This is a genomic window from Nocardia sp. NPDC059177 (assembly GCF_042755165.1).
In the GTDB taxonomy this organism is placed as follows: Bacteria; Actinomycetota; Actinomycetes; order Mycobacteriales; family Mycobacteriaceae; genus Nocardia.
Genome location: NZ_JBHZBX010000001.1, coordinates 355,990 through 412,578 on the forward strand (window position 1 = coordinate 355,990; position 56,589 = coordinate 412,578).

At 69.2% G+C, this 56,589-nt stretch carries 55 protein-coding genes, 1 tRNA gene and 1 other RNA gene (2 of these 57 cut by a window edge); 35 read left to right on the top strand and 22 right to left on the bottom strand.

Annotated features, from left to right (window positions below):
- The 4 genes in view from ACFXK0_RS01630 to ACFXK0_RS01645 are tightly spaced (at most 32 nt apart) and all read right to left on the bottom strand, a layout consistent with a single transcriptional unit that may run on beyond the window.
- On the bottom strand, positions 1-338 hold the 5' portion of the coding sequence (locus ACFXK0_RS01630; protein WP_379407702.1) for a hypothetical protein. 109 nt of this gene lie to the left of the window's left edge; 338 of the gene's 447 nt are visible here — the first part of the coding sequence; its start codon is at positions 336-338; the stop codon falls past the left edge of the window.
- Between the two features lie 32 nt (positions 339-370).
- Positions 371-1,060 (bottom strand): NAD(P)-dependent oxidoreductase, encoded by a 690-nt coding sequence (locus tag ACFXK0_RS01635; protein WP_379407703.1) that lies wholly within the window; start codon positions 1,058-1,060, stop codon positions 371-373.
- An 18-nt stretch (positions 1,061-1,078) separates the two neighbouring features.
- Positions 1,079-1,417 carry an antibiotic biosynthesis monooxygenase family protein gene (locus tag ACFXK0_RS01640; RefSeq protein WP_379407704.1) on the bottom strand — a complete coding sequence of 113 codons (339 nt, stop codon included), beginning with the start codon at positions 1,415-1,417 and terminating at the stop codon, positions 1,079-1,081.
- Positions 1,414-2,079: a TetR-like C-terminal domain-containing protein gene (locus ACFXK0_RS01645; RefSeq protein ID WP_379407705.1), complete on the bottom strand. Its 666-nt coding sequence runs from the start codon at positions 2,077-2,079 to the stop codon at positions 1,414-1,416. Before ACFXK0_RS01645 ends, ACFXK0_RS01640 begins: the two co-directional genes overlap by 4 nt.
- Positions 2,080-2,218: 139 nt before the next feature.
- Between ACFXK0_RS01645 and ACFXK0_RS01650 the strand changes: the two genes are divergently transcribed.
- The 4 genes from ACFXK0_RS01650 (at position 2,219) to ACFXK0_RS01665 (ending at position 6,013) form a co-directional block, all read left to right on the top strand.
- Positions 2,219-3,634: an FAD-binding oxidoreductase gene (locus ACFXK0_RS01650; RefSeq protein ID WP_379407707.1), complete on the top strand. Its 1,416-nt coding sequence runs from the start codon at positions 2,219-2,221 to the stop codon at positions 3,632-3,634.
- A gap of 74 nt (positions 3,635-3,708) precedes the next feature.
- Positions 3,709-5,010 carry a D-arabinono-1,4-lactone oxidase gene (locus ACFXK0_RS01655; protein ID WP_379407708.1) on the top strand — a complete coding sequence of 434 codons (1,302 nt, stop codon included), beginning with the start codon at positions 3,709-3,711 and terminating at the stop codon, positions 5,008-5,010.
- A 140-nt stretch (positions 5,011-5,150) separates the two neighbouring features.
- Entirely contained in the window at positions 5,151-5,564 is a 414-nt protein-coding gene (locus ACFXK0_RS01660) for an arsenate reductase ArsC (protein ID WP_379407709.1), read from the top strand.
- Between the two features lie 50 nt (positions 5,565-5,614).
- Positions 5,615-6,013, top strand: coding sequence for a VOC family protein (locus ACFXK0_RS01665; protein ID WP_379407710.1), 399 nt, complete (start codon positions 5,615-5,617; stop codon positions 6,011-6,013).
- Here the strand turns inward: ACFXK0_RS01665 and ACFXK0_RS01670 are convergent.
- A complete protein-coding gene (locus ACFXK0_RS01670) occupies positions 5,989-6,477 on the bottom strand; it encodes an NUDIX domain-containing protein (RefSeq protein ID WP_379407712.1) in 489 nt (162 codons plus the stop codon). The genes ACFXK0_RS01665 and ACFXK0_RS01670 overlap by 25 nt on opposite strands.
- A gap of 123 nt (positions 6,478-6,600) precedes the next feature.
- Positions 6,601-7,296: a helix-turn-helix domain-containing protein gene (locus tag ACFXK0_RS01675; RefSeq protein ID WP_379407713.1), complete on the bottom strand. Its 696-nt coding sequence runs from the start codon at positions 7,294-7,296 to the stop codon at positions 6,601-6,603.
- Between the two features lie 45 nt (positions 7,297-7,341).
- On the opposite strand from ACFXK0_RS01675, the gene ACFXK0_RS01680 reads away from it, so the two are divergent.
- Together ACFXK0_RS01680 and ACFXK0_RS01685 are read left to right on the top strand one after the other, a co-directional pair.
- Positions 7,342-7,680 carry a YnfA family protein gene (locus ACFXK0_RS01680; protein WP_379407714.1) on the top strand — a complete coding sequence of 113 codons (339 nt, stop codon included), beginning with the start codon at positions 7,342-7,344 and terminating at the stop codon, positions 7,678-7,680.
- A 58-nt stretch (positions 7,681-7,738) separates the two neighbouring features.
- Positions 7,739-8,602, top strand: a complete 864-nt coding sequence (locus tag ACFXK0_RS01685; protein ID WP_379407715.1) for a DUF1266 domain-containing protein — start codon at positions 7,739-7,741, stop codon at positions 8,600-8,602.
- On the opposite strand, the gene ACFXK0_RS01690 is transcribed toward ACFXK0_RS01685, so the two are convergent.
- Entirely contained in the window at positions 8,580-9,407 is an 828-nt protein-coding gene (locus ACFXK0_RS01690) for a hypothetical protein (protein WP_379407716.1), read from the bottom strand. The two genes, ACFXK0_RS01685 and ACFXK0_RS01690, sit on opposite strands and share 23 nt — an antisense overlap.
- Before the next feature lie 303 nt (positions 9,408-9,710).
- Between ACFXK0_RS01690 and ACFXK0_RS01695 the strand changes: the two genes are divergently transcribed.
- Entirely contained in the window at positions 9,711-9,914 is a 204-nt protein-coding gene (locus ACFXK0_RS01695; protein ID WP_379407717.1) for a DUF5302 domain-containing protein, read from the top strand.
- A 96-nt stretch (positions 9,915-10,010) separates the two neighbouring features.
- Here the strand turns inward: ACFXK0_RS01695 and ssrA are convergent.
- Positions 10,011-10,382: a transfer-messenger RNA gene (ssrA, locus tag ACFXK0_RS01700) on the bottom strand.
- A 222-nt stretch (positions 10,383-10,604) separates the two neighbouring features.
- Here ssrA and ACFXK0_RS01705 point away from each other — a divergent pair.
- Positions 10,605-11,903 carry an ABC transporter substrate-binding protein gene (locus ACFXK0_RS01705; RefSeq protein ID WP_379407718.1) on the top strand — a complete coding sequence of 433 codons (1,299 nt, stop codon included), beginning with the start codon at positions 10,605-10,607 and terminating at the stop codon, positions 11,901-11,903.
- A gap of 4 nt (positions 11,904-11,907) precedes the next feature.
- Here the strand turns inward: ACFXK0_RS01705 and ACFXK0_RS01710 are convergent, their stop codons facing one another.
- From ACFXK0_RS01710 to hisN, 5 genes are all read right to left on the bottom strand, one after another.
- On the bottom strand, positions 11,908-12,771 hold the full coding sequence (locus tag ACFXK0_RS01710; protein ID WP_379407719.1) for an EamA family transporter: 864 nt from the start codon (positions 12,769-12,771) through the stop codon (positions 11,908-11,910).
- Entirely contained in the window at positions 12,771-13,244 is a 474-nt protein-coding gene (smpB, locus tag ACFXK0_RS01715; RefSeq protein WP_110036321.1) for an SsrA-binding protein SmpB, read from the bottom strand. The genes ACFXK0_RS01710 and smpB overlap by 1 nt, the downstream gene beginning before the upstream one ends.
- Before the next feature lie 48 nt (positions 13,245-13,292).
- A complete protein-coding gene (locus tag ACFXK0_RS01720) occupies positions 13,293-13,526 on the bottom strand; it encodes a hypothetical protein (protein ID WP_379407721.1) in 234 nt (77 codons plus the stop codon).
- A 61-nt stretch (positions 13,527-13,587) separates the two neighbouring features.
- Positions 13,588-15,579 (bottom strand): DNA helicase RecQ, encoded by a 1,992-nt coding sequence (gene recQ, locus ACFXK0_RS01725; protein ID WP_379407722.1) that lies wholly within the window; start codon positions 15,577-15,579, stop codon positions 13,588-13,590.
- A gap of 96 nt (positions 15,580-15,675) precedes the next feature.
- A complete protein-coding gene (hisN, locus tag ACFXK0_RS01730) occupies positions 15,676-16,461 on the bottom strand; it encodes a histidinol-phosphatase (protein ID WP_379407723.1) in 786 nt (261 codons plus the stop codon).
- Between the two features lie 201 nt (positions 16,462-16,662).
- On the opposite strand from hisN, the gene prfB reads away from it, so the two are divergent.
- From prfB to ftsX, 5 genes are all read left to right on the top strand, one after another.
- Positions 16,663-17,781 (top strand): peptide chain release factor 2, encoded by a 1,119-nt coding sequence (gene prfB / locus ACFXK0_RS01735; protein ID WP_379407725.1) that lies wholly within the window; start codon positions 16,663-16,665, stop codon positions 17,779-17,781.
- A 75-nt stretch (positions 17,782-17,856) separates the two neighbouring features.
- Positions 17,857-18,714 (top strand): mechanosensitive ion channel family protein, encoded by an 858-nt coding sequence (locus ACFXK0_RS01740; RefSeq protein WP_379407726.1) that lies wholly within the window; start codon positions 17,857-17,859, stop codon positions 18,712-18,714.
- The gene (locus ACFXK0_RS01745) at positions 18,701-18,850 is read left to right on the top strand and encodes a hypothetical protein (protein WP_379407727.1); all 150 of its coding nucleotides are present in this window, start codon (positions 18,701-18,703) and stop codon (positions 18,848-18,850) included. Before ACFXK0_RS01740 ends, ACFXK0_RS01745 begins: the two co-directional genes overlap by 14 nt.
- 49 nt (positions 18,851-18,899) lie before the next feature.
- Entirely contained in the window at positions 18,900-19,589 is a 690-nt protein-coding gene (gene ftsE, locus ACFXK0_RS01750; protein WP_379407728.1) for a cell division ATP-binding protein FtsE, read from the top strand.
- On the top strand, positions 19,589-20,491 hold the full coding sequence (gene ftsX / locus ACFXK0_RS01755) for a permease-like cell division protein FtsX (RefSeq protein ID WP_379407729.1): 903 nt from the start codon (positions 19,589-19,591) through the stop codon (positions 20,489-20,491). The genes ftsE and ftsX overlap by 1 nt, the downstream gene beginning before the upstream one ends.
- A gap of 126 nt (positions 20,492-20,617) precedes the next feature.
- Here the strand turns inward: ftsX and ACFXK0_RS01760 are convergent, their stop codons facing one another.
- A complete protein-coding gene (locus ACFXK0_RS01760; RefSeq protein WP_379407730.1) occupies positions 20,618-22,036 on the bottom strand; it encodes a glycosyltransferase family 39 protein in 1,419 nt (472 codons plus the stop codon).
- A 131-nt stretch (positions 22,037-22,167) separates the two neighbouring features.
- Between ACFXK0_RS01760 and ACFXK0_RS01765 the strand changes: the two genes are divergently transcribed.
- The 3 genes from ACFXK0_RS01765 (at position 22,168) to ACFXK0_RS01775 (ending at position 25,199) form a co-directional block, all read left to right on the top strand.
- Positions 22,168-23,562, top strand: a complete 1,395-nt coding sequence (locus ACFXK0_RS01765; protein ID WP_379407731.1) for an acyl-CoA dehydrogenase family protein — start codon at positions 22,168-22,170, stop codon at positions 23,560-23,562.
- A 33-nt stretch (positions 23,563-23,595) separates the two neighbouring features.
- The gene (locus ACFXK0_RS01770) at positions 23,596-24,810 is read left to right on the top strand and encodes an acyl-CoA dehydrogenase family protein (protein ID WP_379407733.1); all 1,215 of its coding nucleotides are present in this window, start codon (positions 23,596-23,598) and stop codon (positions 24,808-24,810) included.
- Positions 24,811-25,007: 197 nt separating this feature from the next.
- The gene (locus ACFXK0_RS01775) at positions 25,008-25,199 is read left to right on the top strand and encodes a hypothetical protein (RefSeq protein ID WP_379407734.1); all 192 of its coding nucleotides are present in this window, start codon (positions 25,008-25,010) and stop codon (positions 25,197-25,199) included.
- 1 nt (position 25,200) lies between these two features.
- On the opposite strand, the gene ACFXK0_RS01780 is transcribed toward ACFXK0_RS01775, so the two are convergent.
- Complete coding sequence (locus tag ACFXK0_RS01780; protein WP_379407735.1) at positions 25,201-26,163, bottom strand: DUF5996 family protein; 963 nt, start codon at positions 26,161-26,163, stop codon at positions 25,201-25,203.
- 122 nt (positions 26,164-26,285) lie between these two features.
- Here ACFXK0_RS01780 and ACFXK0_RS01785 point away from each other — a divergent pair, with 122 nt between their 5' ends.
- The 10 genes from ACFXK0_RS01785 to ACFXK0_RS01830 all read left to right on the top strand — a co-directional run bounded on the left by ACFXK0_RS01785 (position 26,286) and on the right by ACFXK0_RS01830 (position 37,303).
- Positions 26,286-27,272: a diiron oxygenase gene (locus tag ACFXK0_RS01785; RefSeq protein ID WP_379407736.1), complete on the top strand. Its 987-nt coding sequence runs from the start codon at positions 26,286-26,288 to the stop codon at positions 27,270-27,272.
- 44 nt (positions 27,273-27,316) lie between these two features.
- Positions 27,317-27,631, top strand: a complete 315-nt coding sequence (locus ACFXK0_RS01790) for a type II toxin-antitoxin system Phd/YefM family antitoxin (protein ID WP_379407737.1) — start codon at positions 27,317-27,319, stop codon at positions 27,629-27,631.
- Positions 27,628-28,005, top strand: coding sequence for a hypothetical protein (locus tag ACFXK0_RS01795; RefSeq protein ID WP_379407738.1), 378 nt, complete (start codon positions 27,628-27,630; stop codon positions 28,003-28,005). Before ACFXK0_RS01790 ends, ACFXK0_RS01795 begins: the two co-directional genes overlap by 4 nt.
- Positions 28,006-28,091: 86 nt before the next feature.
- Positions 28,092-28,724 (top strand): hypothetical protein, encoded by a 633-nt coding sequence (locus ACFXK0_RS01800; RefSeq protein ID WP_379407739.1) that lies wholly within the window; start codon positions 28,092-28,094, stop codon positions 28,722-28,724.
- Between the two features lie 110 nt (positions 28,725-28,834).
- Entirely contained in the window at positions 28,835-29,332 is a 498-nt protein-coding gene (locus ACFXK0_RS01805; RefSeq protein WP_379407740.1) for an ArsR/SmtB family transcription factor, read from the top strand.
- Positions 29,333-29,430: 98 nt separating this feature from the next.
- Positions 29,431-31,056 (top strand): acyl-CoA synthetase, encoded by a 1,626-nt coding sequence (locus ACFXK0_RS01810; RefSeq protein WP_379407741.1) that lies wholly within the window; start codon positions 29,431-29,433, stop codon positions 31,054-31,056.
- Positions 31,057-31,182: 126 nt separating this feature from the next.
- Entirely contained in the window at positions 31,183-32,841 is a 1,659-nt protein-coding gene (locus ACFXK0_RS01815; protein WP_379407742.1) for an acyl-CoA synthetase, read from the top strand.
- 40 nt (positions 32,842-32,881) lie between these two features.
- Positions 32,882-33,442, top strand: coding sequence for a hypothetical protein (locus ACFXK0_RS01820; protein ID WP_379407743.1), 561 nt, complete (start codon positions 32,882-32,884; stop codon positions 33,440-33,442).
- A gap of 707 nt (positions 33,443-34,149) precedes the next feature.
- Positions 34,150-35,607, top strand: a complete 1,458-nt coding sequence (locus ACFXK0_RS01825; RefSeq protein ID WP_379407744.1) for a PepSY-associated TM helix domain-containing protein — start codon at positions 34,150-34,152, stop codon at positions 35,605-35,607.
- Between the two features lie 112 nt (positions 35,608-35,719).
- Entirely contained in the window at positions 35,720-37,303 is a 1,584-nt protein-coding gene (locus ACFXK0_RS01830) for an alkaline phosphatase D family protein (RefSeq protein WP_379407745.1), read from the top strand.
- Between the two features lie 3 nt (positions 37,304-37,306).
- On the opposite strand, the gene ACFXK0_RS01835 is transcribed toward ACFXK0_RS01830, so the two are convergent.
- Positions 37,307-38,617, bottom strand: coding sequence for a family 1 glycosylhydrolase (locus tag ACFXK0_RS01835; RefSeq protein WP_379407746.1), 1,311 nt, complete (start codon positions 38,615-38,617; stop codon positions 37,307-37,309).
- A gap of 139 nt (positions 38,618-38,756) precedes the next feature.
- Complete coding sequence (galK, locus tag ACFXK0_RS01840) at positions 38,757-39,878, bottom strand: galactokinase (RefSeq protein WP_379407747.1); 1,122 nt, start codon at positions 39,876-39,878, stop codon at positions 38,757-38,759.
- 216 nt (positions 39,879-40,094) lie between these two features.
- On the opposite strand from galK, the gene ACFXK0_RS01845 reads away from it, so the two are divergent.
- Positions 40,095-41,585, top strand: coding sequence for a diguanylate cyclase (locus tag ACFXK0_RS01845; protein ID WP_379407748.1), 1,491 nt, complete (start codon positions 40,095-40,097; stop codon positions 41,583-41,585).
- 61 nt (positions 41,586-41,646) lie between these two features.
- Here the strand turns inward: ACFXK0_RS01845 and ACFXK0_RS01850 are convergent, their stop codons facing one another.
- Together ACFXK0_RS01850 and ACFXK0_RS01855 are read right to left on the bottom strand one after the other, a co-directional pair.
- The gene (locus ACFXK0_RS01850; protein ID WP_379407750.1) at positions 41,647-42,402 is read right to left on the bottom strand and encodes a DUF6319 family protein; all 756 of its coding nucleotides are present in this window, start codon (positions 42,400-42,402) and stop codon (positions 41,647-41,649) included.
- A gap of 135 nt (positions 42,403-42,537) precedes the next feature.
- Complete coding sequence (locus ACFXK0_RS01855; protein ID WP_379407751.1) at positions 42,538-43,713, bottom strand: alpha-hydroxy-acid oxidizing protein; 1,176 nt, start codon at positions 43,711-43,713, stop codon at positions 42,538-42,540.
- Between the two features lie 122 nt (positions 43,714-43,835).
- Here ACFXK0_RS01855 and ACFXK0_RS01860 point away from each other — a divergent pair, with 122 nt between their 5' ends.
- From ACFXK0_RS01860 to ACFXK0_RS01880, 5 genes are all read left to right on the top strand, one after another.
- Complete coding sequence (locus tag ACFXK0_RS01860) at positions 43,836-44,045, top strand: hypothetical protein (protein ID WP_379407752.1); 210 nt, start codon at positions 43,836-43,838, stop codon at positions 44,043-44,045.
- A gap of 748 nt (positions 44,046-44,793) precedes the next feature.
- Positions 44,794-45,561: a DeoR/GlpR family DNA-binding transcription regulator gene (locus tag ACFXK0_RS01865; protein WP_379407753.1), complete on the top strand. Its 768-nt coding sequence runs from the start codon at positions 44,794-44,796 to the stop codon at positions 45,559-45,561.
- The gene (locus ACFXK0_RS01870) at positions 45,558-46,532 is read left to right on the top strand and encodes a 1-phosphofructokinase family hexose kinase (RefSeq protein ID WP_379407754.1); all 975 of its coding nucleotides are present in this window, start codon (positions 45,558-45,560) and stop codon (positions 46,530-46,532) included. The genes ACFXK0_RS01865 and ACFXK0_RS01870 overlap by 4 nt, the downstream gene beginning before the upstream one ends.
- Before the next feature lie 114 nt (positions 46,533-46,646).
- The gene (locus ACFXK0_RS01875; protein WP_379407755.1) at positions 46,647-48,995 is read left to right on the top strand and encodes a fructose-specific PTS transporter subunit EIIC; all 2,349 of its coding nucleotides are present in this window, start codon (positions 46,647-46,649) and stop codon (positions 48,993-48,995) included.
- A gap of 26 nt (positions 48,996-49,021) precedes the next feature.
- The gene (locus ACFXK0_RS01880; RefSeq protein ID WP_379407756.1) at positions 49,022-49,279 is read left to right on the top strand and encodes an HPr family phosphocarrier protein; all 258 of its coding nucleotides are present in this window, start codon (positions 49,022-49,024) and stop codon (positions 49,277-49,279) included.
- A 78-nt stretch (positions 49,280-49,357) separates the two neighbouring features.
- Here ACFXK0_RS01880 and ACFXK0_RS01885 read toward each other — a convergent pair.
- Positions 49,358-49,431, bottom strand: a tRNA-Met gene (locus ACFXK0_RS01885).
- Between the two features lie 351 nt (positions 49,432-49,782).
- Between ACFXK0_RS01885 and ACFXK0_RS01890 the strand changes: the two genes are divergently transcribed.
- Positions 49,783-50,325: a transglycosylase family protein gene (locus ACFXK0_RS01890; RefSeq protein WP_379407758.1), complete on the top strand. Its 543-nt coding sequence runs from the start codon at positions 49,783-49,785 to the stop codon at positions 50,323-50,325.
- 73 nt (positions 50,326-50,398) lie between these two features.
- Here ACFXK0_RS01890 and ACFXK0_RS01895 read toward each other — a convergent pair whose 3' ends face one another.
- Positions 50,399-53,386: a UPF0182 family protein gene (locus tag ACFXK0_RS01895; RefSeq protein WP_379407759.1), complete on the bottom strand. Its 2,988-nt coding sequence runs from the start codon at positions 53,384-53,386 to the stop codon at positions 50,399-50,401.
- A 157-nt stretch (positions 53,387-53,543) separates the two neighbouring features.
- Between ACFXK0_RS01895 and ACFXK0_RS01900 the strand changes: the two genes are divergently transcribed.
- Positions 53,544-54,122, top strand: a complete 579-nt coding sequence (locus ACFXK0_RS01900) for a PPA1309 family protein (protein ID WP_379407760.1) — start codon at positions 53,544-53,546, stop codon at positions 54,120-54,122.
- On the opposite strand, the gene ACFXK0_RS01905 is transcribed toward ACFXK0_RS01900, so the two are convergent.
- A complete protein-coding gene (locus ACFXK0_RS01905; protein WP_379407762.1) occupies positions 54,123-55,148 on the bottom strand; it encodes a PDZ domain-containing protein in 1,026 nt (341 codons plus the stop codon).
- Positions 55,149-55,277: 129 nt separating this feature from the next.
- On the opposite strand from ACFXK0_RS01905, the gene ACFXK0_RS01910 reads away from it, so the two are divergent.
- Positions 55,278-56,589 carry the 5' portion of a zinc-dependent metalloprotease gene (locus tag ACFXK0_RS01910; RefSeq protein WP_379407763.1) on the top strand. Its footprint extends 98 nt past the window's final position, so the window shows 1,312 of its 1,410 coding nt (coding positions 1-1,312); it begins with the start codon at positions 55,278-55,280; its stop codon lies off the right edge, out of view.

The window sequence follows — 56,589 nt, forward strand, 5'->3', positions numbered from 1 at the left end:
GTGCCCTGCTGAGAACCTGTTACCGACCCGTCCGGTGGCAGATTGTGGTTCAGGTCGAAGGCGATGGTCTTGCCCTGCTGTGTCCAGGTGAGGGTTCCGGTGAGGCCACCACCCGTGACCAGGGTCCCGCCGCCACCTTCATCGAAGGTGAACACGCCGGTACGGGTGACCGGCCCGGTCGACAGATGCTCGACCACACTCACCGACCACGAGCCGGCCAGCGAACACGCCTGCTGCTCTGCGACGGCGGTGCCCGGGACGAACATCGCCGCGACGACACCGAATGCCACCATCAGCGCGCCCAGGACAGAACGGCGCGATCGTACGATTCTTGTCATTGTTCTTTCCTCCGGTGTGACCAGAATGCCGCCTATCGGCTGCGGCTGACCTCTTTGATGAGCAGGCTGCTGAATTTCGGGGTCCCGGCCGCGGTGATCACATCGACCACGGCACGGGGGTGGATGTTGCGGACCGCGGCGGCGAGCAGAGCGTGCGCCAGGTCGACCCGCGAGGTGAACAGGCCGGGAATTCGGGTGGGGGCGATGGTGTAGTCGGTGACATCCACCCCGTCGAAGAGACCGGAGGCCCGGATGATCGTCCAGTCCAGATCGCTGGCCTGCAGAAACGCCTCCATCCGGACCATGTCGGCGTAGGCGGTGCGGCCGATCGTGCGCAGGATCGGGCGCACCGCCGCGCGGAAGAACATCCGTTCCCCTGGCGCCGCCGACGGCGGAACGCAGACGGAACTGACACAGACCAGCCGCCGCACCCCATCGCGCCCCATCGCTCGCGCGATATTGGCGATTCCGGAGGAATACATCGTGACCGGCTTGCGGGTATAGGCGGCGCCGACCGCGGAGACGACCGCGTCCTGACCCGACACCGCCCGGTCGACCGCGCCCGGGTCGAGGATGTCGGCCCGCACGACCCGCAGCCCGTGCGGTGCCGCGAAGGTCGCGGGATCACGCACGACGGCGGTGACCTCGTGGCCGTCGTCCATGGCCAGCCGGGTCACCTGCCTGCCGGTCGCGCCGTTCGCACCGAAGACAACCAGCTTCACTGCTTCTCCTCCGCTCGATCAGCCCTGGATTTCGGTGGTCAGCGCACGCCTATAGATGGAAGGGTGTGGTGTGAAGCTGTAGCGGTCACTGGCGAGCATTTTTCCGGAAATCGAGAGGAATTCCGGATCAGCGAATGCCGCCTGAAAATCCTCGGCGGATTCCCAATGGGCGACATTGATCAGCTGAAACTTCGCATTTCCATCCACCGACCGGTGCAATGTCGAGGAAATGAAGCCGGACATATTTCGCATGACATCCAATGCCATTTGCCAGTCGGCGACCAATTCTTCGATATCACCGCCGGTCAGCTCGAAGACATTGATCAGCACCATCGGGTCGATTTGAGACTTTCTCATTCTGAACTCCGTTCACCTGTCAGCAAGGGGAGGGATAGCGAATCGATGAGACGTTCGAAGAATGCGCCATCGGTGGGCTCACCGAGAATCATGATGCGATGAAAGATCATCGCGGGAATAACGTGGGCGATCAGGCCGAGATCGGCACCCTCGGCGATTTCGCCGCGCGCCCGCGCCCGCTCCACGACAAGGGCGTAGGCCTCACGCCGGGGAGTGGCGATGACGCGTTCGACGGTCTCTCGCAACTGTGGATCGCGCGCCATCGACGACGCGATGGCCGCCAGCACCGCATCACGCCGACTACTGGTGTCGACGTAGGCAGTCCCCAGTGCGATGAGATCCGCGCGCAGGCTGCCGGTGTCGGGGATCGGCACCTCCCAGCCCAGTGCCTCGATCGCGTCGCGGACCAGCTCGGATTTATCCTTCCATCGCCGGTAGACCGTCGCCCGGCCCGCGCCGGCGCGGGCCGCCACGGCCTCGACGGTGAGCCGGTCGTAGCCCACCTCGGGCAGGATCTCCCCCGCGGCGGCCAGCAGCGCGCTGTCGCGACCGGGATCACGGGGGCGCCCACCGGATCGCAGTGGCACGTCTCCGTCTGATGGTGTCGACACGAGCCGAGCGTAACCAGGCCGATGATTCGATACAAGAGTGACTCGTATCATAACTGGCCGCTGCCGCGATCGGCTACGGTTCGCTCGCTCCCGGAAGCCCGGCCGCTCCGGTGATCAGCTGTTCCGCACTACCTTTCGGTCACACCGAGCGACAACACACGAATTCCACGACAGTGCAGGAGAGGCAGAGATGAAGGCTGTGAACCGACGCGGATTCCTGGCGATGGGAGGTGCGCTGACGCTCGCGGGTAGCGGGTTGCTCACGGCGTGCTCGGACGACGGCCCCCGGGCCGCGACGCCCGCCGACATCACCGACCTGCGGTCCGGCCTGCGTGGGCAGGTGCTGCTGCCGGGCGACGAGGGCTTCGATCCCGCGCGCCGGCCGTGGAACCGTACCGTCGACCAGTCGGTGCGCGCGGTCGCCGAGGTCGCCGATGCCGAGGACGTCGCCGCGCTGGTCCGGTTCGCGGGCGAGGCCGGCATCGCGCTGGCCACCCAGCCGAACGGGCACAGCCCGTCCCCCGCGCTGGACGGGACAATCCTCGTCCGCACCGCCCGTCTCGACGAGGTGCGGGTCGACCCCTCCGCCGCGACCGCCCGCGTCGGCGCCGGGGTGCCGTGGAGCCGGGTCCAGGCCATCGCGGGGCCCGCCGGGCTGACCGGGGTGACCGGGAGCGCCCCCGGCGTCGGGATCACCGGCTACACGCTGGGCGGCGGTCTCAGCTGGTTCGGCCGCAAATACGGCTGGGCCGGCGATCAGGTCAGCGCTTTCGAGGTGATCGACGCCCAAGGCAAGAAGCTGCGGGCGAGCGCGACGAGCGAGACCGATCTGTTCTGGGCACTGCGCGGCGGCGGCGGGGACTACGCCCTGGTCACCGCGATCGAGTTCGCGCTGCGACCGGCACCGGCGCTCTACGGCGGCCGGATGCTGTGGCCCGTCGCCGCCGCCCCGGCGGTGCTGGCCGCGTTCCGGCAGGTCACCGCGACCGCCCCGGACGAGCTGAGCGTTTGGTGGAGCTTGTTCCGGTTCCCGAGCGCGCCGCCCATGGTCGGCATCGACGCGACCTACCTCGGGCCCGAGGAACAGGGCACAACGCTGCTGCGCCCCTTCGACAGCATTCCCGCGCGGATGTCCGACAACCGCCGCGTCCTGCCGGTCACCGACCTGGGTTCCATCACCGGCGAGCCGACCGACCCGAGCCCCACCCGTCAGCGAGGCACGCTGCTGACCGGCCTCGACGACACCGTCGCGCAGGCCCTGCTCGCCCGGCCCATCGATCCCCTGCTCAGCGTGCAGATCCGCCATCTCGGCGGCGCGCTCGCCCGGCCCTCCGACTCCGCGGCGGGCCCGATCGCCGAGCCGTACTGTGTGAACTTCACCGGATTGCAGACCGCGCCCGGCACCGCCGCGGCGCTGGACGCGCGTGTGGCCGAATACCTCGACATCCTGCGCCCGGTGGACAGCGGCCGCACCCCATTCACCCTGTTGGCACCCGATCAGTCCGCCGCCGAGGCGCTCGCGCACTCGATGCCGCGTCTGCGCGAGATCAAACGCGACCGCGACCCCGACGGCGTGTTCCGCAGCAATTTCCCGGTACTCACCTGAGCATCGATCGCTGACCGGTTGCCACGTGCGTAACCAGTAGCGCGCGTCACACTTCATCCACTACTCTTGGACACATGACCAAGAGTACCTGGGTGAACTGGGCGGGCGAGCAGCGTTGCACACCCGCCGTCGTCGCCGCACCGCGCGGCGTCGAAGAACTGGCCGAGATCGTCACCACCTCCGCCGACGCCGGTCGCACCGTGCGCGTCGCGGGGTCCGGCCACTCGTTCACCGATGCCGTGCTCACCGACGGCACCCTGATCGATCTGAGCGGGCTCGACCGGGTCATCGAGGTCGACACCGCGACCAACCGGGTGCGCGTGGAAGCCGGGATCACCCTGCACGCGGCCAGCCCGCTGCTGCATCAGCACGGCCTGGCCTTCCCCAACCTGGGCGACATCGATGTCCAGACCATCGCAGGCGCGACCGCAACCGGGACCCACGGCACCGGCGCGCGCCTGCGTAACATCTCCGCAGCGCTGCACTCGGTGCAGGTCCTGCGCGCCGACGGCACCCTGGTCGAGCTCGACGAGCAGACCGATCCCGAGGGATGGAAGGCGGCGCGGGTCAGTCTCGGCGCGCTCGGCATCGTCACCGCGGTGACGCTGCAACTGGAACCCTCGTTCGTACTGGAGAACGTCGAGCGTCCGATGCCGGTCGACGAGGTGCTGGCCGATCTCGACGAACTCGTCGACGGCAACGATCATTTCGAGTTCTACGCCTTCCCGCACAGCACGACAGCGATGACCAAGGCCAACAATCGCACCGAGGCCACCGAGCAGCCGCGCGGCGCGGCCGGCGAGTGGCTCAACGACATCCTGCTCGCCAACCACGTCTACGGCGGACTGTGCCGGCTGGGAAAGCGAATTCCGGCGACCATCCCCGCCATCCACCGCTTCGCCGCGTTCGTCGGGAGCAACAACCGTCGGGTCGACCGCTCCTACCGGGTCTTCGCCACTACGCGCTTGGTGAAGTTCAACGAGATGGAATACGCGATTCCGCGCGCGCACGCCGCCGACGCGATCCGCGAAATCCTGGCACTGGGAAGGCGATTCGGCACTCTGATGCCGATCGAGGTGCGCTGGGTCGCGCCCGACGACGCCTTCCTGTCCCCCGCGGGCGGGCGCGAAACCTGCTACATCGCAGTGCACCAGTACGAGGGCATGCAGTGGCAGCCGTACTTCCGCGCCTGCGAAGCAGTGTTCAACAGCTACGAGGGCAGGCCGCACTGGGGCAAACACCACTTCCAGACTGCCGAGACCCTGCGCGCCCGCTACCCCGACTTCGACCGATTCACCGCGGTCCGGCACCGTTTCGACCCCACCGGGGTATTCGCCAACGACTACGTGCGGCGCGTGCTCGGCCCGCTCGCCTGAGTCGAGCGGAGCGGACACCGGCCGGACAGCACCCTCGCCGGTTCTCGCGCACCAGCCACCCGGCACCCGCCCAGATGGAATGATGGTGGGCGATATCTGAAGTGCCACAAGCACTTCGCTCCTGCGCCGAAAGGGCGACCATGGCCCACACACCCAGCGTGTTGTTCGTCTGTGTCCACAATGCCGGACGTTCGCAGATGGCGGCGGGACTCCTGCGCGCGATGGCCGGGGACCGCATCGAGGTGCGCACCGCGGGCAGCGAGCCGGCCGACGCGCTCCATCCCGCCGCCGTCGCGGCGATGGCCGAGATCGGCATCGACATCGCCGGCGAACTGCCCAAGGCGCTCACCGACGACGCGGTCGGGCTCTCCGATGTCGTGGTGACGATGGGGTGCGGCGACGTGTGCCCGTACTTTCCCGGCATCAGCTACCGCGACTGGGTGCTGGCCGATCCGGCCGGGCAGCCGATCGAGGTGGTGCGCAGTATCCGCGATCACCTGCGGATACTCATCGGCAACCTGATCGCCGAACTGGTGCCGGTGCCGGCGCGCTGAGGTCCGATTCGTTCAAGACGGGCCCCCGCGAGCTGACCTACGCTGCGGAGATGACCCCACAGCTCGATGTCATCTCCCTCGTCGTCTCCGATATGGCCGCCTCGGTGACCTTCTACCGCAAGCTGGGCCTGACCTTCCCCGATGGCGCGGAATCCGCCCAGCACACCGAGGCACCGCTCGGTGGCGGTCTGCGCCTGGCGCTCGACACCGAACAGGTGATCGCCTCGTTCGATCCCGGCTGGCAGCCGCCGACCGGCCCCGGACGCAGCGGTATCGCGTTCCGCTGCGCCGATCCGGCCGAGGTGGACAAACTGTGGGCCGAGCTCGTCGCGGCCGGGTACCACGGCGAGCTCGAACCATGGGACGCCGCCTGGGGCCAGCGCTACGCCTCGCTCGCCGACCCCGACGGCCAGGGCATCGACCTCTACGCCCCGTTGCCCAGCGAATAGGCCGACCAGCCGCGCGGATCGCGCTGACGCTGCTGGTAGCGGTCCAGGATCTCGCGGACTTCGTCGCTGACCGGCGGTTCGTCGGTCAGCCTGGTCCACAGGTGCGCATCGTGTTCGGTCAGCCGCACCGGTCCGGTGGCGGCCACATCGACGACGAAGGTGAACTGCCTGGTCCGCGCGCCCGCGCCGGACAGGTAGTCGAATTCGCCCAGATAGTCGGTGACGCCGGTGACCTCGAGCCCGGTCTCCTCGGCGACTTCGCGGGCCACCGCGGCGGCGAGTGCCTCCCCCGGCTCCACGACCCCGCTGGGTAGCTCCCAGCGGCCGCTCAGCGAATCCGATCGTCGACGGCGCAGGATGAGTACCCGGTGGTGGCGGACGACGACAGCGCCGACGACAAGCCGGCGGACTTCATCTCGTTCGGCCTCGATACGAAGCGCGGAGTACACGGATTCGTCGATCATCAGGTCACATCCTCTCGTCGTGGTTCGGACTTGCCTGGCACAAGCGACGGGGCGTGCATCTGTGAGCATAACTTTCCCCCGCGAGGATGCCGAATGAGACTTTCCGGGCGCCGGGCCGGGATTTCAGCCGGATCGCAGCTCCCGGACCGAGCATCCGGCCAGGTCACGAAACTCCCGGGAGAGATGTGCCTGGTCGGCGAAGCCGGTGACGACGGCGGTTTCCGCGGCCGGAATTCCCGCCCGAACCGCGGCCAGCGCGCGCTGGAACCGGAGAATCCGGGCCAACGTCTTGGGGCCGTAGCCGAAGGCGCGCAGACACCGGCGGTGCAGCATCCGCGCCGAGAGCCCGGCCCGCGCGGCCGTGCCGGCGACCGTCGCGCCCGCGGCCAGGGCGTCGGCGACAGCGGTGATCGCCGGGTCGGCGGGCTGTTTCCCGGCCGCGAGGCGCACCGCGACGGCCTCGATGGCCGCCATCCGGTCGAGCGCGTCGTCGATCTCGCCGACCAGCGGGCGGACCACGCGGGCAGGCAGCAGATCGGCCAGCTCCACGCGCTGATTCAGCAGTTCGACGGCCGGCACCCCGAGCAGCGCGGGCGCGGTGCCCGGCGCGAACCGCAGCCCGACGAACTCGCTCGCGCGGGCAGCGGGCGCGCGGAACGAGTGACTGTCCGGTCCGGCCACCAGCAGGGTGCCCTCGGTCCAGATCAGGTCCATGCAGCCGTCGGGAAACACCGTGACCGGGCTCGGATGCGCGGTGACGGTGCGGGTCCAGACGACGGCGCGGTCGAGCCGGGCCGGGCGCTCGCGGTAGTCCCTCATCGCTCGACCGTAGCGCCGGCCACCGACACATCTAGGGTCACCCGCATGACCGTGCTGCGTTCCGTGCTGTTGTTCGTCCTCGCCGCGCTCGCCGAGATCGGCGGTGCCTGGCTGATCTGGCAGGGCGTGCGCGAGCAGCGCGGCATGGTATGGATCGGGGCAGGTGTGGTGGCGCTGGGCCTCTATGGCTTCGTCGCGACATTGCAGCCCGACGCGAACTTCGGGCGGATTCTGGCCGCGTACGGTGGTGTTTTCGTGGCGGGCTCGCTGCTGTGGGCGATGGCGCTGGACGGCTTCCGGCCCGACCGCTGGGACGTCGTCGGCGCACTGGTCTGCCTGGCCGGCGTCGGCATCATCATGTACGCACCGCGGGTCAACGGGTAGACCGGCCTCGGTAGCATCTGGCGGCAACGACATTCGGCTCGGCGGAGGGGTGGGCTCCATGCAACCGGCAGGAACAGTGCGCGGCGGCGGGCCGCGGATCGCGGGCTTTCCCGGATCCGACATCGACACCGAACCCGATGTCTGGTCCGGCGCCGCGATCGACGACGACCGGATCACCGCGCTCGCCGTCGGCGCCTACTACGGCCGCAGCGGGGGCGCGCACTGCGACGGTGTCGCCTTCCTGCCCGAGGAGCCCGACAGCACCAGTACCCGCCGCGAGACGGCGATCGAGGGCCTGCACGAATCGTGGGGCGTCGACAATGCCGAGGACGCGCGCGACACCATCCGCCGGCTGCTGGCCGGTATGCACGCGCCGCTGTTCGAACTCGTGCACCCACTGGCCGTCGCCGCCGCGTCCGATATCGGCCGGGTCGACCGCAGCGGGCTCGCCGACGAACATCGCGAATTCCTGCACACCCTCTCCGGTTTCCGCGGCTATCGCGGACCCGCAGGCATCGACCGCGACTACGACGCCTGGCTGCAAGCCATCAAACTCGGCATCACCGAAAGCCTGCCGAACCCGCTGCAAACCGACGCCACCGCCTGGGATCTGGCGCGACTGGTGTTCATCGCACGCGGCTCGTGCACCGCGGGCTATCTCAGCGAGGACGAGGCCTGGGAACACATGCTGACCGGGCTGGACCGGGCGCGTCAGCACTACCGCAACTGGCGCCAGTTCGGCGACGGCTTCCTCACCGGAGCGATCTTCTGGGCCGCGACCCAGGACCTGTCCGCGGCGAAAAGCCAAGTGGCCGAACGCAGACGGATGATCGCCGGCCTGCACCTGCGCCCGTCGAGCCCGTGGCGGCGGGTGGCGCTGCACCGGGGCGCGCCGGTGTTCAGCCCGGCATCGCCAGCATGATCCCGACCGCCTGACGGCGGAACGGGTCGTCCTCGACCATCCCCAGTTTGCGGCGCTCCACCAGCAGCTGCCATTCACCGAACAGGTCGGCCGAGGACGGCAGCGACTGCGCGATCGAACCATCGGCGTGCTCGATCTCGCAGGCCAGGCGCATCGCCTCGGCGATCCGGGCGAAGTCGACCGGCTCCCAGTCCAGGAAGTCCAGTTCGGTGCCCGCGCCCGACACCCGCAGCGTCGCGATCTTTCCCGGTGGCGACAGGATCTCGGTCCCGGCGAGCACGGCGACCGGGAACTCGTAGACCGCCCAGGTGGAGACGAACAGCAGCCGCAGCGTGGTGATCGCGACCAGCCCCGGCACGCCTTCGTGCCCGGCCTGCGCCAGTTCCAGCACATATTCGTCCGGGCGGGCGCAGCCGTGCAGGATGTCGATCTCGCGTAAGGAGTTGCCCGCGAAACGCATTCGGCCCGCAGCCGCCGTCACATCGGGGCGCTGCGGGCCGTGCGGACCGGGAACCGGCTGCGGTGGCACCAGATTCGGCCGCGGCGGGAACATTCGCCGCAACCCGATCAGGTCCCGTTCGACCGCCCGCACCAGCACCTGCGCCTGCTCACGCACCCCGGTCTCCAGGAACACCGGCACCGGCTGACGATCGGTCGCCACCCCGTTCACCACGAACTGCGCCGACCGGAAGAACAGCAGCATGGCCAGCTGCCCGTCCTCGGTGGTCGCCAGCGCGACCCGAGCCAGCTCGGCCACCGAGACATCGAGCCCCACCTCGTTGTCGGCCCGCAACGGCGTAGTCACCAGCCGCCCGTCCCCATACCGGACAGCGACCCGCGTACCCCACACCTCGATCACAACACATTCCCTCCGGCCCAGCCCCGCCTCGCTGGATCCTACCGAAGGGGGGTATCGCCGGTCGCGGTCAGTTCCCCGTCGGCCGCCCCGCGAGCTTGCGGGTCGCGGACCTGCCGCCGAACCCGTCTTCAGCACAAGATCACGAACCGGACCGGGCACGGCAGACGATCGCGGGATGCGAATGCCGGTGTGGCTGTGAGTTGTTCGATGGTGGCGGCGAGGGGCACGCGGAGGTGGCAGAGTGGGGAGATGGCCGATGAACAGGTAGTCGCGGGTGACGGCGGCGATGTCGAGTCGCCGGAAGAGGCGACGAAGCGGAAATTCCGGGAAGCACTCGAACGAAAGAACGGCAACGTCTCCGGCGGTGGGTCGGCACAGGGAGCCGCCAAGGTGCGCGGGACACACGGTGTAGCGGGCGCGAAGCGAACCTTCCGCCGGCGTGCAGGCGGCTGATCCCTCGCGGGTGCACCGGGCCCTCTACTGCTCGGCCGGACACAGGCCGACCGGACACGAAAAAGCCCCTCACCTGGGTGCCAGGTGAGGGGCCTCGAGTGGAGCTGCCGGGAATCGAACCCGGGTCCTCCGCCGCGTCTTCAGGGCTTCTCCGTGTGCAGTTCGCTAGGTCTCTGCTTGGATCTCCGGGTCTCGCGAACAAGCTCGGATGACGATCCCAGTCACTGTTTGATGTTCCGCCCGACCCCGCGACCGGGCCGGACAGTAAGTCTCTCTAGCTGATGCCAGGGTCCGGGTCGAGAGACGAACCCGGTCTGACAGAGACGACCTGCTACTTAGGCAGCGAGGGCGTACTCGCGCTGATTGGAATCGGCGCTTAATTGGTTGCAGCGACGCTTACGGTGGTCTCTTGCCTGCACCGACACGCTTCCCCTGAATCAACGTACGCAGTCGAAACCGTTCAGCCCCGTACGTGCCCGCACCGTGCGGGCTAGTCATATTAACACTCCCGCCGCCGCGAATCTTCCCGATTATTTCCGGCCCGTGGCCGGCGTCGGTGACCTGGTAGCGAACTTCACCGACCCGGCTGCGTCAATCCGGGCTGCGGCGCCGGTCGAGGCGAGTACTGTTCTCGTTCGGTCGCACCGGGACAGCGAGATCCCCTGCGCGACTGGAGCAAGGAGTTACCTGATGGCATTCACCACATCGCGGGCGCTGCGCCGTACCGCGGTGATCCCGTTCGTGGCCGCCCTCGTCCTGGCCGCGGCCTGCTCGTCGGGTGACGACACCACCGGCCCCGGGGTGACCAGCGAGCCCTGCCCCGGCTCCGCCCACAAGGATCGGGGCTGCATCTATCTGGGCGTGCTCTCCGACCTCGGCGGCGGGCCGTTCGCGCCGCTGGGGATCTCGATGAACGAGGGGCAGCTGGCGTTCTGGAACGAGGTGAACGAATCGGGCGGCATCGGCGGCTACGACATCGACATCACCACCTACAGCCGCAACACCGCCTTCGATCCGCGGACCCATCGCAGCGCCTACCACGAGATCGAACCGCATGTTCTCGCGCTGGCGCAGAGCCTCGGTACCGGGCATTCGATCGCGCTGCTCAATCAGATGGACACCGACGACATGGTCAGCGTCGCGGCCACCCAGTGGTCGGGCTGGAACTATCGCAGCGCCGACCGCAATCTGGTGCTCAGCGCCGGCTACTCCTACTGCACCGAAGCCGTGATGGGGCTGGACTGGTTCAGCGAAAACCATTACGCGCCACGCAATATCGCCATCGTCGCCTATCGCGGCAACTGGGGCGGCGACTATGCCAGCGGGGCGCTGAAGTGGGCGGTGGCCAACGGCGCCACCATCTCCGACCGCATCGACACCGGCCCCAACGGCGAGGTCGGCAACCAGGACGGCCCGGTCGAGGAGGTGCTGGCCGCGGCACCGGATCTGGTCATGCTGGCCACCGGCCCCGCCGAGACCGCGGAGATCGTGGGCAAGCTGGTGAAGGCGGGCTTCACCGGCCGGTTCCTCGGCTCGCTGCCCACCTGGAACGCGGCCCTGCTGCAGACACCCGCCGCGCCCGCGCTGACCGCGCTCTACAACTACACGACCCCGGTCGACAGCTGGAGCGGCACCAGTATCGGCGCCCAGCGCGCCCGCGCGGCCGTCGACCGCGAGCCGGCCAACTTCGGGTATTCGCTGGGCTGGGCGATCTCCTATCCGCTGCGGGCCCTGCTCATCGCGGCGGCCGCCGACGGCGCGCTCTCCCGTCCCGGTCTGCGCCGCACCGTCGCCGACTTGACCACCGACGGGGAGGGCATGGTGGTGGTGCATCCGTCCGGCGCCACCGCGCCGGATCTGTCGCAGGAGTGGTCGGTGGTGTTCGAGCCGGACGCGGCGGCGCCGATGGGTGCCAGGGCGATCAGCACCGGATATCAGGGCACCACGCTGGGCAGGCTCGGGATTCACGAACCCTGCACCCGGCTCTGACCGCTCAGTCGGCGGCGATCATCCCGACCGCCGCGAGCGCGAGCGCCATCCCCACCTTCTGCAGCCCGCCGATCCGTTCACCGAGCAGCACCATCGCCAGCAGCACGGTCGCGGCGGGATACAGCGCGCCGATCACGCTGACCACCGACAGCATCGAGCCGTGGAAGGCGTAGAGCAGGGCGGCATTGGCGATCACGTCGAGGACGCCGATGGCCAGCGCCAACCGCAGCGGTTCACCGCGCAGGCCACGGAACTGCCCGGCTGCCAGTGCCGAGGTCCACACCACGGCGGTGGCGGCGGCGCGCTGCCCGACCAGCGGCCACAGCCCCGCGCTCGCGCTGGTCTCGTGCAGGAAGAAGAAGGCGAAGCCGAAGGCCGCGCCCGAACCGACAGTGAGCAGCGCGACCCGGCGGCTGAAGCGCAGTTCCCGGCCGCCGATGATCTCCTCGGTGGTCTCGTCGGGCGCCTCCCGGCTGACCAGCACCACCGCGACCAGCGCGAGCGCGATACCGGCCACGGCGAGGGGACCGGGTCGTTCGCCCAGGAAGAACCCGGCGATCACCGGGATACCCGCGACGAGCACCGCGGTCACCGGCGACACCACCGCCATCGGCCCGTCGGCGAGTGCGGCGTAGAACCACCACACCGCCAGGCCACTGGCCACGCCGGCGGCCAGGCCCCACATGATCGATGCGGTGTCCGGATGCCCGCCGACCAGCGGCGCGATCAGCAGGACCAGCAGCACCGACCAGGGGTAGGACACGACGACCACCCGCAGCGCGGTGACCCGCCGGGCCGCGATGCCGCCGAAGAAGTCGCTGACTCCGTAGCCCGCCGCCGCGATCAGGGCGAGCACGACGGAGACCACTAGCGCATGCCTTTGACCCGCCGACCGATCTCGCGGGTGACCTCACGCTCGGCCTGGCGGCGAGCCAGATCCTGGCGCTTGTCGTAATCCTGCTTGCCCTTGGCGAGCGCGAGCTCCACCTTCACCTTGCCGTCGGAGAAATACATCGACAGCGGCACCAGGGTCTGGTTGCCCTCCCTGGACTTGCCGACCAGATGCTCGATCTCGCGCTTGTGCAGCAGCAGCTTGCGGGTGCGCCGCGGCGAATGGTTGGTCCAGGTGCCGTGACTGAACTCCGGAATGTGCAGGCCGCGCAGCCAGACCTCACCGTTGTCGACGGTCGCGAAGGCGTCGACGAGCGAGGCCTTGCCTTCGCGCAGGCTCTTCACCTCGGTGCCGACCAGTGCGATCCCCGCCTCATAGGTGTCGAGGATCGTGTAGTTGTGCCGCGCCCGGCGGTTGGTCGCGATGACCTTCCGGCCCTTCTCCTTCATAACTGTCAACTCTATGTGACGGCGCCAGCGCTTTATTCCATGGCGTGATCAGCCGCCCGGACCCACGGCCAGGTAGAGGATCAGCGCGGCCGTGAAGACCACGATCAGGGCGACGGTGGTCCAGCGTGGTCTGCCGCGATGGACCACCGGATGGTGGGTGCCGAGCAGGTGCGGCGCGACGGCCGGGTCGACCGGGCGATGCGGTGCCGGGGGCGGGGCATCGCCGGCGGCCGCGCCGCCACCGCTGGACGTATCCTCCTCGGACCCTTCACCGTTCGCCATTTCTCGACAGTAACGCGCACCTTCCCGGTTCGTCGCGGGTTCCTCGCGGCGGATGCGGGGCCTACTCCTCGTTCAGCGTGGCCAGCACCCCCTCGCCGTAGCGGGCCAGTTTGTTCTCGCCGACACCGGCGACGGTGCCGAGGGCGGCGAGGTCGCCGGGCTTGCGGGCCGCGATCTCGCGCAGGGTGGCGTCGTGGAACACCACGTAGGCGGGCACGCCCTGTTCCTTGGCGGTCGCCGCGCGCCAGGCCCGCAGCCGCTCGAACAGCGGAACGTCGGCGGCGGGCAGGTCGACGGCGGCCTTGGCTGTCTTGGCGGCGCGGGCAGGGCGGGCCGCGCTTTCGGGTTCGCGGCGCATCGGCACCTGCCTGCCCTCGAAGAGCACTTCGTTGCTCGCGTCGGTGAGCGCGAGGACGCCGTACTCCCCCTGCACCGCGAGCAGGCCGCCGGCCAGCAGCTGCCGGACCACACCACGCCACTCGGTGTCGCGCAGATCGGTGCCGATGCCGAACACCGAGAGCTCGTTGTGCCGATGCTGGGTGATCTTCGGGTTGGTCTTGCCGAGCAGGATGTCGACGAGGTGGCCTGCGCCGAAGGCCTGTCCGCGTTCACGTTTGAGCCGCAGCACCGTCGAGAGCAGCTTCTGCGCGGGCACCGTGCCGTCCCAGGTCTGCGGCGGCTCGAGGCAGACATCGCAGTTGCCGCACGCCGAGCCGGGCTGACCGAAGTAGTTCAGCAGCTGCACCCGGCGGCAGCCCACCGTCTCGCACAGCGCGAGCATGGCGTCGAGGTGCAGTTGCAGCTGACGGCGGTGCGCCGCATCGCCCTCGCTGGAGTCGATCATCTTGCGCTGCTGCACCACATCGGCCAGGCCGTAGACCATCCAGGCGGTGGACGGCTGTCCGTCGCGGCCGGCGCGGCCGGTCTCCTGGTAGTAGCCCTCGACGGATTTGGGCAGGTCGAGATGGGCGACGAAACGCACATCGGGTTTGTCGATGCCCATGCCGAAGGCGATGGTGGCGACCACCACCAGGCCGTCCTCGCGCAGGAACCTGGCCTGGTTCTCGGCGCGGGTCCGGTTGTCCAGACCGGCGTGATAGGGCACGGCGCGCACGCCGTTCTCGGTGAGCATGGCCGCGGTCTTCTCCACCGAATTGCGCGACAGGCAGTAGACGATGCCGGCCTCACCCGCGTGTTCGGTGCGGATGAAGTCGAGCAGCTGACGGTCGGCGCGGTTCTTGCTCTCGATCCGGTACTGGATGTTGGGCCGGTCGAAGCTGGCGACGAACTGCTTGGCCGCGCCCAGATCGAGTCGTTCGACGATCTCGGCGGCCGTCTTCTCGGTGGCGGTCGCGGTGAGCGCGATGCGCGGGACATCGGGCCAGCGCTCGTGCAGCAGCGACAGCGCCAGATAGTCGGGCCGGAAATCGTGACCCCACTGGGAGACGCAGTGCGCTTCGTCGATGGCGAACAGCGCGACCGTGCCGCGGTCGAGCAGCCGCAGCGTGGATTCCAGGCGCAGCCGTTCCGGCGCGAGATAGAGCAGGTCGAGCTCGCCGGCCACGAACTGCGCCTCCACGGTGCGACGCTGATCCGGGGACTGGGTGGAGTTGAGGAAGCCGGCCCGCACACCGAGGGCGCTGAGCGCGTCGACCTGGTCCTGCATGAGCGCGATCAGCGGTGAGACGACGACGCCGACACCCGGACGCACCAGCGACGGCACCTGGTAGCACAGCGATTTGCCGCCGCCGGTCGGCATCAGGACCAGCGCGTCACCACCGCCGACGACCTGTTCGACGATGGCCGCCTGGTCACCGCGGAAGCTGTCGTAGCCGAAGACCCGGCGTAACACCTCCTCGGCGGTCTCGGGGCGGCCGGGAGCCGCGGCCAGGCCGGGGGTTGCCGGGGCGAGATCGTCGAAGTGGAGGCCGCCGGTGTCATCGAAGTCGTGCTCGGAGATGTACCCGCCGGCGGACGCGTAGGCGTCGTCGGGCGGGAAATCCTCGGGTGGGAAATCGTCGATGTCGGGGGCCGTGGCGCCGGAGTTGCTCACCGGGCCATCCTACGAGCGGGCCGCCGCCGCGCAGCCCGGCCGCGACCCCGGATCACGGCGTTCACCGGAAGTTGTCCACCTGTGGACAACTCGATTTCAGCCGCGCAAACGGGCCAGGACCTCGTCGTGGAGCAGACCGTTGGTCGACACGGCGTCGCCGCCGTGCGGGCCGGATCGGCCGTCCAGGGCGGTGAACGTGCCACCGGCCTCGCGGACCAGGATGTCGAGGGCGGCCAGGTCCCACAGCGAGACCTCCGGCTCGGCCGCGATGTCCACCGCACCCTCGGCGACCAGGCAGTAGTTGAAGAAATCGCCGTAGCCGCGGACCCGCCAGACGGCGTCGGTGAGGTCGATGAACTTCTCCCGCAGGTCGCGCTCGTGCCAGCCGGACAGGCTGGAGAAGGCCAGGCTGGCCGCGTCGAGATCGCGCACCGCCGACACCGTGATCGGCTTCGGCGCCCCCGGGTGTACCTGGGCCCACGAGCCCGACCCCGCCGCCGCCCACCAGCGCCTGCCCAGGGCGGGCGCGCTCACCACGCCGACCACCGGGACACCGTCCTCGAGCAGCGCGATCAGGCTCGCCCAGACCGGCACGCCACGCACGAAGTTCTTGGTGCCGTCGATCGGGTCGACCACCCACTGCCTGCCGGTGAACTCGGCGTCGCCACCGAATTCCTCGCCGAGCACGGCGTCACCGGGGCGTTCCTCGGCGAGCACACGCCGGATGACCTGCTCCACCGCCAGGTCGGCATCCGAGACCGGGGTGAGGTCCGGTTTCGCGTCGACCTTCAGGTCGACGGCACCGAAACGCACCCGCGAGATCGCGTCGGCCTCGTCGGCCAGTCGGAGGGCAAGGTCCAGGTCAGCGGAGTAGGCAGCCACCCGGAAAGTGTATTTGGACCATCGGCGGACTCGGGGTCGCGGGCCTGTGTTTCGGAGCGCCGGGGCGCTCGAGGTCTCGGCACTCCTCGAGGTCGGGGCGTGCGGGGCTGCGGCCGGGCGGGCGGGCTGCGGGCGGTCGCGGGCTGAGCGCGGGGTGCGTGTGTTTCGCCGTGTCGGAGGCGACCGGTAACCTAGGACATCGTGCATCCTGACGTTATCGCCGACCTCGCCGAACTCGACACCACGCTCAAGACGGTCGAGTCGGTCCTCGATGTCGAGGAGCTACGCCGTCGCATCGACGAGCTCGAGCATCAGGCCGCCGATCCCGAGCTGTGGAACAACCAGGACCACGCCCAGCAGGTCACCAGCGAGCTCTCGCACGCGCAGAGCGAACTGCGCCGCGTGGAGGACCTGCGCCAGCGGCTGGAAGACCTGCCGGTGCTCTACGAGCTGGCCGAGTCCGAAGAGGGCACGGCCGCCGCGGAGGCCACCGCCGACGCCGACGCCGAGCGTGCCTCGCTGCGCATCGACATCGAGGCGATGGAGGTGCGCACCCTGCTCTCGGGCGAGTACGACAAGCGTGACGCGCTGGTCAACATCCGTTCCGGCGCCGGTGGCGTCGACGCCGCAGACTGGGCGCAGATGCTGATGCGCATGTACATCCGCTGGGCCGAGCGGCACAAGTACGTCGTCGAGGTCTACGACACCTCCTACGCCGAAGAGGCCGGGATCAAGAGCGCCACCTTCGCGGTGAAGTCGCCGTATGCCTACGGCACGCTCTCGGTCGAGATGGGCACCCACCGCCTGGTGCGGATCAGCCCGTTCGACAACCAGGGCCGCCGCCAGACCTCCTTCGCCGAGGTCGAGGTGCTGCCCGTGGTGGAGACGACCGACCACATCGAGATCCCCGACGGTGACGTCCGCGTCGATGTGTACCGCTCGTCCGGTCCGGGTGGTCAGTCGGTCAACACCACCGACTCCGCGGTGCGCCTGACCCACATCCCCACCGGCATCGTGGTCACCTGCCAGAACGAGAAGTCGCAGCTGCAGAACAAGATCTCGGCCATGCGGGTGCTGCAGGCCAAGCTGCTCGAGCGCAAGCGTCAGGAGGAGCGTGCCCAGATGGACGCGCTCAAGACCAACGAGGGCGCGTCCTGGGGCAACCAGATGCGTTCCTATGTGCTGCACCCCTACCAGATGGTCAAGGACCTGCGCACCAACCATGAAGTCAACAATCCGACCGCGGTGCTCGACGGTGACATCGACGGCTTCATCGAGTCCGGAATCCGTTGGCGCATGCGGGATCAGGCCGACGCGTAGCCACCGGTTCGCTCGGTCGATCCGCGCGGGCTCGCGGTTGACCGGGCACTGTGACCGCGCTGTAACCTTTTCGGTGTGAACGACCTTCTGGCGATCAACTCCGGCTCAGCCATCACCGCGTGGCTGCGGTCCAGTGGGCTGGAGATCGTGCTCCTGGTCGTCGGGGCTGTGCTGTTCGGCCGTTTCGCGGCGTTCGTGCGCGACCGGGTGACCACCAGGATCGACTCCGGTTTCCGCTCCAGCGACGCCCTGGTCCGTACCGAAGCGGCCAAGCACCGCCACGCATTGGCCCAGGTCATCACGTGGGTGGTGCTCACCATCGTCTACGTGCTGGTCGGCATGGAGGTGCTGCGCAGGCTGGGCTTCGCGGTGACCGGGCTGGTCGCGCCCGCGGCGGTGCTCGGTGCCGCGCTGGGCTTCGGCGCGCAGCGCATCGTGCAGGACATCCTGGCCGGGTTCTTCCTCATCACCGAACGCCAGTACGGCTTCGGTGATGTGGTCCGGATCAATGTCGTCGGTGCCGTCGAGGCGGCCGAGGGCACCGTCGAGGATGTGACGTTGCGCATCACCACGCTGCGCGATTCCGACGGTCAGGTGGTCACGGTCCCCAACGGCCAGATCGTCAAGGTCACCAATCTGTCCAAGGACTGGGCGCGTGCCGCGATCGACGTGCCGGTCTCGGCCCAGGCCGACATCACCAAGATCAACGAGATCCTGCACGAGGTGTGCACCGAGGCCTACGAGGATCCGCGGCTCCAGCCATTGCTGCTCGACCAGCCGTCGGTGATGGGTGTGGAAGGGCTTTCGCTCGACGAGATGAACATCCGGATGGTTGCCCGCACATTGCCCGGCAAACAATTCGAAGTGGGCCGCGAACTGCGCGTACGGGTCGCCGCGGCCCTGCGTAAGGAAGGAATCAGTGAAACTGCGTAAGTCCACGGCGATCCTGATGGCCACCTGGCTGTCGACCTTCGCCGTCTATATCCTCGTCAAACCCGCCGAACCCACCGAAGCCACACCGACCACGCTGCTCAACTCGGTCCCGGCCTGGGCCGATCCGACCCGCTGACACCTCACCGGCCCGGTCACCGGGCGGTCGCTGGCTACACTGGCTCCCCGTGATCACCATGCGCAACGTCACCAAGTCGTACAAGACCTCGACGCGGCCGGCGCTGGACAACGTCTCCGTCGACGTGGACAAGGGCGAATTCGTCTTCATCATCGGCCCGTCCGGTTCCGGGAAGTCGACCTTCATGCGGCTGCTGCTCAAGGAGGAGTCGCCGACCGCGGGCGAGATCAGGGTGTCCGATTTCCGGGTCGATCGGCTGCCGGGCCGCAAGGTGCCGAAATTGCGTCAGCGGATCGGCTGCGTGTTCCAGGACTTCCGGCTGCTGCAGCAGAAGACCGTGGAACAGAATGTGGCCTTCGCGCTGGAGGTGATCGGCAAGCGGCGCCAGTTCATCGAGCGCACGGTGCCGGAGGTGCTCGACATGGTCGGGCTGGGCGGCAAGGGCAATCGGCTGCCCTCGGAGTTGTCCGGTGGTGAACAGCAGCGGGTCGCGATCGCACGCGCGTTCGTCAACCGGCCGCTGGTGCTGCTCGCCGACGAACCGACCGGCAACCTCGATCCCGACACCAGCGCCGACATCATGGCGCTGCTGGAGCGGATCAACCGCATCGGCACCACGGTGCTGATGGCCACCCACGACAACCACATCGTCGACGCCATGCGCAGGCGGGTGGTGGAGCTCGACCACGGCAGACTCGTGCGCGACGAGGCGACCGGTGTCTACGGGGTGGGGCGATAATGCGACTGAGTTTTCTGTTCACCGAGGTCGCCGACGGCCTGCGCCGCAATCTGACGATGACCGTCGCGATGATCCTGACCACCGCGGTATCGCTGATGATGCTCGGCGGCGGCATGCTGTCGGTGCGGATGGCCGACAAGACCGAGAACTTCTTCATCGGCCGCCTCGAGGTGCGTTTCTACCTCGACGAGGCCGTCTCCGCCACCGACCCCGACTGCGCGGCCGAGCCGTGCAAGTCGCTGCTGGCTGATCTGAAGTCGACCTCGGGTGTGGAGAGCGTACAGTTTCTCAACCGCGCCGACGCGCTGGAGGAGGCGAAGAAGCTCTTCGCCGATCAGCCGGAGATGGTGCAGTACATCAGCGATTCGCCGCTGCCCGCCTCGTTGCGGGTGAAGATGACCGACGCCGATCAGTACCAGCACATCTACGACGGTTTCGCGACCCGGCCCGGCGTGCGGATCGTGGCCAACGACAAGGAGTTCGTCGACCGGCTGGTCAGCCTGTTCGACGGGTTGCGCAATGCCGCGTTCGGGCTGGCGCTGGTGATGGCGCTGGCGGCGATGTTGCTGGTGCTGAACATGGTGCAGATCGCCGCGTTCACCCGGCGCACGGAAGTCGGCATCATGCGCCTGGTCGGCGCGACCCGCTGGTACACCCAGCTACCGTTCCTGCTCGAGGCGGTGGCGGCCGCGTTCGTCGGCTCGGTGCTGGCCGTCCTCGGACTGGTGATCGCCCGGCCACTGGTGATCGACCGGGCACTCGGCCCGCTGTTCGACAGCAATGTCTTCCCGCGTATCACCGGCGACGACATCGCGGTGGTGGCGCTGACCATCGCACCGATCGGCATCGTCTTCGCGGCGGTGACGGCCTACCTGACGCTGCGCTTCTACGTCCGCGAATGAGGCGGCTTCACGCAGCACCACAATTGGACCAATGATCACCAGGCCATGAGGGATTTTCCTTCTCGGGCGATGTCTCCCTGGTGGCCTGGTGATCAACTGTCCAGCTCGGCGTGACGGGGTTATGGGTCAGCCCAGGGTGCGTAGGTGGGGCCAGCGGATGGACCAGGGTTGGTGGGGGTCGCGGCAGACGAACATGGGTGCGCCCTGTTCGTCGTTGTCGAGGTCGAGGCCGTTGTCGATCGTGCCCGCCGGTTCTACGACGGCGCACAGGGTGGTGACGCGGGTGTGGTCGAGGCCGACGGTGAGTACCGTGGTCGCGGTGTCCGGCGGCGGGCCCCACCACCAGTAGGCGTTGTGGCCGGAATACGGTGTCGGCAGGCCGTATTCGGCGCCGTAACGCTCGATGGCGCCGGCTTCGCCGTAGTTCGCGGTGAGCACGGCGGCGCCCGGCGGGCGGGCCGCCGCCACCTGGGCGACGAACCCGGGCCAGCCGACCGTTTCCCCCGCGTCGTAGTTCACCGCCGGGACGGGCGAGTCGGCGAGTTGGGTCACCGGCAGGACCGGCAGGAACAGGACCGCCGACAGCGCGGCGTTCAGTACGAGGGCCGAACCTACCGCCGCCCAGCGCTTTCCGCGGTCACCGAGCGCCGAGGCGAGGCCGACCGAACCGGCCGCGAGCAGGATCGGGTACATCCCGCCGAGGTAGTACGCCTTGCCGCCCGCCGCCAGGAAGACGACGAACAGCAGCCCGTAGGCGAGGGCGAACGCCCGATACCGCGAGTGCCACAACCGCCACAGCCCATAGCCCCACAGTGGCACCAGCAGGGGGCCGAACAGCCCGAACTGCAAGAGCACGAACATGATCGGCGAATCCGAGGTCCCCGACGACCCGCCCGCGATCGCCCGACTCAGCGCCCACTGCGGCCAGCCGTTGGCCGCCTGCCACCACAGATACGGCGCCACGAGCACCGCCGCGAGCCCGATTGCCATCGCGAAGTACCTGGTGGCGAACACTTTTCGCGGCCCGGTCAGCAGCAGCGCCACGACGAGCGCGCCGACGGGCACGACCAGCAGTACCTTGTTCTGCACCCCGAGCCCAGTCACCGCCCCGACCGCGAGCCACCAGCGCGGATCGGCGCCGCGCAGCAATTTCAGTATCAGCAGGCAGATCACCGACCAGGCGGCCAGGTCGACGACGGAGGTGCCGAGCTGGTGTCCGGCCGCCTGCACCAGTGCCGCACCCGCCACCGCACCCGCGGCGAGCGCCCGCGCGCCGCGTCCGCCGCCCAGTTCCTTCGCCATCAGCCCGGCACACACCACCACGACGGTGGCGGCGGCGATCGCGGGCAGGCGCAATACCCAGAGGGCATCGGGGTCGATCGCGGACATGAGCCGGGCCAGGGCCGGGGTCAGTGGCGGCTGATCGGGGTAGCCCCAGTCCAACCGGCGGCCTGCCGCCAGGAAGTACAGCTCGTCACGGTGGTAGCCGTACCGCGTCGTGGTGATCAACAGAACGAGGGCGAAAACCGGCACGATCACGGTCACTCGTCCAGAATGACACGGATCGCAGGATTTCAGCGATATCGGCAGTGCTTCTTACTCCAGAGTAAGATAGACTTACCGAGGAGTAAGATAGGCGGGGCCGACAGCGCCCCGACAGCCGAGGAAATCAGGTGATGATGAGCACTCGAGACAGCGCGACGAAGCGACGTCCGAACGACACGTCCGCGGTCGGTCTCAGCCAGCCCAAGCGGGACTGGATGGGCACCGCGATGCGCGCTTTGACGACCATTACCGGGTCGGAGCTCGCCGAGAAGTACAACTTGCGCAAGCCCATCGAGCGAGTCACCTACGAGGGCACCAAGACCGGGTTCCGCACCCTGGGCGCGGCCACCCGGACCTTCGCCAAGGTCACCGGCGGCGGCAAGCCGCAGCGGCTGGCCGACAACGAGTCCAAGACCAAGGACTACTTCGACCTCACCCCGTCCGACGAGCAGCAGATGATCGTCGAGACCGTCAAGGACTTCGCCGGCGAGATCCTGCGCCCGGCCGCCTACGAGGCCGACAACGCCGCCAAGGCCCCGCGCGACCTGCTCGAGCGCGCCGCCGAACTCGGCATCACCCTGATCAATGTGCCCGAGGAACTCGACGGCGCCGCCGCCGAACGCGGCGCGGTCACCAACTCCCTGGTCGCCGAGGCGCTCGCGCACGGCGATATGGGCCTCGCGCTGCCGATCCTGGCGCCCAGCGGTGTCGCCGTCGCGCTGTCGCAGTGGGGCACCGACGCCCAGCAGAAGACCTACCTGCCCGCCTTCACCGGCGAGAACGTGCCGCAGGCTTCGGTGGTCATCACCGAGCCGCGCGCGCTGTTCGACCCGTTCGCGCTGCAGACCAAGGCCACCCGCTCCCCCAGCGGCTACCGCCTCAACGGTGTGAAGAGCCTGGTCCCGGCCGCCGCCGACGCCGAACTGTTCGTCGTCGCCGCCGAGCTCGACGGCCGCCCCGCGCTGTTCCTGGTCGAGTCCGACACCGCGGGCGTGTCCGTGGAAGCCGATCCGAGCATGGGTCTGCGCGCCGCGGGCCTGGGCCGGCTGATCCTGGACAACGTGGCCGTGGGCACCGACGCCGTACTCGGCGACGCCGACGCCAAGGTGCGCGCCGCCGAATACGGCGACGCCGTGCAGCTGGCCCGCCTCGGCTGGGCCTCGCTGGCCATCGGCACCGGCCAGGCCGTGCTCGACTACGTGATCCCCTACGTCAACGAGCGCGAGGCGTTCGGCGAGCCCATCTCGCATCGGCAGGCGGTCGCCTTCATGGTCGCCAACATGGCGATCGAGCTCGACGGCCTGCGCCTGGTGACCCTGCGCGGCGCCTCACGCGCGGAGCAGGGACTGTCCTTCGCCCGGGAGGCGGCGCTGGCGCGCAAGCTGGCCACCGACAAGGGCATGCAGATCGGTCTGGACGGCGTGCAGCTGCTCGGCGGCCACGGCTTCACCAAGGAACACCCGGTCGAGCGGTGGTACCGCGACCTGCGAGCCGTCGGCGTCGCCGAAGGCATCGTGTTGGTGTAAGCGGCCCGTTTCTTACCTTCCAGGAGACTTCCCATGATCAATCTCGAACTCCCCAAGAAGCTGAAGGCGAGCGCCAACCAGGCCCACCAGGTCGCCTCGCAGATCTTCCGTCCGATCTCGCGCAAGTACGACCTCGCCGAGCACGAGTACCCGGTCGAGCTCGACACCATGGCCGCCATGATCGAGGGCCTGTCGGATTCCGGCACCCAGAAGATCGGTGGCGCCGCGGGTGGCCGCGGTGACGAGGCCGATGCCGACCTGATCGCCAATGCCAACGGCGGCAACATGTCCGCGCTGCTCAACGCGCTGGAAACCTCGTGGGGCGATGTCGGCCTGATGCTGACCATCCCCTACCAGGGCCTGGGCAACGCCGCCATCGCCGCGGTCGCCACCGACGAGCAGCTCGAGCGCTTCGGCAAGGTGTGGGCCGCGATGGCCATCACCGAGCCGTCCTTCGGTTCGGACTCCGCCGCCGTCACCACCACCGCCGTGCTCGACGGCGACGAGTGGGTCCTCAACGGCGAGAAGATCTTCGTGACCTGCGGTCAGCGCGCCACCCACATCGTGGTGTGGGCCTCGGTCGACAAGAGCCTGGGCCGCGCGGCGATCAAGTCCTTCGTCGTGCCCCGCGACGCTCCCGGCCTGTCGGTGGCGCGGCTCGAGCACAAGCTCGGCATCAAGGCCTCCGACACCGCCGTGCTGCTGCTGCAGGACTGCCGCATCCCCGCCGACAACATTCTCGGCTCGCCGGAAGTCAATGTGGAGAAGGGTTTCGCGGGGGTCATGCAGACCTTCGACAACACCCGTCCGCTGGTGGCCGCCATGGCGATCGGTGTCGCCCGCGCCGCGCTCGAGGAGCTGCGCGGCATCCTCACCGAGGCCGGTGTCGAGATCTCCTACGACACCCCCGCGATGAACCAGCACGCCGCCGCCGCCGAATTCCTGCGGATGGAAGCCGATTACGAGTCGGCCTACCTGCTGGCGCTGCGCGCGGGCTGGATGGCCGACAACAAGAAGCCCAACTCGCTCGAGGCCTCGATGTCCAAGGCCAAGGCGGGCCGCACCGGCACCGACGTCAGCCTCAAGGCCGTCGAACTGGCCGGCAGCCTCGGCTACTCGCAGCGACTGCTCCTGGAGAAGTGGGGCCGAGACTCCAAGATCCTCGACATCTTCGAGGGCACCCAGCAGATCCAGCAGCTGATCGTGGCTCGCCGGGTGCTCGGGAAGTCCAGCGCCGAACTCAAGTGAGCTGACCGCTTGATCGAAGCCGGTGCGAGTCTCGTTTTCTCGCACCGGCTTTCGCGTGTCGGCGGGGCGATGCGCGGCGGGTGATGTCCGGACTGTGGGCACGGTCCATCATTCGTCGCTGCAGGTCGAGGTCGGCTGCCGGTCCCGGCGGGCCGGGAACGGCAGCTCGGCGGCGGCTGGCGTGCGATGATCGGCGGATGGCGAACGGGAATCCGGTGTTGATCCTCTGGGTGGCCGGCGGCGTGGCCGTCGGGCTGCTGGTGGCGAACTGGAGTCCGGTGCGCGCGGTGATCTACGCGGTGGTGTGGCTGGTGGCGGCGGGAATTCTGTTCGCGCGCGGGCAGCTGCGGCGTAAGCCGGCGCCTGAGGAGTCCACCGGCGGGGAGTGAGTTACAAGCGCGAGGTGTCGTCGAGGTGCAGGCGGCGGTCCAGGCGGTGGGGGTTCAGGTCGAGGAGTTCGCGGTCCCAGTGGGCCAGGTCGGCGGCCGCCGCGTAGGTGGTGTCGAGGAATTCGAGCAGCGTGGCGTCAGGGTCGGCCGAACGGCGCACTGACTCGTAGGGCAGGACGAACTCGCCGAGGGAATCGTCCCAGTGCGCGGCCGCGGGGCCCGCCGGCCTGGTCGAATATCCCCCCGGCGCCGGGTAGGAGTAGGCGTAGAACATGCCTTCGGCACCGCCGGGCCAGAACCCCGCGCTGGCGCATTCGCGCGAGTACGCCTCCTCCATCACCCAGTCCGCGCAGTTCGGCGCGCCGCCGGGGTGCGGGGGCGCGCTGCGGCCGGAGAACCGGGTGCAGGCCAGGTCGAACGAACCCCAGAAGACGTGGACGGGACTGGATTTTCCGGCGAAACCGGCGCGCCAGAGCTGGAACACCCGGTCGATCTGGACGAGCTGCTGCCAGAACAGCCCGACGGCCTCGGCGTCGTAGGAACCGTGCGTGGTGTCGCGGGCGAACGGGATCGCGGGATCGACCTCGTTGGGCGAGGCTTCGATGTCGACCGCCACGTTCAGGCTGTCGAGGACATCGCGCAGTTCGGCGTAGAAGTCGGCGACGGTGCGCGGGCGCAGCGCGAGGTGGGCGCCGCCGCCGTCGCTGGTGCGCAGGGTCAGCTCGTGGTCGACGAAGTCGAATTCGAGGTCGAGCACGCGCCCGTCGACCGGGATGGCGCCGGTGCGCAGGCCGCGCGCGCTCACCCGCGAGGTGACGTTCCACCAGTGGTTGACCAGCGCGGTCCCCGACAGCTGCAGTTTGCCGACGATCTGCAACCACATGTGCAGGGTGTCGCGGGTATCGGACCAGGAGTCGACGCTCAGCTCGGGCCAGGTGGCGCCGGCGGGGGTGAGACGGGCCATTTCCTCATCGTACGTGCGCACGCTGGGGTCCCCCGGCAGCCGAGCCACCGCGCGCCGCTATTGTCTGAGACCCTGAGTCTCATATAAAGTGGGACGTGCGCCACACGAAGGAGACATCACCGATGCTGTCGACATCTGTCAAGAACACCGCGACCGATCCCGAGTACCACGAGATCCTGCGCAACCTGTCCGAAGGCTCGGTGAACCGGCACTTCGATCCCTACCTCGACATCGACTGGGATTCACCGGAATTCGCCGTGCACGCCGACGATCCGCGCTGGATCATGCCCGCCGAGGACCCGCTGGGCCGCCACCCCTGGTACAAGGCGCAGCCGGTCGAGAAGCAGATCGCGATGGGCATGTGGCGTCAGGCCGGCATCGCCAAGGTGGGCCTGGACTTCGAGCAGCTGCTGATCCGCGGCCTAATGCAATACCTGGTCTCGGCGCCCAACGGTGACCCGGAATTCCGCTACGTCACCCACGAGGCGGCCGAAGAGTGCAACCACACGATGATGTTCCAGGAGATGATCAACCGCATCGGCTATCGCGATGTGGTCGGCATGGGCACCATCGACCGCAAGCTGACGATGATCATCTGGCCCGCCGTGAAGTACTTCCCCGAGTTGTTCTTCACGATGGTCCTCGGCGGCGAGGAACCGATCGACCACCTGCAGAAATCACTGCTGCGCGCGGGCGTCGACCTGCATCCGATGGTGCACCGCGTCATGCAGATCCACGTGGCCGAGGAGGCCCGCCACATCTCCTTCGCGCACGAGTACCTGCGCCGCAACGTGCCGGGAATGAACCCGGTGACCAAGGCCGCGCTGTCGGTGCTGTTCCCGATCGCGATGCGGATCATGCTCGACATGATCATGACCCCGCCGAAGGAATTCGTGGAGAAGTTCGACATCCCCGCCGAGGTGATGCGCGAGGCCTACTGGAACGACGCCGAATCCCAGACCACCATCCGCAACATCTTCGGTGACGTCCGCGCGCTGGCCACCAACAGCGGCATGATGAACCCGATCGCCAAACTCACCTGGCGCCTGCTCGGCATCGACGGCCCGGCCACCCGCTATCGCAGCGAGCCGGCCCGGAAAGTCGCCTGAGGCAAAGCGGGGAGTCCACTGTACACAGCGATGTACAGTGGACTATGGCTGATTACGAGACGGTGCCACTGACCGAGTTGCGGGGTCAGCTCGGTAGTGTTTTCGACGGTGTGTCCGCGAGCGGACGGCCGGTGATCGTGACGCGGGAGGGGAAGGAGCTGGTCGCGGTGGTACCTGCTGAGGTGTTGCGGCACGGGGCATTACCCCCGGCCTACTTCAACGACGATCTGCGCGAGCAGATCCTCGGCAAGCTCGACGACCGGATCCAGCAGCATTCCGCGGCCGAGATCGCCGACGCGGAAGCGAAACTGAGCACCTTGATGGGCGCGTTGAACGGCACGGCCGCGAGCGAGCGGTGAGCGTCGCCGATCACACCGCCCTCACCTCGCTGGCGCGTTCGCCGCTGTTCGGGCAGGTGATCATGCGCCAGTTCACCCAGCAGCGCCGGATCATGGTGGTGCCGACGGTGAGCCTGATGGCCGCGATGCGCGCGGTCGACAACATCGACGAACTCGGCCGCCTGCTCGACAACCGCGTCGCCGTGCGCTGGGCCGAGCTCGACGCCGCCACCGCGATCCGCACCGGCACCACCGTCCCGATCGCCGACGACCACGTCGACTGGCCGTTGATCGCGCCGGTCGTGTTCACCGCGCAGAACCTCGACATGCCGGTACTGACCGCGAAACCGGAGCTCTATCGCGGCTACAAAGTGCAGGTCGCCCCCATGCCGTGATAGCGGGGTGGTCTCGAATGTGACGGAGGTCTCCGTTACGGTGCTCGGGTGAAAGCAGTACCAGGAACACTCGAGGAGAGCTGGTTATGCATCATTTGAGTTTCATGCGCCGTTTCACCACCGCCGTCGCCGCCACCTCGGCCGCGGTCGCCATCGTCTTCGCCGCTCCGGCGGTCGCCGATCCCGCACCGCAGACCGTCGATGTGGCCGCGGCGGTCGCGCAGCTGCGGACCACCGTCGCCGACGATCCGGGCGCACTGGCGGCACTGGACGAGCTGGTCGCCGACGGCACGGTCGACGTGGCCCTGCCCGCACAGCCCTTCCAGATCCCGGCGACCTCCGACATCGGCCAGAACGGCGGCGGCCCCGGCGTCTACGGCTCGGGCATCGCCCTGGACATCGACGGTTTCCGCTTCGGCTTCTTCGGCGGCCCCGGCACCCTCTCGCCGAATCAGAGCGGCGCCAAGCTCGAGGTGATGTGGCTGAACCTGTCCAACGGGCAGAGCGGCACCGCCGTGCTCACCGAGCACCAGGACGTTCCGGTCGACACCACCATCCGCACCGCGGCGCTGAACACCGGCGGCGGCCTGATCGTCGCCGCGGTCTATGGCACCCTGTGGCACCGCTGGTCGGTCCCGGTCGACGAGCAGCACCCCGACGGCTACGCCTACCAGCTGGGCACCATCCAGCAGCCGTCCTTCGGCGCCGTCACGCGCTGATCGAGGATTCGCGGCGCATCCCGGTCGCGGCCGGGGTGCGCCGTCGCGTTCCGGGGATCGCGGAGGTGGGATCGCCGCGCGAGAGACTCGGCGTGGCGTAGGTTGACCGCGTGGATCTGGTCGACCGACTCGAAGAACTGGAGCGGCGCGTCGCCGCCTTGGAGACGACACAAGCCGCCGGTGGCGACGCGCAATTGCCGTGGGCGGTAGCGCGTTTGCGGCAGGAATTCGAAGACACCGGCGTGCGCAACGGCGGCATTCTGCTGGCGGGCGCGCTGCAACTGCCGACCGGTGAGCGGCTGGACTGGCAGGCCCAGTTCGCCACCGACGCCATCGTCGGCGACATCTGGACCATCGAGGCCGCCAATTGCCTTGCGGTGCTCGCCAATCCGGTCCGGCTGCGGCTGCTCCAGGAGATCGTCTACGGCCGCCGCACCGCGGCCGACCTGGCCGCGCTGGAGGAATTGGGCTCCTCGGCCGACATCTATCAGCATCTGCGTCAGCTCGCTGCGGTCGGCTGGTTGCAGACCGCGGGACTCGGCCGGTTCGAGGTGCCCGAGGGCAGGCTCGTTCCGCTGTTGGCCGCGCTGGCCAGCGCGCAACGCTGAACGGCGAAATGTCTCAATTGCCCAATTCAAATACTGTGACCTAGGACACATTCACTGCTACGGTGAGCATCGAGAACAGCGATGTGCGGAGGTAGCCGGTGAACGTGTCCCATCTGCTCGAAAGCGTGAAGGCGCTCGGGGTACTGCGCTCGAAAGGCGTCACCGACCCCACCAAGCCGCTCGAGACGCTGCGCACGATGAAGGAATCCAAGATCTACGGCCCGCAGGCCACCCTGGTCCGGCATTCCGCGCGCGTCGCACCCGAGCAGGTCGCCCTGGTCGACGAGCGCGGCGAGCTGACCTACCGGGAACTCGACGAGCAGTCCACCGCCATCGCCCGCGGGCTGCAGGCCGCCGGCATCGGCGAGGGCACCGTCATCGCCGTGCTGGCGCGCGATCACCGCGGCCTGATCATGTCGATGATCGCGGCGGGCAAACTGGGCGCGCGGATCACGCTGATGAACACCGGGTTCGCCAAACCGCAGTTCGCCGAGGTGTGCGAACGCGAGCACGTGCGCGCGGTGCTGCACGACAGCGAGTTCCTGGGCCTGCTCGACGCTCTGCCCGCCGAGCTGCCGCGCTACCTCACCTGGGTCGACGAGGGCACCGAGCTGCCCGCGGGCGCCACCACCTTCGACGATCTCATCGTGAACAACTCGACCGAGCACCTGCCGCCGCCGAGCAAGCCGGGCGGGTTCATCATCCTGACCAGCGGCACCACCGGTCTGCCCAAGGGCGCCCCGCGCACCAAGGTGACACCGATGGCCACCGCGCAGTTCGTGGACCGGGTGCCGTTCCCCAAGCGCGGCACCATGATGATCGTGTCGCCGATCTTCCACAGCACAGGTCTGGCCACCTGGCTGGTCGGCACGATCCTGGCGAACAAGATCGTGATGCGGCGCCGCTTCGACGCCGAGGCCACCCTCGCCGCGATCGCCGAGCACAAGGTCGAGATGCTGGTCGCGGTGCCGACCATGCTGCACCGGTTGACCGAGCTGCCCGCCGAGGTGCGCGCCAAGTACGACCTGTCCTCGCTGAAGGTCATCCTGTTCGCCGGCTCCGCGCTCACCCCCGAGCTGTGCATCCGAGCCACCGAGACCTTCGGCCCGGTCCTCTACAACCTGTACGGCTCCACCGAGGTGGCCATCGCGACCATCGCCAATCCGGCCGAACTGGCCGAGGCGCCGGGCACGGTCGGGCGCTCCCCCATCACCTGCGAGGTCCGCCTCTACGACGACAACGACCAGCGCGTCACCGCCGCCGAGACCGCGGGCCGGATCTTCGTGCGCAGCGGCGCCCCGTTCGAGGGCTACACCGACGGACGGCACAAGCAGATCATCGACGGGTACATGTCCAGCGGCGACGTCGGCCACTTCACCGCCTCCGGCCTGCTCATGGTCGACGGGCGCGACGACGACATGATCGTCTCCGGCGGCGAGAACGTCTTCCCGCAGGAAGTGGAGAACCTGCTGGTCGAGCGGCCGGATGTGTTCGACGTGGCGGTCGTCGGCGTCGACGACGTGGAGTTCGGCAAGCGCCTGCGCGCGTTCGTGGTGCTCGAGGAGGGCCACACCACCGACGCCGCCGAGATCCAGGCGCACGTGAAGTCGAACCTGGCCAGGTTCAAGGTGCCGCGTGAGGTGATCTTCGTCGACGAGCTGCCGCGCAATGCCACCGGGAAGATCTTGCGGCGGGTGCTGGTCGACTATGAGGTGTCACAGTGAGACCGGCGAGTATCTGAAACTGCTTGTCACCGGAACCGGCGGTACTTGATACTGTGAGGGCCAGCACTGGATCTCGATGTCGCGGTCCGGCCTCCTCGTCCTGGGCCGCCGCCGGAAGGCTGTTCGATGTCTCTGTCTCTGCCCGCGCTCGGTGGCACCGCTCGTCGCGCCGGTGATTTCGCGCTCGGCGTCAAGGTCATGATGGATCGCAAACTGTTCGATCCCTTGCGTCCCGACCACGCCGTCCGCTCGTTCTTCAATGTCTCGAAGTTCGGGCCGTTCGCCGGCGTGGTCATGCACGCGGCGCAGTCGCGGCCGGACGCGGGCGCGATCGTCGACGAACACGGTGAACTCACCTTCGGCATGCTCGACGAGCAGTCCAACGCGTTCGCCCGTGGCCTGCGGGCCAGTGGTGTCGCCGAGGGCGATGTGATCGCGGTGCTGGCCCGCGATCATCGTGGCATGGTGCTGAGCCTGCTGGCCGCGGGCAAGCTCGGCGTGCGGGCGGTGCTGATGAACACCGGTTTCGCCAAGCCGCAGTTCGCCGATGTGGCCGCGCGCGAGCAGGTCAAGGCGGTGCTGCACGACAGCGAGTTCGTCGACCTGATGAGCGCCATCCCGGCCGAGATCCCGCGGGTGCTCACCTGGGTCGACGAGGCGCACGGCGTCGACCCGTCGATCCCGACCATCGAGTCGCTCTCGGCGGGCCGCTCGGCCGCGCCGCTGGCCGCGCCCGCCAAGCCCGGCGGCATGGTCATCCTGACCAGCGGCACCACCGGCACGCCCAAGGGCGCACCGCGCGACAAGGTTTCGCCGTTCGCCTCGGCGCAGTTCGTCGACCGGGTGCCGCTGCCCAACAACGGCACCATGATCATGGCCGCGCCGATCTTCCACGGCACCGGCCTGTCCCAGTTCACCCTCGGACTGGCACTGGGCAACCGGGTGATCTTCCAGCAGCGCAAGTTCGATCCGGAGCTGACGCTGGCCAATATCGTGAAGCACCAGGCCGATTCGCTGGTCGTGGTGCCGACGATGCTGCAGCGCATCCTCGATCTGGACGAGAGCGTGCTGGCGAAGTACCGCCCGCGGAGCATGAAGGTGATCTTCGCGGCGGGCTCGGCCATCGCGCCCGATGTGGTGACCCGCACGCTGGACTACTTCGGCGACACCCTCTACAACCTCTACGGCTCCACCGAGTGCGCGGTGATGACGGTGGCCACGCCCGAGGATCTGCGCAAGGCGCCGACCACCGCGGGCAAGGCGCCGGTCGGCATCCGGATCGTGCTGCTCGACGAGAACCGCAAGCCGATCACCGCGCCGAATATCACCGGAACCATTTTCGTGGACAACGGTTTCGCCTTCGCCGGCTACACCGACGGCCGCACCAAGGAGATGGTCGACGGGATGATGTCCAGCGGTGACGTCGGCCATTTCGACGCCGACGGGCTGCTCTACATCGACGGCCGCGACGACGACATGATCGTCTCCGGCGGCGAGAACGTCTTCCCGCTCGAGGTGGAGAACCTGATCGCCGGTCGCGCCGATGTGTTCGAGGCGGCCGTGGTCGGCGTCGACGACCGCGACTACGGCAAGCGGCTGCGCGCCATCGTGGTGCCCGGGCCGGAGTCGGCGCGCGACGCCGCGGAGATCAAGGAATACGTGCGCGCGAACCTGGCCCGCTACAAGGTGCCGCGCGAGGTGATCTTCGTCGACGAGCTGCCGCGCAACGCGACCGGCAAACTGCTGCGCAAGCCGCTGATCGAGATGTCGGCCGAGGAGGCCTGAGCGCCTCGGGCGCCGGATTCCGGTCGTCTATCATCAACCGGTGATCATCGAGTTCGAGCAGGCGTCCGCGCCGTCGCGTGCCGTCGGCGCGCGGCTGCGCGGTGCCTGCGCGGGCGCGATGTCGGGAGCCCTGTCCCTGGCCGCGCACGGGCTGGCCGGCGGCGGCGCGCTGCCCGGCAGCACCACGATCGTGCTGCTGGCCGCGGTGTCCGCCGTGGTCGGCGCCGTCGTCACAGGTATCGGCCCGCTCCGCGACGGGGCACTCGGGCTGGCCGCGGTCCTGCTGGGCGGTCAGCTGCTCGGCCATTCGACCATGAGCTGGTCCGGGCACGCCCACCACGGCGACGACACGCTCGGGCTCGGCATGCTCACCGCGCACGCCGTCGCCGCGACCCTGGCCGCCGCGATCATCGTGGGCACCGAGGCCGCCTACCGTATCGGCACCGCCGTCCTGGCCCGGATCCTGCCGCTGCGCTACCGCTCCCCCCGCATCCCCGACCCGGCGCCACTGCGCCTGGCCCACCGCGACCGCGTCATCCTGCGAATCTTCGCCGCGCACTCCCTACGCACCCGCGGCCCACCCCTCTCGATTCCTTTCTGACATTCCCCCACCCGGTACACGGACTACCACCGTGCACTGTCCCCGCCCTTTGGTCCCGTTCCTCGGCGAGCTGCTACGCCCGGCAGCGGATGTGCCGCGTTCCGCGCACATCCGCTGCTGGCGCAGCCAGAACGCCCGATAACGATCCAGCGCGCGCGACAGTGCCATGCCCGCCGCACCTGAAAATGCTACGCAGACCACGCTCAGCGGCGTTTGACTCGACAGCGTTGGCCAACGCGCTCGACAGCGCAAGGCCACAACGCTCGACAGCACTCGGCCCACCGCGCTCGACAGGGTTAGGTTCGCTGCCCACGTCGGCGACGCGCCGGATCAGGGCGCCGCTGGACTGTGTGTTCGCACAGCGCTCGGCCCACCGCGCCCACCAGCGCAAAGCCACAACGCTCGACAGCACCCAGCCCACCGCGCTCGACAGGGTTAGGTTCGCTGCGCTCGACAGGGTTCAGTTCGCTGCCCGAGTCGGCGACGCGCCCGATCAGGGCGGCGCTGGACTGGGCGCTCGCACGGCGCTCGACAGCGTGGTCGGCCGGTCTCTGGACCCGATGGTCCAGGCGTCCGGCGACCGCGCGCCGGCATCCAGCGTCGCCGGCGCACGCGCGTCGGCGGCTTGGCCGTCGGGCGTGGCAGCCACAGCGTTCGGCACGGCAGGTCCGTAGCACCGGGTTCCAGACCTCCAGAAACGAATCATCATGAGCATCACGGACGCTCGTCCGGCCGAGGTCGAGACCTCGGCACCCGTATCCTCCGAACCCTCCCGCCGCCGGGCCGTGCGCCTGGCCCCACTCGCGCTGCGCGTGCACTTCTACGCCGGCATCTTCGTCGCGCCGTTCATCCTGATCGCGGCACTCACCGGCGCGCTCTACGCGATCGCGCCGACTCTCGAGCAGATCGTCTCGCGCGATCTCCTGCACGTCGACACCACCGGCCCCGACCAGGCGCTGTCGGCGCAGGTCGGTGCGGCGGTAGCGGCCCGGCCGGACCTGACGCCGGTCGCCGTCGCGCCCGCGCCAGGGCTCGGCGACACCACTCGCGTGCTGTTCAACGATCCGATGCTCGGTGATTCCGAGCGGCTGTCGGTCTTCGTCGACCCGCATACCGCGCGACCGGTCGGCGAGGCCGTGGTCTACGGCAGTGGCGGGGCGCTGCCGCTGCGGGCCTGGCTCAGCGAGTTCCATCGCAGCCTGCACTTGGGCGAACCCGGCCGGCTCTACAGCGAACTGGCCGCGTCCTGGCTGTGGGTGATCGCGCTGTTCGGCCTGGTGCTGTGGGTGCGGCGGGTGCGTAAGCGGCGGGCCCGATCCGGCGCGCAGTGGCTGCTGGCGCCGGATCTGTCCCAGCCCCGGCGCCGGAAGATGAACTGGCACGGCGCGATCGGGCTGTGGATCCTGCCGGTGGCGGTGCTGCTGTCGGCCACCGGGATGACCTGGTCGGCCTACGCGGGCGAGAACGTCACGAAGCTGCGCGAGGAACTGAGCTGGACCACCCCCGCCGTCACCGCGACCCTGCCCGGCGCGACCGGCCCGGCCCGGACCGCAGGCGGCGATCACCACAGCGGCGGCACCGTCGCGCCCGCCCCCGCCGATCCGGCCGCCACCATCGCCCAGCTCGATCGGGTGTACGCGGTGGCCGAGGCCGAAGGGGTCACCCAGGGCGCGGAGATCACCATCCCGGGCGTGCCCGGGCAGGCGTTCGTGGTCAAGGAGCTGCGGCTGCCCGGCACCTACGCCGTCGATGCCGTCGCGGTCGACGGCGCGAGCGGCGTGCTCACCGACCGGCTGGCCTATGCCGACTGGCCGCTGATGGCCAAGCTCACCAACTGGGGCATCGCCTTCCACATGGGGCTGCTGTTCGGGCTGCCGAATCAGCTGTTGCTGCTGGCGATCATGCTCGGCCTGGCCACAGTGCTGGTGTTCGGCTATGTCATGTGGTGGCAGCGACGACCGACTCGCAAGGCCACCCGCCTGGCCGTCGGGGCACCGCCGCGCCGCGGCGTCCTGCTGCGCACCTCGCCGTGGATCACCGTTCCGCTGGTGCTCGCCACGGTCGCGGTCGGCTGGTTCGCGCCGCTGCTCGGCCTGAGCCTGCTCGCCTTCCTGATCGTCGACCTCGCCCTCGGTGTGGCCGCCCGCGCCTACCCGGACGTCTGACCGATCGGCGAAACCACTTCGCCGACAACCGGACCGCCCGTCACTCGCCGCCGGGACGAAAACCGGACAGAATCGACAGGTATCCGGTAGTCGGTGAAGGGATGTCTGTCGCATGGCGGTCACACGTCGGGAACTGCTGCGATTCGGCGTCGCCGGGTCGGTCGCGGCGGCGATCGGGGCGTCGGCGGTGAGCAGTGCGCGATTCGCCGCGCCGCGCCGCCTGGGCGAGGACATGTTCTCCCTGGGCGTCGCGTCCGGTGAACCGACGCCCGACGGGGTGGTGCTGTGGACGCGGCTGGCGCCCGACCCGCTCGATCCCGACGGGTACGGCGGCATGCCGATCGACCCGGTGACCGTGGACTACGAGGTCGCCGAGGACGAGCGTTTCGCGAAGGTGGTGGCGCGCGGGTCGGCGGTGGCCACCCGCGCACTCGGGCACAGCGTGCATCCCGAGGTCACCGGGCTGGCCCCGGACCGGTGGTACTTCTACCGGTTCCGGGCCGGTTCGGCGCTCTCACCGGTCGGGCGTACCCGCACCGCGCCCGCGAGCGGTGAACACACCGACCGGATGCGGTTCGCGTTCGCCTCCTGCCAGTCCTGGAGTTCCGGGTACTACACGGCTTACGAGCACCTCGCCGCCGAGGACCTCGACCTGGTCGTCCACCTGGGCGACTACATCTACGAGACGTCGTGGTTGCTCGCCCGGCGCGGCGCGCACATGCCACCGCAGCTCGAGGGCGAGGCGGTGAACCTGGCCGGATACCGCCTGCGCTATGCCCAGGCCAAAGCCGAGGCACCGTTGCAGGCGGCGCACGCGGCGTTCCCCTGGCTGGTCACCCTCGACGACCACGAACTCGACAACAACTGGGCCGGCGAGCACCCGGGCCTCGGCCTGGACATCTCCCGGCTCCCACCCCTGTTCCGGCGCCGCAAGGCCGCCGCCTTCCAGGCCATGTACGAGCATCAGCCGATGCGCCTGGCCCAGCTGCCCGCCGGGCCGAGCGTGCACCTGCATCGCCGCTACCGCTTCGGCGATCTGGCCGAGTTCACCATGATCGACACCAGGCAGTACCGCTCCGCGCTGGCCTGCGGCGACGGTACGGCCGTCGTCGGCTGCGCCGAACGGCTCGCCCCGGACCGCACGATTCTCGGTGCGGCGCAGCGTGACTGGCTCGTCGAGGGCCTGGCCACCTCCCCCACCCGCTGGCAGGTGCTGGGCAACCAGGTCGCGATGGCGCAGTCCGACTACGACGCGGGCCCCGACCTGCTGGTCGGCACCGACGCCTGGGACGGCTATGTCGCCGACCGCAATACCGTGCTCGGCGCGGCGGCCGAGCGCGCGGCGGGCAATCTGGTGGTGATCACCGGCGACCGGCACGAGAACTACGTCGCCGATCTGCGCGCGGACTACAGCGATCCCGAATCACCGGTGGTCGCCACCGAATTCACCGGCACCTCGATCACGACCGGTGGCGACGGCGCCGACCTCACCGACACCGGCCGGATCCTGCTCGCGGCCAATCCGGACCTGAAGTTCTACAACCGGCAGCGCGGTTATGTTCGTGTCGAGCTCGATCATCAGCTGTGGCGCAACGATTTCCGCGTCCTGCCCTACATCACCCGACCGGGCGCGCCGGTCAGCACCCGCGCGAGTTTCGTGGTCCAGGACGGTGTTGCGGGAGCCGTTCCAGGGTGAGGCTCAGGGCACGGCGACCGGACGCAGGCAGCTATCCGGCGGGGTGAGGATCGAGCAGAACGCGGGTGCACGCGTGGGGCGGTAATCCGCGGGCACGCCGTTGGCCGCGGTGACGGCGCGATAGGCGGGCACCGCGTCGGTGGGGCGGCGGGTCAGGCCGGGATCGGTGGTCACGTCCACCGTGTAGAGGCCGAAACGTGGTGCGTAGCTACCCCATTCGTAGTTGTCGGTGAGGCTCCAGTAGTTGTAGCCGAGCACCTCGATGCCGTCGAGATCGGCGCGCTGGATCCAGTAGACGGTGTCGCGCAGGTGGTCCGCGCGGGTGTAGCCGTCGGCGCGCGGCGCGCCGTTCTCGGTCGGCAGCCCGTTCTCCACCACATACAGCGGCAGGCCGGGGAACTTCTCGGCGTAGGCGCGCAGGTTGTAGTAGATGCCCTCGGGCTCGATGGTGTTCTTCCACAGTTCGTCGCCCAGCAGCGCGGTAGTGGGCGGCTGCTGGAGCGAGGACCCGTAGTAGAAGTCGATCCCGAGGTAGTCGAGCTTGTCGCGGACCCGGTCGATGAACAGCAGGTCCGTCAGGTTCTGCACCACCGGATACTGCGCCACATTGCTGGTGACCATCGCCCCGGGCTGACGCTGATGGATGTAGTCGTAGATCTCGCGGTGCGCGCGCACCAGCCGGTCGAACATCGGCACGGCATCGGGCAGCCCGATGTCACCGATCTTGATCGACTGCGCCACATAGCCCATCGGTTCGTTGATGGTCACCCACAGCGGATCCAGGGGCGCGTACCGATCGACCACCCGGCGCATATTGGCCAGCCAGCGCGTCACCATCTCCGGACTGCGCCAGCCGCCCTGGTCCGCCGCCCAGCCGGGAATCACCCAGTGGTCGAGGGTGAGCATGGGGCGCATTCCCGCCGCGCGGATCTTGCGCACGACCGCGTCGTAGAAGCCGAAATCGGCGTCGTCCCAGACGCCCGGCCGTGGCTGGACCCGCGCCCATTCGATGCTGAGGCGGAAGACCCGCACCCCCAGCCCCGCCGCCAGGTCGATGTCCTCGGCGTAGCGGGTGTAGAAGTCGACCGAATCGCCGTACCGGTCGCGAGCCCTGCCCGATTCGGCGTAGCGGCGCCAATTGCTGTCCGGCGCATGACCTTCGGACTGGAAGCCGGACATCGAGACGCCCCAGAGGAAGTCGTCGCCGAGCGCGGGGACCGTCGCCGGTGCGGGTGTCGCCGACGCCGTGGTCATCGCGCTGGTCATGAGGGCGAGTGCCGCCAGCAGTGTGCACAGGATGCGCGTAGGTCTCATTCCGCAAGATCTCCCAGGAGCGGCTCGGTCCGGTATCGCACGGACTCTACTGGTCATCTGTCCAAGATTTCCGGGATTCGAGCCGGTTCATCCACCCGGCCAGCCCACGGACCGGCGCCGATGACGCATGCGGGCTACTTCACTCCAGCCTGCGCGCCCCGGCGGCGGGCTCGACGGTGAACACCCGGGGAGCGGCCAGCCCCGCGACGGCGAAGCGATCGATGATTCGGGCACTCGTCCGCTCGACCGCGGTGCTGTCGACGAGCGCGAGCACGCTGCCGCCGAAGCCGCCGCCGATCAGCCTGGCGCCGTAGGCACCCGCGTCCACGGCGGCCGACACCGCCAGATCCAGGGCGGGCGCCGACACCTCGAAATCGTCGCGCAGCGAGTCGTGCGAGGCGGTGAGCAGCGGCCCGATGGATCGTGGGTCGGCGGCGGCGCGCAACCGATCGGCGACCGCGACGACGCGCGCGTTCTCGGTCACCACGTGAGTCGCCCTGCGCCGCAATGTCTCCTCGGTCAGGCGGGCGAGATCGCCGAGGCCGGCATCGCGGAGCGCGGCGACACCGAGTGCGGCAGCGGCGGATTCACACTGTGCTCGGCGGCGCGCGTAGGCGCCGTCGGCCAGGTCGTGCGGATGCCCGGTGTCGGCGACGAGCAGCGCCAGCCCGTGGGTCGCCGGATCGAACGGGATCTGCTCGGCGACACGGTGATCCAGTTCGGTGGACGCGGTCACGGCCCGCATGTCGAGAAACAGCGCGTGCCCGGCCGTGCACAGCATCGACGCCGACTGGTCGAGCAGACCGGTCGGCACGCCGGCGTACCAGTTCTCCGCTGCCGCGGCCATCTCGATCATTGCGCGTTCACCCAGTTCAGGGGCATGGAGATCACGCAGGGCGAGGGTCACCGCGCAGCACAGCGCGGCCGAGGACGACAGTCCGGCGCCGATCGGAACGTTTCCGTCGAGATCCAGCGACACACCGCCGACGGGCAATCCACGCCGGACGAATTCGTGCACGACCCCGAGCGGATAGCGCGCCCAGCCGGGCACCCGATCCCGATGCGCCACAAGATCATCCAGCCCGATCTCGACGACTTCCCCGGGGCGTTGCGCCGAGCTGACCCGCACCAGGCCGTCCGCGCGTGGCCCGGCCGCGCAGACCACCCCCAGCGACAATGCGACCGGCAGCACGAAGCCGTCGTTGTAGTCGGTGTGCTCGCCGATGATGTTCACCCGGCCCGGCGCGAACCACCTCCGCACGGCTGTCCTTTCCACCCGCCCCGGGCGGCGGTGTGCCCGTGCTGGGTTGCGGAATCGGTATCCAGCAAACCCGCCAACGAGGCGACAACACACCGCCGAACGTGTCATGATCGACTGAGTTGTCAAGGTTTTGAGCGTCAGCGCCCGACCATTCACCGGCCATACGTTCGATCGGCGCTTGTCGCGTGCGCAGGTTAGCAGGATCGAGGGGGGCTGATGACCATCAGCGAGACACGCCACGGCAGCCTGCGCTGGTGCGCGGTACTGCTCGGCGCGGCGGGCGCGGTGCTGCTGGCACCGTTGATCGGCGCGCGACCACTGTCGTTTCTGCTGCTCATCGTGATCGTGGCGGGCAGCCTGACGATGATCGGCTTCGGGCTCTACAGCCATCGGCCCGCGCGCCGGCTGCCGTGGTACCTGCTGGCCGCGTCGGTGCCGTTGTTCGCCATCGGCACCGCGATACGCGAACTCGGGTTGCGCGCCGCCTGGCATCCGGTCGACGATCTGTGCACGCTGGCCGCCTACCTGTGTCTCGGGCTGGCCGCGGTGGGCTGGCTGCAACCGCGCCGGCTGCGCCATGCCCGTGACGTGTGGCTGGATTCGACGTTGATCGGGCTCAGCGCGCTGCTGGCCTCGTGGACCTTCCTGATCTCGCCGATCCTGCACAGCGGCACCGGCACCCCGGTGGCCGCGACCTACCCGGTGGTCCACGCGCTGTTGCTGACAGTGCTCGCGCACTCCTTGGCGACCGTGGTCGGTTCGGCGATCTCGCTGCGGCTGCTGCAGGCGGCGCTGGTCGCGGTGCTGGCCGGCGGGCTGATCGAAAGCCTCACCGCGGCAGGCACACTCATCGTCGACAGCGAGCTGGCGGTGGTGCCGCAGCAGTGGGCCTATCTGCTCGCCGGGCTGGCCGCGCTGCATCCCAGCATGGGCACGCTGCCCGACCCCGGCGATGTGCACCCGCACCGATCCCGCAGGCGCGCGGGCGCGATCGCGGTGGCGCTGGTCGCCGCCTCGCTGGTCAGCGTGATCGGCACCGATCTCGGCGCCGGCGATCGGGTGGTGATCAGCCTGCTGCTCACCCTGCTGCTGGTGGGGGTGCTCTGGCGCAGCGAACGCGCCATCGCCCGCAGCCTGCGCAGCGAGCGTCGCGCCCAATACCAGGCCGATCACGACCTGCTCACCGGGCTGTTCAACCGGGCCGCGCTGCTGCGCGCACCGCATCGGTATCGCGCGGAATGGGCCGGCAAGCCGCTGTGCCTGCTGTTCATCGACCTGGACGGCTTCAAGCGCGTCAACGACAGCTACGGGCACGCCGTCGGCGACGAGCTCATCGCCAACGCGGCCGCGCGCATCCGCCGCACCACCCGCTGTTCGGATGTCACCGCCCGCTACGGCGGCGACGAATTCGTCATCCTCGCGCCGCGCACCCGCGCCGAGGCCGCCGTGCTCGCCGAGCAACTGCTCGGTACGTTCGTGCGCCCCTTCGATCTGAGCTGCGGCGAGATCCCCATCACCGCCAGTATCGGTGTCGCCTGCCTGGCCACCCGCCCCACCGACACCACCGTCTACGACCTGCTCCGCAATGCCGACGCCGCGATGTATCACGCCAAGGAATACGGCCTCGGCCTGTCCTTCCACGACGACCTGCGAAAGTCGCTGCGCCGCACCATGGTCCACAGCAAACCGACCAGCACGGCGGTCTGACGCTGAGCCCCGGCCCGGCGGCCGGGGCTCAGCGCACTACAGCCGGGGCTGGGCGCACTACTCAGTCACCGAGTTCGGCGAGGAGCCTTTGGGCCGCCTCCAGTTCGGCCTGTAATGCCGCGACCTTCTGCTGCTGGGCGTCGCGGGCGGCGTCCAGGATCCCCGCGACGACCTCGGCGACCTCGGGGTGCAGGATCTTGGCGGCCTGGGCGACCGCGGCGCTGCTGATCGCCAACCCCTTCACACTGCGCTTCTTGCCGTTGACCACGTCGACGGTCCACTCACCGTCGGCGGTGCCGGTGAGGGTGACGGTGACGGTGACCTCGGGTGCCTTGGGCTTGCGCGCGGCGGGCGCCTTGGGCTGCCGTGGCGCGGCGGGCTTGGCGGGCTCGTCGGGCACGGGCGCGAGCGACCGGGGCGGCGTCGGGGCGGCGCTCGGCAGGGTCGTCGGCTGGGTCACAGTGGTGTCCTTTCGATTGCTCGGCTCGGGAACGCTCTCCGGGCGGGTCCGCGGGGATCCGCCCGGCGCTACGGTAGTCCCGCGGGCCGGCTTGGTCAGCGTCACCTCGCTCGGGCCGAACGAGAGCACGTCTTTGGAACCGGTGGGGCGCACCTGCAGGAAGTCGCCGTCGGCCGGATCACCCAGCGCGACCACCTTGCCCGACTTCCCCTCGGCGACACCGACGGCGGCGGCGGTGAACCACACCATCGGCGGTTTCCCCTCGGCCAGCTCGCCCGCGATACGCGCGAGCTCGGCCTCGGTCAGTACCTGCGGGGCGGATCGGCGGGAAGCTGGCTTGGTGCTCGGCGAGGACATCGTGGACTCCGGGAGGTTGGTGCGTGCTGGTGCGTGGTGTGCACCGATGATGCCGCACGGCACCGACAAGTTGGGCCCCGAGGGCGATATCGCGGCCCGAAAACCGCTCCCGCCGCAGGTAACCGGATGCAGCGCTCAGCCGCGCGCGGCATTGCCCCTGGTACTCGGGCGGATGTTGGCGCGCACCGCGGCCACGTCCGGATAGCCGTTGACCGCCATCAGCAGATCGGCCTCCGCGGCGTAACTGCGCAGCACGTGCACCAGTCCGCGCACACCGCCCAGCGCCAGCCCGTACACATACGGCCTGCCCAGGCCGACCATCGTCGCGCCCAGCCCCAGCGCCTTCACCACATCGGCGCCGGAACGCACACCGGAGTCGAACAGCACCGGCACCCGGTCGTCACAGGCGGCGACCACCGCGGGCAGCGTCTCGAGCGCACTGAGCCCACCATTGGCTTGGCGCCCACCGTGATTGGAGCAGTAGATGCCGTCGGCGCCGAAATCGATGGCCTTGCGCGCGTCCTCGGGATGGGAGATGCCCTTGAGGATGATCGGCAGGTCGGTCAGCGACCGAAGCCAGGTCAGGTCGTCCCAGGTCAGCGAGTTGCCGAAGGTCGCGATCCAGTGCAGGACAATCAGCTTCGGGTCGTCGGAGCCGACCATCTGCTGGAACACCGGATCGCTGGTGTAGTTCTTCAGCACGTGGCCGCGCAGCTGCGGGAAGTTACCCGAGGCCAGATCGCGCGGACGCCAGCCGGGCACCCAGGTGTCGAGGGTGACGGTGATACCGGCGTAGCCCGCGGCCTCGGCCCGGCGCACCAGGCTCTCGGCCAGCTCGCGGTTCTTCGGGGTGTAGAGCTGGAAGAAGGACGGGGTGTCACCGGCGTGTGGGCGGACGTCCTCGAGCGGGTCTTCCATCAGCGTCGAATACATCGCGGGCACACCGGTTTCCGCCGACGCCTTGGCGACCGCGATATCGCCGTGCCCGTTCTCCCCGACCAGGCCGATCACCCCGACCGGTGCCAGGAACAGCGGACTGGCGAAGGTGTGGCCGAAGGCGGTGACGGTGAGGTCGCGCTCGGTCGCGCCGACGAGCATGCGCGGCACCAGACCCCAGTCGGCGAAGGCCTCCGCGTTGCGGCGCTGGGTGAGCTCGTCACCCGCGCCGCCTGCGATGTAGTTCAGCAGGTTGTCCGGCAGCGCGGCGGTGGCTTTGCGCTCGAGGGTGGCGTAGTCCATGGGGAACTCGGGCGCGATCCCGCCCAGCGCGGCCAGGTAGATCTCGTTCTGATAGTCGGCGAACTGACTCATCGCTGAACTTTCCCATGCCTGCGGGGGTTCACAGACCGCAGGGTGGATGTAAGGTGCGTCATACTCGAAAATAGGCAGCAGCGTACCCAGCAGCGCGTTCCGAGATTGTGAGTGCCCCTGTCGTGACCGTCGTCGAACACTCGGCCGCACCCGCCGACCCGGACGTCCTCCTAGCCGAGCGCATCAAGTGCGACGCCACCCGTCGGCTGACCCGCCTCGCCCTCGGCCTGTCGCAGGACTCGATGGATCTGCTCACCTCCGTCACCGATCGGCTACGCGCGGCCGAAGGCGCCCTCCGCGATCCGCTCACCGCCGACCTCGGATTCGACTGAGCCACAACACCTCCGGGCCGCCAGCGCGGCTTGCCCACACTGCGGGCGGCTATCGTCAGCACCCTGGTCTGCCCGCCGGCGAGCGAGAGCGCCGTTGCGGGCCACACCCGCATGCTGGAACAACCTGCCGGTAGCGCCTGCCGGGATGAGGCAGCGCATCGCGACCGGTGCGGCGCCGCTCCGCCGGGTAAGGCAGCGCCCGCGACCCGTGCGGCGCCGCTCCGCCGGGGTGAGGCAGCGCCTGTGACCGGTACGGCGCCGCGGGCTGCGAATTGCCTCGTCGCGCGCTGAATCGCGTCATCGCGCGCCGCGGATCGCCGCATGGCGCCGCGAATCGCCTTTCGACGCCCCCTGATCGAACCGGCGTATTCGTGCAATCCGGCCTCGCCCAGTCAGAAAACTGACTGGCGGGGATCGGATTGCACGAATACGCCGGACCACTTCCCTGTGCGCCGCGGGTTCGGTTCATGCGCGTCGTGAGGGTCCGACGCCTGCCGCTTCGCCGGATACCAGCGCATCGGGTCGCTCAGCACCACACGGCATGCAGAGTTTGACGAAACCCGTTGACTCCCCGTCATTTTCGTACACGATGCGAGCCATGACCGGCCATCGCGTGCGCCCGCGAGCACCCCTCCGGGCCGATAGTCCGCCACAACCTTTGTGACTCACCTCACCAAAATCCATTGACAAAGCCACACAAATGGGCATAAAACAACATAAGTACAGATTCACCGAGCGGGAGGCACCCATGTACGCCGAGGAGCGGCAGCAGGCGATCGCGACGCTGATCGGGCAGCGCGGGCGGGTCTCCGTCGCCGAGCTGGCCGACCGGTACGAGGTCACCACCGAAACGGTGCGCCGCGACCTGGCGGTGCTCGACCGGCTCGGGCTGATCCGGCGCGTGCACGGCGGGGCGGTCGGCGCCGGCGCGCTGACGACCATCGAGCTGGGCACCGTCGAACGTGACAACACCCGCGCGGCCGAGAAGGACCGCATCGCCGAGCTCGCCCAGCGATTCCTGCCGCGTTCCGGCGGCAGCGTGCTGTTCGACGCGGGCACCACGACCGCGCGGGTCGCGGCGGCGGTGTCGACCGATCTGGATCTGGTGGCCGTCACCAACTCCCTGCCCATCGCCACCCGGCTCACCGGGTTCGCCGGCGTGCGGGTGCAGTTGCTCGGCGGGCGGGTGCGCGGGGTCACCCAGGCCGCTGTCGGCGCCGAGACGCTGCGGCTGCTGGGCGAACTACGGGTGGACGTGGCGCTCGTGGGCACCAACGGGCTGACCCTGCGCCACGGCCTGTCCACGCCCGACCCGGAGGAGGCCGCGGTGAAGCGCGCGATGATCGCCGCCGCCGACCGGGTGGTGGTGGTCGCCGACGCGAGCAAGATCGGCCGCGAGGACTTCGTGCGCTTCGGCGCCGTCACCGATATCGACGTCCTGGTCACCGATACCGAGATCCCAAGCCCCGCGCGGGCGGACCTGGCCGAGGCGGGAATCGAGGTGGTCCTCGCATGATCATCACCCTGACCGCGAACCCGAGCGTCGACCGGACGGTCACCCTCACCGAGCCGTTGCGGCGCGGGCAGGTGCATCGCGCCGCCGAAGTCACCACGCAGCCCGGCGGCAAGGGCGTCAATGTGGCGCGCGTCGTCGCGGCGGGCGGCGCGCCGGTGCTGGCCGTGCTGCCCGGCACCGAGGACGATCCGGTCGTGCAGGGTTTGCGCGGTGCGGGCATCGGTTACCGGACGGTGCCGGTGCCGGGCGAGCCGCGGGTCAACCTGACCATCGCCGAAACCGACGGCACCACCACCAAGATCAACGAAGCGGGCCGGGCACTGACCGGGCGCGACCGGGCCGAACTCACCGCCGTGCTGGTCGAACTGGCCGACGCGGCCGCCTGGGTGGTGCTGTCGGGGTCGCTGCCGCCGGAGGTCCCCGTCGACTGGTACGCCGAACTCGTCGCCACCCTGGCGCCGTTCCCGCACACCCGCGTCGCCGTCGATACCTCCGAGGCGCCGCTGCTGGCACTGTTCGCCGACCCGGGCGGCGCCGCGCCCGATCTCGTCAAACCGAACTCCGACGAACTCGCCCAGCTGACCGGACTCGACCCCGTCGCCCTGGCGGACCCGGCCACCGCCGCCGCGGCCGCCGCCACGCTGATCGACCGTGGCGCCGGCGCGGTGCTGGCCACCCTCGGCGCGGCGGGCGCGGTGCTGGTCACCGCCGAAGGATCCTGGTTCGCCGCGGCGCCGCCGATCACGCCGCGCAGCACCGTCGGCGCGGGCGACTCGGCCCTGGCCGGATACCTGCTCGCCGACCTCGCCGGAGCCGCGCCCGCCGACCGCCTCCGCACCGCCGTCGCCTACGGCAGCGCGGCCACCGCCCTCCCCGGCACCGAACTACCCACGCCGACGGATATCGCGCTGGACGCGGTCACCGCCGGACCACTCCGGCCGTCCTCCATCCGGCCTGCGGCGCCGGCATGAAACCGCCCAGCCGAGCATTCGGGGACACCGGCCACATCGTCCGGCTCCCATCGACTACGCACTCCGCCTCACTACCGGACTGACCCCGCTCCCCCACTCCCGAAAGACACCACGATGGCCGACTCGATCATCACCACCGACCTGATCACCCTCGACGCCGACCTCGGCGCCGACAAGGACGCGGTCATCACCGCCCTCGCCGCTCGCCTCGGCACCGCGGGCCGTGCGAGCGACGCCGATACCGTGCGCCGGGCCGCGCTGGACCGGGAAGCGCAGTCGGCCACCGGACTGCCCGGCGGCATCGCCATCCCGCACTGCCGCGCGGCCGCCGTCACCACGGCCTCCCTCGCCTTCGCCCGCCTCGCCCCGAAGGTCGACTTCGGCGCCCCCGACGGCCCCGCCGACCTGGTCTTCCTGATCGCCGCCCCGGAAGGCGCGGGCACCGACCACATGAAACTGCTGTCCGCACTGGCCCGCGCCCTGGTCCGTCCCGCCTTCGTCGCCGACCTCCGATCGGCCACCACCCCGGCCGAGGTGGTCGCCCTGGTCGACGGGGTCATCAACCCGGCGCCTTCCGGAACGCCGGCGACCGCAACCGCCGGTGCCGCAACCACCGACACCACGACCACCGGTGCCACAACCACCGGTGCCACAACCACCGACACCACGACCACCGGTGCCACAACCACCGGTGCCACAACCACCGGCGCCACAACCACCGGCGCCACAACCACCGACACCGCAACCACCGGTGCCACAACCACCGGCGCCACAACCACCCACACCGCAACCGCCGGTGCCACAACCACCCACACCGCAACCGCCGGTGCCGCAACCGCGGGTGCCACGAGCGCCGGTGGCCCGAGTCCGGATGGAATCGAATCCCGCAGTACCGCACCAGGTTCCGGAGCAGGCCTCAGTGGGGGCATCGGGCACCCGGCTGACGCGGCGATCGGTGGCGCCTCCGGGACAAGCAGCGCGGCAGACGTTTCCGCGGACAAGCCCGCGCCGAAGATCGTCGCGGTGACCGCCTGTCCGACCGGGATCGCCCACACGTACATGGCGGCCGATTCCCTGGTCGCCGCCGGGGAGCGGGCCGGGGTCGAGGTGGCGGTGGAGACGCAGGGGTCCAGTGGTGGCGGCACCCTCGACCCCGCCACCATCGCCGCCGCCGACGCCGTCATCTTCGCGACCGATGTCGGGGTGAAAGACCGGGGCCGGTTCGCGGGCAAACCGGTGGTCGAGTCCGGGGTGAAGCGCGCCATCAACGAGCCCGACACCATGATCGCCGAGGCGGTCGCCGCGAGCACCAGCCCGGGCGCGGCCAGGGTCGGTGGATCGGTGCCCGCGGCGGCGGGCGCGGCCAAGGGGCTCGGGTGGGGTACGCGGCTGCGGCAGATCCTGCTGACGGGCGTGAGTTACATGATCCCGTTCGTCGCCGCGGGTGGTCTGCTGATCGCGTTGAGCTTCCTGATCGGCGGCTACGAGATCTCCGACACCGCCAAGACGATCGTGCTGGACAACTCGCTCACCGACCTGCCCGAAGGCGGCACGGCCACTTATATCGGCGCGGTGCTCTATCAGATCGGCGCGCTCGCCTTCAGCTTCCTCGTGCCAGCCTTGGCCGGATACATCGCCTTCGCGATCGCCGACCGTCCCGGTCTGGCACCCGGTTTCACCGCGGGCGCCATCGCGGTGTTCGTCGGCGCGGGATTCCTGGGCGGTCTGGTCGGCGGTCTGGTCGCCGGGTTCGCGGCGCTGTGGGTCGGCCGGCTGCCTGTGCCGACGTGGGCGCGTGGTCTCATGCCGGTGGTGGTGATCCCGCTGCTGGCCTCGCTGATCGTCGGCGTCGCCATGTTCGTGCTGCTCGGTAAGCCGCTGGCCGCGGTGACCAACGGGCTCACCGACTGGCTCAACGGCCTGTCCGGCACCTCCGCGATCGCCCTCGGTGTCATCCTGGGGGTGATGATGTGCTTCGACCTCGGCGGACCGGTCAACAAGGCCGCCTATTCGTTCGCCGCGGCGGGACTGTCGGTGACCGATCCCGCGACGCTGCGGATCATGGCGGCGGTGATGGCCGCGGGCATGGTGCCGCCGCTGGCGATGGCGCTGTCGACCACCCTGCGCCCCCGCCGCTACACCGAGGCCGAACGAGAGAACGGCAAGGCCGCCTGGCTGCTTGGCGCCTCGTTCATCTCCGAGGGCGCGATCCCGTTCGCCGCCGCCGACCCGCTGCGGGTGCTGCCGTCGATGATGATCGGCGGCGCGGTCACCGGCGGGCTGGTGATGGCCACCGATGTCACGCTCAGCGCACCACACGGCGGGATCTTCGTGTTCTTCGCGATGGGCCACGTCGGCTGGTTCGTCGTCTCGCTGCTGGTGGGCACCGTGGTCGCCGCGCTCTGCGTCACCCTCGCCAAGGAAGTCACCCGTCCCCGCTCCACTGTTCCCACCCTCGCGTAATCCGTTCGCACACAAGGAGATATCCCATGGCCAGCACCACCGTCACCGTCGGCTCCTCGGTCGGCCTGCACGCCCGCCCCGCCGCCCTGATCGCCGAGGCCGTCGGCGCGGCAGGCGTTCCGGTCACCATCGGCCTGGTCGGCGGCGACCCGGTCGACGCGGGTTCGGCGCTGATGATCATGACCCTCGGCGCCGGACTGGGCGCCGAGGTGGTGGTCACCAGCGACGACCAGCCGACCCTGGACAAGATCGCCGAACTCGTCGCCAGCGACCTCGACGCCTGAATCCCGTCAACGTCGCGTCATTCCCGATCGAGGACAAGAAAAAGGCCCGGAACCTGGTGGTTCCGGGCCTTTTCTTTGTAGCGGGGACAGGATTTGAACCTGCGACCTCTGGGTTATGAGCCCAGCGAGCTACCGAGCTGCTCCACCCCGCGTCGGTGAATACAACATTACACACGGGTTAGCCCGGATGCCAAATCGCCTGGTCAGTACCCCTTTTTGGTGGGTTGCCCGCGATCTTGCGCGCCCTCGCCCTGACCCAGCGCGCAGAGGATGTGACGCACAGCACGAAGATCGGATCCCGCACCCGGGGGCCTCACCCGGTGACCGGTGTCACTATTTCGCGGTGATCTCACCCACATAACGTCCCGATAACAGACCGTCCAGAATTCAGCCATTCTTACGGGATAAGCTGCGCGAACATCGAAAAGACGTCTATTCCAACCACACTTACAGTCCGTTATCAAGATGTGATCGGCGCGGAATTGTTGGTTAGCGTCTCCCCCATGACTGAGACCCGGAAATTCCGCACCCGAGCCCTCGGCGTCGCTGCCGTCACCGGCGCCCTGGTTGCCGTTCCGTTCAGCCTCGCCACCGGCACCGCCTCCGCCGCGACGCACAACTGGGACGGCGTCGCCCAGTGCGAGAGCGGTGGCAATTGGGGCATCAACACCGGCAACGGCTACTACGGTGGCCTGCAGTTCTCGCAGAGCACCTGGGCGGCCAACGGCGGCCAGGGTTCGGCGCACAACGCCAGCAAGGAAGAGCAGATCCGCGTCGCGGAGAACGTGCTCGCCAGCCAGGGCATCGGCGCGTGGCCGCACTGCGGCCAGTACCTGCAGGCAGGCACCTCCGAGCCCGAGCCCGCCGTGATCGAGACGGCCCCGCTGCCGGTCGAGCTGCCCGCCCAGGCGCCGACCCAGCTGCAGGCCGCCGTCGACCAGGCCACCACGGCAGGCCGCGGCCTCGCTGAGCAGTACGGCGTCGCCGGTCAGTACCAGGACCTGCTGAACGCCAGTGCCCCGCTGATCGCGCAGATCGGCGGCTGATCCACCTCTCCCCCTGCACACGACGGGCCCCGCCATTACGGCGGGGCCCGTCGTGTTTGCCTGCGGAGTCCGGCTAGCGGCCGCCGGCGTCCTGGTAGGCCTGGACAGCGGCGTCGAGTTCCTCGAGCGCCTTACCGAAGTCGGTGAAGTTGCCCGTCCGCATGGCCGCGCGCACCGCTTCGATCTTGCGGCTGAGCTCGGCGGCCGCGGCCTCCTGGGCACCCGAGCCGGTCGCGGGCGGTGTCGTCCCCGTGGTCGGTGGCGTGGTCGTGCCATCGGTCGGCGGAGTGCCCGGATCGACCGGCGGCAAGGTGCCCGGATTCGGCTTGAACGCCGGGTCACCGCCGAACGGTGTCGCCAGCGCGCCCGCGCCCGGCATCACCTGGTTGAGCGCGTCGGCCAGCGTCGCCGCGTAACCGACCTTCACGCTGCCCGCCGCGTCGCGGTAGCTCACCAGCACCCGCAGCAGCTGCGGGAAGGTCGAGGAACCGGTGTTGCGTTCGTTGTAGAACGGCTCCACATAGAGGATGCCGCCGTCGGCCACCGGCAGGGTGAGCAGATTGCCGTAGCGGATCTTGTTGGAGTTCGACAGCAGAGTTTTCTCCCGTGACACCGCATCGGCGGTGGTCATCGAGTTCTGGGTCTGCTGTGGGCCCTGGGTCTGGGTCTCGACCGGCAACTGCAGCACGGTGAACTCGCCGTACCCCTCGGGGTCGGAGCGCACCGAGATGTAGGCCGACAGGAACTGCCGGTTGTAGCCGACCATCGCCGAGGTCAGGTTGAACACCGGCTTGTTCGTCTTCGGATCGCCCAGCAGCACGTAATACGGCGGCTGGTTGAAGGTGCCGCCCTCGATCGTGGGATCGCTGGGCACCGACCAGAACGCGTTGTTGGTGAAGAACTCGCGCGGATTGTCCACGTGGTACTTGGTCAGCATGTCGCGCTGGACCTTGAACAGGTCCTCCGGGTAGCGGAAGTGCGAGCGCAGCTCGGGCGAGATCTCGCTCTCGGGCTTCACCGCGTCCGGGAACACCCCGCGCCAGGCCTTGAGCACCGGGTCGGTGGAGTCGGTCTCGTACAGGGTGACGGTGCCGTCGTAGGCGTCGACGGTCGCCTTCACCGAGTTACGGATGTAGCTGACCTCCTTGCGCGGGATGACGCGCCCGGTCTTCTTGTCGATGCTGTCCTCGACCGCGCCGTCGAGCGAGGTCGGCTGGGCGTAGGGGTACTTGTCCAGCGTGGTGTAGGCGTCGACGATCCAGACGATGCGCTTGTCCACGACCGCCGGGTAGGCATTGCCGTCGGTGGTCAGCCACGGCGCGACCTTCTGCACCCGCTCGCGCGGGCCGCGGTTGAACAGGATCTTGGACTCGTCGCCGATCGCCGAGGAGAACAAGATGTTGCGCTCGGCGTACTTGGCCGCGAAGGCCAGCCGGTTGAACCAGTTGCCCACCGACACGCCACCGCTACCGTCATAGGTGAACGAGGCCTGGTCGGAGTCGTACTCGCGGGGTGCCTGGCCCTCGGTGGCGCCGACGATCGCGTAATCGGGATCGGACTGCGCGATCAGCTCGCCGTAGTAGATCCGCGGCTGATCGACCTTGATCTTCTGATCTTCCGGTTTGGTGAACAGGTCGCTCACCGTGAACAGCGGGTAGCCCGAATCGCTGCCACCCGCCGCGCTCTGCGCGTCGGATTGGGGCTTGTTCACCCGGTTGGCCGGCGCGGCGACGAAGCCGTTGCCGTGGGTGTACACGGTGTGCTGGTTGATCCAGTCCTTCTGGTTGCCCGACAGGGCCTCCGGATGTAGCTCGCGCGCGGCGACGATGTAGTCCTGCATTTCCCCGTTGAGGGTGTAGCGGTCGATGTCGAGCGACTCGGGGAAGCCGTAGAAGTTCTTGCGCTGTTGCAGCTGAGTGAACGTGGGCGAGAGGATGTTCGGATCGAGCAGGCGAGCGTTGCCGATGGTCACCGCGTCGGCCGGAACCTCGAGCGGGCTCTTGGCGGACTGGCCCGCGTAGTCGCGGTATTCGACTTTGTCGTCGGTGATGCCGTACGCCTGCCGGGTGGCCATGATGTTGCGCTCGATGTACGGGCTCTCCTTGTCGGCGGCGTTGGGGCGCACCGAGAACTGCTCGACCACCATCGGCCAGACCGCGCCGACCAGGATCGAGGACAGCACCAGCAGCGCGGCCGCCATCGCGGGCACCCGCAGATCGCGCAGCACGATCCCGGCGAAGAACGCGACCGCGCAGATCACCGCGATCGAGAGCAGGATCAGCTTGGCAGGCAGCACCGCGTTGATATCGGTGAACGACGGTCCGCCGAAGGTCGGTTCCTTGCGGGTACTCGACAGCAGGTCGTAGCGGTCGAACCAGTACGCGACCGCCTTGAGCAGCACGAAGATGCCGGCGATCACGGCCAGCTGCACGCGCGCGGCCCTGGTCAGCGTGCCCTCGCGCCCGGCCAGGCGCAGCCCGCCGAACACGTAGTGGGTCACCAGGTTCGCGAAGAACGCGATCACCACGGCGACGAACAGCCAGTTCAGCACCATCCGGTAGAACGGCAGGTCGAAGGCGTAGAAGCCGACGTCGAGATGGAACTGCGGATCCTGCTGACCGAAGTCGCCGCCGTGCAGGAACATCTGCACCGTGGCCCAGTTCGACTGCGCGACCAGACCCGAGAGCAGCCCCAGCAGCACCGGGATGCCGACGCCGAACAGCCGCAGCTTGCTCATCACGGTCGTGCGGTAGCGCGCGATCGGGTCGTTGGGACCGGCGACCGGCACGAACACCGGCCGCGAGCGGTAGGCCAGCAGCAGCGCTCCCCACACCACCAGCCCGACCAGCAGCGCGACGACCACGAACAGGATCAGCCGCGTACGCAGCACGCCCAGATACACACTGCGATAGCCGACCTCACCGAACCACAACCAGTTGGTGTAGGCGTCGACGAGCCGTGGCCCGAGCAGCAGCAGCGCCGCCAGGACGACTGCCGTCACCAGCAGCACGCGGCTGCGTCGGGACAACGAAGGTAAGCCGGTGGGGGGCCGCATGCCCACGGTGCCACTCTCCATGCTCCGGCGATGACCACGCCGGTGATCGGCGCAGACACCGCAGTCCGATGTTGCGGGCGGTCCGATACCGGACCGTTGGCGCCCACTCTACGGAAATCGGACACCGTGCAAGTGTCTGGGCCGAAAATGATTGGATGTGCGGGTGACCGAAGACGAGCACGCCGAAGTCCTCCTCGCCCGCTGTGTGCGCGAGGTCGTCGAGTTCGCCGACGCCGAGGGCTGGGGCAATCCGCCGCAGATGTTCGCGTTGGTGCCGACCGCCGAACTGGCCGCGGCCGAACCCGATCTGCAAGATCAGCTCGACGAGGGCAGCGAGCTCACCCCGGTCGCCCAGGAGGCCTTCCCCGACGACATCACCGGCGGCTCGATGGCGCTCGACGAGTTCCTGGCCACCACCACCTGGCCGCCCACGGTCGAGGGCTGCGTGCTGGTCCAGGAGATCGTGGTGCTGCCGCCGGAAGCCGAGAGCGACCTCGACGAGGCGCTGGTACCGCTGCTGGCCGACGACGACGCCGCCGACGCGGCCGGGCGCGCCGCGGCCCACGCCCATCCCGGTCGCCGCGACGCCCGGCTCATCGCCGGCGTGCTGCGCCACGGCACCTCGCTGTGCCTGCTGCAGATCCGTCCCGAGGACGACGACGGCTTCGGCGATCTGGACCTGCGCACCTACCCGAATCTGGCGCCGGGCCTGGTCGAGGCCCTGCACCACACCCTGGAGTGATCAACTACAGCTGACCGCTTCGCGGCCCGCGTCGATGTCGGCCAGTGCGGTGACGGCGCTGTCGAGGGTCTCCACCTTGACCAGCCGCAGCCCCTCAGGGGTGCGCTGGCGGGCCTCGTTACAGTTGGCGGCGGGGACCAGGAAGGTCTCCGCACCTGCCTCGCGGGCGGCGATCATCTTGTACTGGATGCCACCGATCGGGCCGACCTTGCCGTCCTGATCGATGGTGCCGGTGCCTGCGACGAACCGGCCGCCGTTGAGCTCGCCGGGCGAGAGTTTGTCGATCAGCGCCAGGCTGAACATCAGCCCCGCCGACGGGCCGCCGATATCGGCGAGATTGAACTCGACCTGCAGTGGCGGGCGGCCGCCTTCGCCCAGGCCGACGCCGAGCAAGCCCTTGGTGTCGTCATCGGGCCGGGCGGCGAGGGTGATCGAGGCGGTGTGCTCGCCGTCGCCGCGCCGGTAAACGATCGCGAGCACATCGCCGGGACGTTTGGTGCCGACGAGGTCGATGACTTGCTGAGGTGTGGTGACCGGCTCGCCGTCGATACTGATCAGCTCGTCGCCCGCGGCCAGGATGCCGTTGGCCGGCCCCTCCTCGACCACACTGCGCACCAGCACCACGGTCGGCATGTCCAGGAAGTGCAACGCGGCGACCTCGGCATTGCTCTCGGAGTTCTTGAATTCCTGCTGATTGGACTTGTCGACCTCCTCGCGCGACCGGTCGGGCGGATACACCTCGGCGCGCGGGACGAGGCCGTGTTCACCGCTGACCCAGAAGCCGAACGCCTCGAACAGGTTCAGCCCGTCGCGCACCGAGACCGTCGTCATATTGAGCTGCCCGGTGGTCGGATCCACGGGCACGCCGGTGACATCCACCACCTGTTTGCCGTCGACTTCGCCGAGGGTGTCGAAGGTCGGGCCGGGGCCCAGTGCCACGAACGGCACGGTGACCACGCTGCCGACCACGCCGAGGACGAGAACGGGCACCAGGGCGATGATCAGGGTGAGGATCCGACGATTCACTCCGACCACAGTAGTGATCGGGGGCGCCGACCGACGGCAGTGGCACGCATTAGCCGCGTCGGTGGTGTCGGCCGGATTTCGCGATCCGCGAACACCGAGGCCCCGGGGGTCCCGCGTAACGTAAGAGGTATGAGCGATCTCCCCTTCGGCTTCTCGAACCGCGACGACGACGAGTCCGGCAAGCGTCGCGACGAGTCGAACGGTCCCGGCGGAAACGATCCGTTCGGGTTCGGGGCGGCCGGCGCGGGCGGCTTCGATCCGTCGCAGCTGGGTCAGATGCTGACCCAGCTCGGGCAGATGATCAGCGGGATGGGACAGGGCATGGGTCCGGGCGGCGCCCAGGGCGGCCCGGTCAACTACGACGTGGCCAAGCGGTTGGCCCGCCAGCAGCTCGGTGCCGCCGTCGCCCCGATCGCGGCGGGTAAGACCACCGCGGTCACCGATGCCGCGCATCTGGCCGAGTTGTGGCTCGACGGCGCGACCGTGCTGCCCGCCGGCGCCACCAGGACCGTCGCGTGGACGGCCAACGACTGGATCGAGGAGACGCTGCCCACCTGGAAGCGGCTCTGCGATCCGGTCGCCGAGCAGATCTCCGGGATGTGGACCGCGCAGCTGCCCGAGGAAGCCAAGCAGTTCGCCGGGCCGATGGTCGGGATGCTCGGCCAGATGGGCGGGCTGGCGTTCGGTTCGCAGCTGGGTCAGGCGCTCGGCCAGCTGGCCAAGGAGGTCCTGACCTCCACCGATATCGGGCTGCCGCTGGGCCCGGCGGGCACCGCCGCGCTGCTGCCGACGGCGATTTCGGCCTTCAGCGAGGGGCTCGAGCAGCCCGAGAGCGAGATCCTGGTCTTCCTGGCCGCCCGCGAGGCGGCCCACCAGCGGCTCTTCGCGCATGTGCCGTGGCTGCGCCAGCAGGTGCTCGGCGCGGTCGAGGACTACGCGCGTGGGATCAAGATGGACTTCTCCGCGCTGGAGGAGGCCGCCCAGGGCCTGGACCCGATGTCGCTGAGCGATCCGTCCAAGCTCGAGGAACTGCTCTCCCAGGGCACCTTCGAACCGCAGACCACCCCGGAGCAGAAGCAGGCGCTCGAACGCCTCGAGACCCTGCTGGCGCTGATCGAGGGCTGGGTCGACGTGGTCGTCACCGACGCGGTCGGCGAGCGGCTGCCCGGCGCGGGCGCGCTGTCGGAGACGCTGCGCCGCCGCCGGGCCACCGGTGGTCCGGCCGAACAGACCTTCGCCACCCTGGTCGGGCTGGAACTGCGTCCGCGCAAGGTCCGCGAGGCCGCGGCGCTGTGGCGCCGCCTGACCGCCGACGCGGGCATGGACCGCCGTGACGGCGTGTGGGCGCATCCCGACCTGCTGCCCGATTCCAGCGACCTGGACGTACCGGCCGGCTTCATCGACTCCGTGATCGGCGGCGGCACCGGCGCTTTCGACGATC

What these genes read in the sequence shown, in the direction of transcription:
- ACFXK0_RS01640 (WP_379407704.1), bottom strand. Translation starts at nt 1,417, where the DNA reads ATGAGAAAGTCTCAAATCGACCCGATGGTGCTGATCAATGTCTTCGAG.
- ACFXK0_RS01645 (WP_379407705.1), bottom strand. Translation starts at nt 2,079, where the DNA reads ATGATACGAGTCACTCTTGTATCGAATCATCGGCCTGGTTACGCTCGG.
- ACFXK0_RS01650 (WP_379407707.1), top strand. Translation starts at nt 2,219, where the DNA reads ATGAAGGCTGTGAACCGACGCGGATTCCTGGCGATGGGAGGTGCGCTG.
- ACFXK0_RS01655 (WP_379407708.1), top strand. Translation starts at nt 3,709, where the DNA reads ATGACCAAGAGTACCTGGGTGAACTGGGCGGGCGAGCAGCGTTGCACA.
- ACFXK0_RS01660 (WP_379407709.1), top strand. Translation starts at nt 5,151, where the DNA reads ATGGCCCACACACCCAGCGTGTTGTTCGTCTGTGTCCACAATGCCGGA.
- ACFXK0_RS01665 (WP_379407710.1), top strand. Translation starts at nt 5,615, where the DNA reads ATGACCCCACAGCTCGATGTCATCTCCCTCGTCGTCTCCGATATGGCC.
- ACFXK0_RS01670 (WP_379407712.1), bottom strand. Translation starts at nt 6,477, where the DNA reads ATGATCGACGAATCCGTGTACTCCGCGCTTCGTATCGAGGCCGAACGA.
- ACFXK0_RS01675 (WP_379407713.1), bottom strand. Translation starts at nt 7,296, where the DNA reads ATGAGGGACTACCGCGAGCGCCCGGCCCGGCTCGACCGCGCCGTCGTC.
- ACFXK0_RS01680 (WP_379407714.1), top strand. Translation starts at nt 7,342, where the DNA reads ATGACCGTGCTGCGTTCCGTGCTGTTGTTCGTCCTCGCCGCGCTCGCC.
- ACFXK0_RS01685 (WP_379407715.1), top strand. Translation starts at nt 7,739, where the DNA reads ATGCAACCGGCAGGAACAGTGCGCGGCGGCGGGCCGCGGATCGCGGGC.
- ACFXK0_RS01695 (WP_379407717.1), top strand. Translation starts at nt 9,711, where the DNA reads ATGGCCGATGAACAGGTAGTCGCGGGTGACGGCGGCGATGTCGAGTCG.
- ACFXK0_RS01705 (WP_379407718.1), top strand. Translation starts at nt 10,605, where the DNA reads ATGGCATTCACCACATCGCGGGCGCTGCGCCGTACCGCGGTGATCCCG.
- smpB (WP_110036321.1), bottom strand. Translation starts at nt 13,244, where the DNA reads ATGAAGGAGAAGGGCCGGAAGGTCATCGCGACCAACCGCCGGGCGCGG.
- ACFXK0_RS01720 (WP_379407721.1), bottom strand. Translation starts at nt 13,526, where the DNA reads ATGGCGAACGGTGAAGGGTCCGAGGAGGATACGTCCAGCGGTGGCGGC.
- ftsX (WP_379407729.1), top strand. Translation starts at nt 19,589, where the DNA reads ATGCGACTGAGTTTTCTGTTCACCGAGGTCGCCGACGGCCTGCGCCGC.
- ACFXK0_RS01765 (WP_379407731.1), top strand. Translation starts at nt 22,168, where the DNA reads ATGATGAGCACTCGAGACAGCGCGACGAAGCGACGTCCGAACGACACG.
- ACFXK0_RS01770 (WP_379407733.1), top strand. Translation starts at nt 23,596, where the DNA reads ATGATCAATCTCGAACTCCCCAAGAAGCTGAAGGCGAGCGCCAACCAG.
- ACFXK0_RS01775 (WP_379407734.1), top strand. Translation starts at nt 25,008, where the DNA reads ATGGCGAACGGGAATCCGGTGTTGATCCTCTGGGTGGCCGGCGGCGTG.
- ACFXK0_RS01780 (WP_379407735.1), bottom strand. Translation starts at nt 26,163, where the DNA reads ATGGCCCGTCTCACCCCCGCCGGCGCCACCTGGCCCGAGCTGAGCGTC.
- ACFXK0_RS01785 (WP_379407736.1), top strand. Translation starts at nt 26,286, where the DNA reads ATGCTGTCGACATCTGTCAAGAACACCGCGACCGATCCCGAGTACCAC.
- ACFXK0_RS01790 (WP_379407737.1), top strand. Translation starts at nt 27,317, where the DNA reads ATGGCTGATTACGAGACGGTGCCACTGACCGAGTTGCGGGGTCAGCTC.
- ACFXK0_RS01800 (WP_379407739.1), top strand. Translation starts at nt 28,092, where the DNA reads ATGCATCATTTGAGTTTCATGCGCCGTTTCACCACCGCCGTCGCCGCC.
- ACFXK0_RS01815 (WP_379407742.1), top strand. Translation starts at nt 31,183, where the DNA reads ATGTCTCTGTCTCTGCCCGCGCTCGGTGGCACCGCTCGTCGCGCCGGT.
- ACFXK0_RS01825 (WP_379407744.1), top strand. Translation starts at nt 34,150, where the DNA reads ATGAGCATCACGGACGCTCGTCCGGCCGAGGTCGAGACCTCGGCACCC.
- ACFXK0_RS01830 (WP_379407745.1), top strand. Translation starts at nt 35,720, where the DNA reads ATGGCGGTCACACGTCGGGAACTGCTGCGATTCGGCGTCGCCGGGTCG.
- ACFXK0_RS01835 (WP_379407746.1), bottom strand. Translation starts at nt 38,617, where the DNA reads ATGAGACCTACGCGCATCCTGTGCACACTGCTGGCGGCACTCGCCCTC.
- ACFXK0_RS01845 (WP_379407748.1), top strand. Translation starts at nt 40,095, where the DNA reads ATGACCATCAGCGAGACACGCCACGGCAGCCTGCGCTGGTGCGCGGTA.
- ACFXK0_RS01850 (WP_379407750.1), bottom strand. Translation starts at nt 42,402, where the DNA reads ATGTCCTCGCCGAGCACCAAGCCAGCTTCCCGCCGATCCGCCCCGCAG.
- ACFXK0_RS01855 (WP_379407751.1), bottom strand. Translation starts at nt 43,713, where the DNA reads ATGAGTCAGTTCGCCGACTATCAGAACGAGATCTACCTGGCCGCGCTG.
- ACFXK0_RS01865 (WP_379407753.1), top strand. Translation starts at nt 44,794, where the DNA reads ATGTACGCCGAGGAGCGGCAGCAGGCGATCGCGACGCTGATCGGGCAG.
- ACFXK0_RS01870 (WP_379407754.1), top strand. Translation starts at nt 45,558, where the DNA reads ATGATCATCACCCTGACCGCGAACCCGAGCGTCGACCGGACGGTCACC.
- ACFXK0_RS01875 (WP_379407755.1), top strand. Translation starts at nt 46,647, where the DNA reads ATGGCCGACTCGATCATCACCACCGACCTGATCACCCTCGACGCCGAC.
- ACFXK0_RS01880 (WP_379407756.1), top strand. Translation starts at nt 49,022, where the DNA reads ATGGCCAGCACCACCGTCACCGTCGGCTCCTCGGTCGGCCTGCACGCC.
- ACFXK0_RS01890 (WP_379407758.1), top strand. Translation starts at nt 49,783, where the DNA reads ATGACTGAGACCCGGAAATTCCGCACCCGAGCCCTCGGCGTCGCTGCC.